Annotated in this window: 55 protein-coding genes; 9 read left to right on the top strand and 46 right to left on the bottom strand. The window is 53.8% G+C overall.

Translation table 11 applies throughout. The features are described 5' to 3' along the window. Positions 1-53: 53 nt before the first annotated feature. The gene (locus THS27_RS20420) at positions 54-1,409 is read right to left on the bottom strand and encodes an MFS transporter (RefSeq protein WP_085593940.1); all 1,356 of its coding nucleotides are present in this window, start codon (positions 1,407-1,409) and stop codon (positions 54-56) included. A gap of 359 nt (positions 1,410-1,768) precedes the next feature. Between THS27_RS20420 and THS27_RS20415 the strand changes: the two genes are divergently transcribed. The 3 genes from THS27_RS20415 to THS27_RS20405 all read left to right on the top strand — a co-directional run bounded on the left by THS27_RS20415 (position 1,769) and on the right by THS27_RS20405 (position 5,051). Then, complete coding sequence (locus THS27_RS20415) at positions 1,769-2,749, top strand: L-threonylcarbamoyladenylate synthase (RefSeq protein ID WP_085593938.1); 981 nt, start codon at positions 1,769-1,771, stop codon at positions 2,747-2,749. 76 nt (positions 2,750-2,825) lie between these two features. Next, a complete protein-coding gene (locus THS27_RS20410; RefSeq protein WP_085593936.1) occupies positions 2,826-4,268 on the top strand; it encodes an FAD-binding oxidoreductase in 1,443 nt (480 codons plus the stop codon). A 36-nt stretch (positions 4,269-4,304) separates the two neighbouring features. Then, entirely contained in the window at positions 4,305-5,051 is a 747-nt protein-coding gene (locus tag THS27_RS20405; protein ID WP_085593934.1) for a DUF4336 domain-containing protein, read from the top strand. Positions 5,052-5,140: 89 nt separating this feature from the next. On the opposite strand, the gene THS27_RS20400 is transcribed toward THS27_RS20405, so the two are convergent. The 4 genes from THS27_RS20400 to THS27_RS20380 all read right to left on the bottom strand — a co-directional run bounded on the left by THS27_RS20400 (position 5,141) and on the right by THS27_RS20380 (position 7,654). Beyond that, on the bottom strand, positions 5,141-5,983 hold the full coding sequence (locus THS27_RS20400; protein WP_085593932.1) for a 5'-nucleotidase, lipoprotein e(P4) family: 843 nt from the start codon (positions 5,981-5,983) through the stop codon (positions 5,141-5,143). Between the two features lie 209 nt (positions 5,984-6,192). Continuing rightward, entirely contained in the window at positions 6,193-6,510 is a 318-nt protein-coding gene (locus THS27_RS20390; RefSeq protein WP_085593928.1) for an acylphosphatase, read from the bottom strand. A gap of 33 nt (positions 6,511-6,543) precedes the next feature. Then, on the bottom strand, positions 6,544-6,927 hold the full coding sequence (locus THS27_RS20385) for a DUF1244 domain-containing protein (RefSeq protein ID WP_085593926.1): 384 nt from the start codon (positions 6,925-6,927) through the stop codon (positions 6,544-6,546). Further along, positions 6,920-7,654 (bottom strand): HAD family hydrolase, encoded by a 735-nt coding sequence (locus THS27_RS20380; RefSeq protein WP_085593924.1) that lies wholly within the window; start codon positions 7,652-7,654, stop codon positions 6,920-6,922. Before THS27_RS20380 ends, THS27_RS20385 begins: the two co-directional genes overlap by 8 nt. A 375-nt stretch (positions 7,655-8,029) precedes the next feature. Here THS27_RS20380 and THS27_RS20375 point away from each other — a divergent pair, with 375 nt between their 5' ends. Continuing rightward, entirely contained in the window at positions 8,030-8,764 is a 735-nt protein-coding gene (locus tag THS27_RS20375) for an SDR family oxidoreductase (RefSeq protein ID WP_085593922.1), read from the top strand. Positions 8,765-8,837: 73 nt separating this feature from the next. Here the strand turns inward: THS27_RS20375 and THS27_RS20370 are convergent, their stop codons facing one another. The 5 genes from THS27_RS20370 to THS27_RS20350 form a co-directional block, all read right to left on the bottom strand. After that, positions 8,838-10,841 (bottom strand): acetyl/propionyl/methylcrotonyl-CoA carboxylase subunit alpha, encoded by a 2,004-nt coding sequence (locus tag THS27_RS20370; RefSeq protein WP_085593921.1) that lies wholly within the window; start codon positions 10,839-10,841, stop codon positions 8,838-8,840. 17 nt (positions 10,842-10,858) lie between these two features. Beyond that, positions 10,859-12,391, bottom strand: coding sequence for an acyl-CoA carboxylase subunit beta (locus tag THS27_RS20365; RefSeq protein ID WP_085593919.1), 1,533 nt, complete (start codon positions 12,389-12,391; stop codon positions 10,859-10,861). 305 nt (positions 12,392-12,696) lie between these two features. Next, entirely contained in the window at positions 12,697-14,847 is a 2,151-nt protein-coding gene (locus THS27_RS20360) for a diguanylate cyclase domain-containing protein (protein WP_085593917.1), read from the bottom strand. A 388-nt stretch (positions 14,848-15,235) separates the two neighbouring features. After that, on the bottom strand, positions 15,236-17,401 hold the full coding sequence (locus THS27_RS20355) for a PAS domain S-box protein (RefSeq protein ID WP_085593915.1): 2,166 nt from the start codon (positions 17,399-17,401) through the stop codon (positions 15,236-15,238). Positions 17,402-17,865: 464 nt separating this feature from the next. Further along, complete coding sequence (locus THS27_RS20350) at positions 17,866-18,582, bottom strand: ATP12 family chaperone protein (RefSeq protein ID WP_085593913.1); 717 nt, start codon at positions 18,580-18,582, stop codon at positions 17,866-17,868. Positions 18,583-18,857: 275 nt separating this feature from the next. Here THS27_RS20350 and THS27_RS20345 point away from each other — a divergent pair, with 275 nt between their 5' ends. The 3 genes from THS27_RS20345 to THS27_RS20335 are packed head-to-tail and all read left to right on the top strand — an operon-like array spanning position 18,858 to position 21,498. Beyond that, positions 18,858-19,880, top strand: a complete 1,023-nt coding sequence (locus THS27_RS20345; RefSeq protein WP_085593911.1) for an ABC transporter substrate-binding protein — start codon at positions 18,858-18,860, stop codon at positions 19,878-19,880. A 38-nt stretch (positions 19,881-19,918) separates the two neighbouring features. Beyond that, a complete protein-coding gene (locus THS27_RS20340; protein ID WP_085593909.1) occupies positions 19,919-20,704 on the top strand; it encodes an ABC transporter ATP-binding protein in 786 nt (261 codons plus the stop codon). Between the two features lie 23 nt (positions 20,705-20,727). After that, positions 20,728-21,498, top strand: a complete 771-nt coding sequence (locus tag THS27_RS20335) for an ABC transporter permease (protein ID WP_085593907.1) — start codon at positions 20,728-20,730, stop codon at positions 21,496-21,498. A gap of 83 nt (positions 21,499-21,581) precedes the next feature. Here THS27_RS20335 and THS27_RS20330 read toward each other — a convergent pair whose 3' ends face one another. Then, positions 21,582-22,406, bottom strand: coding sequence for a dienelactone hydrolase family protein (locus THS27_RS20330; RefSeq protein ID WP_085593905.1), 825 nt, complete (start codon positions 22,404-22,406; stop codon positions 21,582-21,584). A gap of 390 nt (positions 22,407-22,796) precedes the next feature. Here THS27_RS20330 and THS27_RS20320 point away from each other — a divergent pair, with 390 nt between their 5' ends. Then, positions 22,797-23,411 carry an HAD family phosphatase gene (locus tag THS27_RS20320; RefSeq protein WP_085593901.1) on the top strand — a complete coding sequence of 205 codons (615 nt, stop codon included), beginning with the start codon at positions 22,797-22,799 and terminating at the stop codon, positions 23,409-23,411. A 93-nt stretch (positions 23,412-23,504) separates the two neighbouring features. Here THS27_RS20320 and THS27_RS20315 read toward each other — a convergent pair whose 3' ends face one another. Both THS27_RS20315 and THS27_RS20310 read right to left on the bottom strand, forming a co-directional pair. Beyond that, entirely contained in the window at positions 23,505-24,002 is a 498-nt protein-coding gene (locus THS27_RS20315; RefSeq protein WP_085593899.1) for a hypothetical protein, read from the bottom strand. A 9-nt stretch (positions 24,003-24,011) separates the two neighbouring features. Continuing rightward, complete coding sequence (locus THS27_RS20310) at positions 24,012-24,710, bottom strand: HAD-IA family hydrolase (protein WP_085593897.1); 699 nt, start codon at positions 24,708-24,710, stop codon at positions 24,012-24,014. Positions 24,711-24,990: 280 nt separating this feature from the next. Here THS27_RS20310 and THS27_RS20305 point away from each other — a divergent pair, with 280 nt between their 5' ends. Further along, positions 24,991-25,248 carry a hypothetical protein gene (locus tag THS27_RS20305; RefSeq protein ID WP_085593894.1) on the top strand — a complete coding sequence of 86 codons (258 nt, stop codon included), beginning with the start codon at positions 24,991-24,993 and terminating at the stop codon, positions 25,246-25,248. 66 nt (positions 25,249-25,314) lie between these two features. Here the strand turns inward: THS27_RS20305 and THS27_RS20300 are convergent, their stop codons facing one another. The 33 genes from THS27_RS20300 to rpsJ form a co-directional block, all read right to left on the bottom strand. Further along, positions 25,315-26,385, bottom strand: a complete 1,071-nt coding sequence (locus THS27_RS20300) for an RluA family pseudouridine synthase (RefSeq protein WP_085593892.1) — start codon at positions 26,383-26,385, stop codon at positions 25,315-25,317. After that, the gene (gene crcB / locus THS27_RS20295) at positions 26,382-26,774 is read right to left on the bottom strand and encodes a fluoride efflux transporter CrcB (RefSeq protein ID WP_085593890.1); all 393 of its coding nucleotides are present in this window, start codon (positions 26,772-26,774) and stop codon (positions 26,382-26,384) included. Before crcB ends, THS27_RS20300 begins: the two co-directional genes overlap by 4 nt. Before the next feature lie 389 nt (positions 26,775-27,163). Next, a complete protein-coding gene (locus tag THS27_RS20290) occupies positions 27,164-27,685 on the bottom strand; it encodes a DUF1499 domain-containing protein (protein WP_168184955.1) in 522 nt (173 codons plus the stop codon). Positions 27,686-27,880: 195 nt separating this feature from the next. Beyond that, the gene (locus THS27_RS20285) at positions 27,881-28,486 is read right to left on the bottom strand and encodes an FMN-dependent NADH-azoreductase (RefSeq protein ID WP_085593886.1); all 606 of its coding nucleotides are present in this window, start codon (positions 28,484-28,486) and stop codon (positions 27,881-27,883) included. Positions 28,487-28,589: 103 nt separating this feature from the next. Then, the gene (locus THS27_RS20280) at positions 28,590-29,900 is read right to left on the bottom strand and encodes a replication-associated recombination protein A (protein WP_085593884.1); all 1,311 of its coding nucleotides are present in this window, start codon (positions 29,898-29,900) and stop codon (positions 28,590-28,592) included. A 90-nt stretch (positions 29,901-29,990) separates the two neighbouring features. Then, positions 29,991-31,412 carry a DegQ family serine endoprotease gene (locus THS27_RS20275; RefSeq protein WP_246833044.1) on the bottom strand — a complete coding sequence of 474 codons (1,422 nt, stop codon included), beginning with the start codon at positions 31,410-31,412 and terminating at the stop codon, positions 29,991-29,993. Between the two features lie 412 nt (positions 31,413-31,824). After that, entirely contained in the window at positions 31,825-32,253 is a 429-nt protein-coding gene (gene rplQ / locus THS27_RS20265) for a 50S ribosomal protein L17 (protein ID WP_085593878.1), read from the bottom strand. A 173-nt stretch (positions 32,254-32,426) separates the two neighbouring features. Beyond that, a complete protein-coding gene (locus THS27_RS20260; RefSeq protein ID WP_085593877.1) occupies positions 32,427-33,443 on the bottom strand; it encodes a DNA-directed RNA polymerase subunit alpha in 1,017 nt (338 codons plus the stop codon). Positions 33,444-33,561: 118 nt separating this feature from the next. Then, positions 33,562-33,954 (bottom strand): 30S ribosomal protein S11, encoded by a 393-nt coding sequence (gene rpsK, locus THS27_RS20255; RefSeq protein ID WP_085585060.1) that lies wholly within the window; start codon positions 33,952-33,954, stop codon positions 33,562-33,564. A gap of 15 nt (positions 33,955-33,969) precedes the next feature. After that, positions 33,970-34,338, bottom strand: a complete 369-nt coding sequence (rpsM, locus tag THS27_RS20250; protein WP_085593876.1) for a 30S ribosomal protein S13 — start codon at positions 34,336-34,338, stop codon at positions 33,970-33,972. A 120-nt stretch (positions 34,339-34,458) separates the two neighbouring features. Beyond that, the gene (locus tag THS27_RS20245) at positions 34,459-35,103 is read right to left on the bottom strand and encodes an adenylate kinase (RefSeq protein ID WP_085593875.1); all 645 of its coding nucleotides are present in this window, start codon (positions 35,101-35,103) and stop codon (positions 34,459-34,461) included. A 32-nt stretch (positions 35,104-35,135) separates the two neighbouring features. After that, entirely contained in the window at positions 35,136-36,482 is a 1,347-nt protein-coding gene (gene secY / locus THS27_RS20240) for a preprotein translocase subunit SecY (protein WP_085593874.1), read from the bottom strand. Between the two features lie 81 nt (positions 36,483-36,563). Then, positions 36,564-37,052: a 50S ribosomal protein L15 gene (rplO, locus tag THS27_RS20235; RefSeq protein WP_085593873.1), complete on the bottom strand. Its 489-nt coding sequence runs from the start codon at positions 37,050-37,052 to the stop codon at positions 36,564-36,566. 28 nt (positions 37,053-37,080) lie between these two features. After that, on the bottom strand, positions 37,081-37,275 hold the full coding sequence (rpmD, locus tag THS27_RS20230; RefSeq protein ID WP_073953866.1) for a 50S ribosomal protein L30: 195 nt from the start codon (positions 37,273-37,275) through the stop codon (positions 37,081-37,083). A gap of 6 nt (positions 37,276-37,281) precedes the next feature. Beyond that, on the bottom strand, positions 37,282-37,866 hold the full coding sequence (gene rpsE, locus THS27_RS20225) for a 30S ribosomal protein S5 (protein WP_085593872.1): 585 nt from the start codon (positions 37,864-37,866) through the stop codon (positions 37,282-37,284). Positions 37,867-37,877: 11 nt separating this feature from the next. Next, on the bottom strand, positions 37,878-38,225 hold the full coding sequence (gene rplR, locus THS27_RS20220; RefSeq protein WP_085585074.1) for a 50S ribosomal protein L18: 348 nt from the start codon (positions 38,223-38,225) through the stop codon (positions 37,878-37,880). A gap of 11 nt (positions 38,226-38,236) precedes the next feature. Beyond that, positions 38,237-38,770: a 50S ribosomal protein L6 gene (gene rplF, locus THS27_RS20215; protein WP_085593871.1), complete on the bottom strand. Its 534-nt coding sequence runs from the start codon at positions 38,768-38,770 to the stop codon at positions 38,237-38,239. Between the two features lie 14 nt (positions 38,771-38,784). Continuing rightward, positions 38,785-39,183, bottom strand: coding sequence for a 30S ribosomal protein S8 (gene rpsH, locus THS27_RS20210; RefSeq protein ID WP_085593870.1), 399 nt, complete (start codon positions 39,181-39,183; stop codon positions 38,785-38,787). A 12-nt stretch (positions 39,184-39,195) separates the two neighbouring features. Next, positions 39,196-39,501, bottom strand: coding sequence for a 30S ribosomal protein S14 (gene rpsN, locus THS27_RS20205; RefSeq protein ID WP_085593869.1), 306 nt, complete (start codon positions 39,499-39,501; stop codon positions 39,196-39,198). Positions 39,502-39,514: 13 nt separating this feature from the next. Continuing rightward, positions 39,515-40,054, bottom strand: coding sequence for a 50S ribosomal protein L5 (gene rplE / locus THS27_RS20200; protein ID WP_085585082.1), 540 nt, complete (start codon positions 40,052-40,054; stop codon positions 39,515-39,517). Between the two features lie 11 nt (positions 40,055-40,065). Next, complete coding sequence (rplX, locus tag THS27_RS20195; protein WP_085593868.1) at positions 40,066-40,383, bottom strand: 50S ribosomal protein L24; 318 nt, start codon at positions 40,381-40,383, stop codon at positions 40,066-40,068. Then, complete coding sequence (gene rplN, locus THS27_RS20190) at positions 40,383-40,751, bottom strand: 50S ribosomal protein L14 (protein ID WP_085585086.1); 369 nt, start codon at positions 40,749-40,751, stop codon at positions 40,383-40,385. Before rplN ends, rplX begins: the two co-directional genes overlap by 1 nt. A gap of 34 nt (positions 40,752-40,785) precedes the next feature. After that, entirely contained in the window at positions 40,786-41,019 is a 234-nt protein-coding gene (gene rpsQ / locus THS27_RS20185) for a 30S ribosomal protein S17 (protein WP_007091498.1), read from the bottom strand. A 26-nt stretch (positions 41,020-41,045) separates the two neighbouring features. Beyond that, entirely contained in the window at positions 41,046-41,246 is a 201-nt protein-coding gene (gene rpmC, locus THS27_RS20180) for a 50S ribosomal protein L29 (protein ID WP_073953857.1), read from the bottom strand. Positions 41,247-41,252: 6 nt separating this feature from the next. Continuing rightward, on the bottom strand, positions 41,253-41,672 hold the full coding sequence (gene rplP / locus THS27_RS20175; RefSeq protein ID WP_073953856.1) for a 50S ribosomal protein L16: 420 nt from the start codon (positions 41,670-41,672) through the stop codon (positions 41,253-41,255). 12 nt (positions 41,673-41,684) lie between these two features. Then, positions 41,685-42,371 (bottom strand): 30S ribosomal protein S3, encoded by a 687-nt coding sequence (gene rpsC / locus THS27_RS20170; RefSeq protein ID WP_085593867.1) that lies wholly within the window; start codon positions 42,369-42,371, stop codon positions 41,685-41,687. Continuing rightward, positions 42,371-42,751, bottom strand: a complete 381-nt coding sequence (rplV, locus tag THS27_RS20165; RefSeq protein WP_085585092.1) for a 50S ribosomal protein L22 — start codon at positions 42,749-42,751, stop codon at positions 42,371-42,373. Before rplV ends, rpsC begins: the two co-directional genes overlap by 1 nt. 2 nt (positions 42,752-42,753) lie before the next feature. Next, positions 42,754-43,032, bottom strand: coding sequence for a 30S ribosomal protein S19 (rpsS, locus tag THS27_RS20160; protein WP_008892178.1), 279 nt, complete (start codon positions 43,030-43,032; stop codon positions 42,754-42,756). 16 nt (positions 43,033-43,048) lie between these two features. Further along, entirely contained in the window at positions 43,049-43,876 is an 828-nt protein-coding gene (gene rplB / locus THS27_RS20155) for a 50S ribosomal protein L2 (RefSeq protein ID WP_085593866.1), read from the bottom strand. A gap of 3 nt (positions 43,877-43,879) precedes the next feature. After that, entirely contained in the window at positions 43,880-44,182 is a 303-nt protein-coding gene (locus tag THS27_RS20150; protein WP_073953852.1) for a 50S ribosomal protein L23, read from the bottom strand. Beyond that, positions 44,179-44,799, bottom strand: a complete 621-nt coding sequence (gene rplD, locus THS27_RS20145) for a 50S ribosomal protein L4 (RefSeq protein ID WP_085585098.1) — start codon at positions 44,797-44,799, stop codon at positions 44,179-44,181. Before rplD ends, THS27_RS20150 begins: the two co-directional genes overlap by 4 nt. A 5-nt stretch (positions 44,800-44,804) precedes the next feature. Beyond that, positions 44,805-45,518 carry a 50S ribosomal protein L3 gene (gene rplC, locus THS27_RS20140; RefSeq protein ID WP_085593865.1) on the bottom strand — a complete coding sequence of 238 codons (714 nt, stop codon included), beginning with the start codon at positions 45,516-45,518 and terminating at the stop codon, positions 44,805-44,807. 16 nt (positions 45,519-45,534) lie between these two features. Then, on the bottom strand, positions 45,535-45,843 hold the full coding sequence (gene rpsJ / locus THS27_RS20135) for a 30S ribosomal protein S10 (protein ID WP_007091508.1): 309 nt from the start codon (positions 45,841-45,843) through the stop codon (positions 45,535-45,537). Positions 45,844-45,978: the final 135 nt, after the last annotated feature.

Raw genomic sequence — 45,978 nt, 5'->3', positions numbered from 1 at the left:
GCCGCCATTTATGGCGGCTCTGCGGTGTGTGGGGTACACCACCGGGTATTTTATTATACCCTGCCATTTCGGCCATATGCCAGCACGGCCATTGCCACACAAACGGCAACCACCGACAGCCCCGGCAAAGCCCAATTCCCTGTAGCCCCCAAAAGCGACGTTCCCACCGCCGGGCCCATGATCGCCCCCAATGTATAACTTTGCGCCACCAGCACCAGCACTGCCGGGTCATACCCCCGTGTGCCACCCGCTGCGGCCAGTAACACCGCAACGGTATAAAGCCCGGCCACACACATGCCGATGACAAAGGCAATGACAGCGCCAAAACTGTCATAGGTTGCGCCCGTGGCATTGCCAAATCCCATTAAAACCGCCCCGGCCAGTAGAAACCCCAGGCATAACAGGCCCAACCGGGCGCCCCCGACCCGGTCAGCCAGATGCCCCAAAACCGGCTGGCACACAGTACCGCCAATGGCAAACACCGTCGCCAGCCATAAACCGGCCTGGGCGACCCCCAAACTGCGTTCGGCCTGAAGCGGCAACACCGCCAAAAAACACACTTCAAGAAAACCCGCAACAAAGGCGATCACGGCCAGTCGCCAATGCCCCACCCAACGATGCCCGGCAGCAACCAATGCCCGCGCCAGATGGTTCTGCACGGCATCAATCATCCCCCTGAACGTCAAACGCCCCCGGCTATTTCCCCCCATAAGAAACGCAGTTCCCGGCTTATCCACCAAACGGGCGATGGTGATATTGCTATTTGTATTGCTTTCACCGGCATCAGATTGTTGCCGCCCGTTATGCGGCCCGCCCGCACCATCGGAACGGCGGGTTATTTCCATGCGCAGGCGGGGAAAGACACTGGCGCACCCCGCCGGTATAATCGCCCCGATAATGGCAAGGCCCATCATCAAAACTGGCTGATCCCCCAGCCATGAAATGGCCGCAGGGCCAAGGGCAATGCCCAACCCCATCAGGGTTTCATGAATACCCACGGCGGCGCCCACCCCGCTTTGGGGGGCCAGTTGCACAATCAACCCGTCACATACCGTCCAGCGTAAAATAAGGCCCAACCCGGCAAACATTACCAACGGCATTAGAAACCAGCCAGCCGGGGCCATTACCAGAACCCCTATCACCAAAGCCGATGAAACACTGCTAACCAGTAAAAGCCAAAACGGGTGAAACCGGCGAACCAGCCCCGGTGTGGCAAACCCGCCCACCAGCACCGTCAACCAATACAGGGATAAAACCAGCCCGCTTGCCCCGTCATCCATCCCGGCCCGGGTTAATACCAGCGGGATCAGCGTATCCATGACGCCGATTTGCAAAATCTGGGCGGCGAATGATGCCAGATTAACCAGCACCAGGGCGACAAAAACCTGTTTTCCTGAAAGCGACGTCATGACATGGCCCTCCGTGCGGTAAAACACCGCGGGGGGCCTGACGTGGGTGTTTACCGGCAGGCCGAACAAAACATTTTGGCACACATTTACACGCACCACGCACGAACCAGCCAACGATCATGACGACAGCGGTTCAGAATGCCAGGTTACAAACCTATCGCGTCAGACAACACGTTTCAACATGGCAAGGCCCTGATACCGGCATTCATTAAAACCCGGCACCGAAGTTCGAGGACCATGTTATATTGCAATCGAAAATTCCTGCATTTGCCATATCGGGCAGGGGCGATGTGCCTTGCCTTTGCCCCTTAGTATCGCTAGGTATTTCAACAGATTGAAATTTTATCAATGGTGGTGCCATGTCCCCCGCCCTGACCATTCGTGTTTATTCCGAAGGTGCCCTTGCACAGGCAGCAGGTAAATTACGTGCTGGCGAACTGGTGGCTTTTCCCACCGAAACAGTTTACGGGCTGGGGGCCGATGCCACCAACAAGGATGCCGTTGCCGGTATTTTTGCCGCCAAACAGCGCCCGTCCTTTAACCCGTTAATCAGCCATTTCCCTGATCGCGATGCCGCAGCGCGCCACGCCATATTTGATGACCGCGCCGATAAACTGGCTGCGGCATTCTGGCCCGGAGCCTTGTCGCTGGTGCTGCCCAAACGCGAAGACAGCACAATTTGCGAATTAACCACCGCCGGGCTGCCCAGTATTGCCGTGCGCGTGCCTGCCCATGATATGGCCCGTGCCCTGTTGCGCGCGGCCGACCGGCCCATTGCCGCCCCTTCTGCCAACCGGTCGGGCCGTATCAGCCCCACCACGGCGGGGCATGTGGCGGCATCGCTGGGCAATGCCATTTCCATGATTCTGGATGGCGGGCCATGCGGTGTTGGCCTTGAAAGCACGGTGGTTGATTTAACCACCGACCGGGTTGTGATGCTGCGCCCCGGTGGTGTCACCCCTGAACAGATCCGTGATGTTCTGGGCGTGGATGTTGTGATGGCCGAAACCGATGACAATGCCCCGAAATCCCCGGGCATGATGAGCAGCCATTACGCGCCCGGCCTTCCGGTACGCCTGAACGCAACCACGCCTGATAACACGACCGGCGACGAAGTTTTGCTGGCCTTCGGCCCTGATTGTGCCACACGCGGATTTGCCCAGGTTTTATGGCTGTCCAAATCCGGCGATGACCGCGAGGCCGCCGCTAATCTGTTTGCAGTACTGCATCAGGCCGATCAATGCCGGGTCAAAGGCATTGCCATTTGCCCGATCCCCGATACCGGGCTGGGCATTGCCATTAATGACCGCATGAAACGCGCCGCCGCCCCGCGCGGCTAGCCTGCGGCTGTCCTCCTGCTCTGCGGAGCTTGCCCTGTCGCCCGGTTAACATCGTTAATTTTATTTGGAACGCTTCATGCCCACACCGGTTTCGTCTGCCCCAACCGTTCCTGCCGACCTGATTACAGCCTTGCAAACCCGACTGGGGCCTAAAGGCTGGAGCATGGATGCCAGCGTTTTAGAACAGCATAACCGCGAAGCCCGTGGCAAATTTACCGGTGCGGCGAATATTGTGCTTTATCCTGCCAGCACCGATGAAGTTGCCGCCTGTGTGCGCCTGTGCCACAGCGCAGGCATTGCACTGGTGCCACAAGGGGGCAATACCGGGCGCTGTGGCGGGGCCGTTGCCGATAACGGCCAGATCCTGATTAATCTGGCCCGCATGAACCGGATTATCGATACCGATGCCCGTGATTTCACCATGACGGTGCAGGCCGGAACGATCTTGCACACCATTCAGCAAACGGCCGAAAACCTCGACCTGTTATTTCCGCTAAGCCTGGGCGCACAGGGCAGTTGCCAGATTGGCGGCAACCTTGCCACCAATGCCGGCGGGCTGAATGTTATTCGTTATGGCAACACCCGCGATCTGGTTTTGGGGCTTGAGGTTGTGTTGCCCGATGGCACAATCTGGAATGGCCTTTCCAAATTGCGCAAGGACAATACCGGCTATGATTTGCGCGATCTGTTTATCGGGTCCGAAGGAACATTGGGCATTATCACCGCCTGCACCCTGAAACTGTTTCCACGCCCGCGCCAGACGGCAACGGCCTGGGTCGCCCTTGAAACTGTTGACGCAGCGCTGGACTTGCTGGCCCTGACCCGGCGTGAAAGCGGCGATGCCATTGCCGCCTTTGAACTGATGAGCCAGTTCGCCCAGGATTTATGTATCCGCCATATTGAAAATTGCACCACGCCGCTGCAAACAACAGCTCCGTGGTATGCAATGATCGAAATTACCTCGTCGCGCCCGCATGACGATTTGGCTGGTGTGATGCAAGGTTTGCTGGAACGTGCCCTTGAAAGCGGTTTCATCAGCGATGGCACCGTCGCGCAGTCCGAAGCACAACGCGCCAATTTATGGGCATTACGGGAAGGTATTCCTCCGGCGCAAACCCGTGAAGGCGGCAGTATCAAACATGATGTTTCCGTGCCGGTTTCATCGGTTCCGGCGCTGATCGAACGGGGCATTGCCCAGGCATTAAAACGCATTCCCGGCATTCGACCGTGCCCGTTTGGCCATGTTGGTGATGGTAATATCCATTTCAATTTCAGCCAGCCGGTCGACATGCCCCGCGATATGTTTTTGGCCCAGTGGGAAGATTTAAACCGCGATATCCACGATATTGTCGCCGATCTGGGCGGATCCATCAGCGCGGAACATGGCATTGGCCGGTTAAAAGTCGATGAATTGGCGCATTATGCCGACCCGGCCAAAATACAGCTGTTAAAAGCGATAAAACAGGCCATTGACCCGCAAAACACCTTGAATCCGGGTAAGATTATCAACCATAAATAACATTATGGGTCCGCTCACAACAGGTGCCGGGGCAAGATGTTTGATATTGAAACCTATTCCCCGCTTAATGTCCTAAAACAGGTCGATGACGACATCTGGCTGGTTGATGGTCCCGTCATCGGGTTTCGGTATCTGGGCCTGAAATTGCCCTTTCCCACCCGGATGACGGTTGTTCGTCAGTCCAGTGGTGAAATTTGGCTGCACTCCCCCGTCAAGTTGTCATCTGCCTTGCAAATCCAGATCGATGCCCTTGGCCCGGTTCGATACCTGATTGCCCCCAACACCATCCATTATGCCAGCATCCCGGCGTGGCAAAAAGCATACCCGGATGCACAAAGTTTTGGCGTTACCGGCATTCACAAACGCGCCCGTGCCAACGGAACCGAGATCAGGCTTGATCACATTCTGGGTGACGCCGCCGACCCGGGATGGTCTGGCGAGATTGACCAGCTGGTGGTGCGCGGCGGGTATTTGACCGAGGCGGTATTTTTCCATCGTGCGTCAAAAACCCTGATCCTGACCGATCTGATTGAAAATTTTGAAGCCCCCAAAATCAAAAGCCCGATCTGGCGCTTTTTGATCAGATTATTCGGATCAATGGACCCGCACGGTGCGGCCCCGCGTGACATGCGTGCCACCTTTATTGGCCACAAACCGGCATTGCGCAGTGCCGTTTCCCAAATGATAGACTGGCAGCCCCAACGGGTTATTCTGGCGCATGGCCGCTGGTATGACAAAAACGCCGTTGCCGAATTAAAACGGGCTTTCGCCTGGGTGCGATAAACGACAAAGGCAGGTTGAACGAATAAAAGGGGCGCGACCCTGCCGCACCCCTTTATAAATCCGATTTGAAAATCAGATATCAAAGCCGCTTATTTCGGCCCTTCCCAGTCATTCAAGGCATCGGTTTTCATCTGGCGACGTTCTTCTGGCGAAAGTTTCCAGTTGTCGCCAAAGGCGGCTGATTCCCACGACCCATAAGTCGGGTTTGGCAGCATAAACCAGCGTTCGCCCCAGTAATCGGCATATTCATCCATTTTGGCGATACGGCCTTTGATATCGCCGCCCATGTCATCAACGAAATCGCCAAAATTATCGCCAAACATCATGATGATACGATGATCGGCCGCCACGGCCTCCCAGCGCGTGCCTTTATCCGATCCCCATTCCTTTTTTTCGCCGCGCACCATAACGTGGTCGGCATCGGCATCGGGAAAGCCATATTTCTTAAGATTGTTGATGGTGGCGGCTTCTTCACTGGCTTTGCGGTTGGTGACGTAATAAACAGCCACCCCTTTGTCCGCAGCAGCCTTGGTCAGTTCCAGCGCGCCCGGGGTCGGCGTTGACATTTCGGTATTTACAAATTCCGCCCAGGTTTTGGAACTATAGGATGAATCCGCCGTTACAACCCACGACTGATAAGCCGAGTTATCAAGAACGGTTTCATCAACATCAAGAATAATGGCCGGTGATTTGGACATATAATTGTCGCCCTGTGCAAGGGCCGCAGTCCAGCTGTGGTCACCAATGGCGGCCCCAAGCAAACGTTGTGCGCCAGCATAAACGGATTTGGCCGTGGCTTTATATTCAACCGAGGTCTGATACCACAAGGCGGCATTCAACCCGTCATTTGGTTTTGCGTCCTGTGCCTGGGCTGCAAAAGATACCAAGGTGGCAAGTGCTGTGGCACCGGCCAGTTTCATAAATACGTTCATCTTATCATGCTCCCTGTTGTCTGCCCGACGGTTGACCGCCCGGTCAGGATCATTGGCAGGATGCCATGTTGACCGAACTTGAAAACCCCTTTTTTTGCCATTACGCCGACAATCGCCGTTAAATGCGACATTTTCGCCACGGCCCGCCGCAAAACAAATTCGGCGCGATTATGCAAATCGCGCCGAAGCAGAAAACCATAAGAACTTATTTACAGAGTCGAACGCTTTTCAAACCCGGAAAGATCTTCAACAATCGGCACGGCTTCTTCGTGAATACGGTCCACGCGCGCATTTTCAGGGCCTTGCTGTGCCGCATTCAACATGGACTGCACAACCGATGGTGCCCCGCAAAAAACCGCTTCGACGGTGCCGTCACGACGGTTCCGCACCCAGCCTGTCAGGCCGCGCTTGCGGGCCTGTTCAACTGTCCATGCCCGATACCACACCCCTTGTACCCGGCCTTCAATCCGTACCAGTACAGCAATATCACCGGTGCCGGTTATCGGGTCGGGGTCTGTCTGTGACATGGTAAACTTTCCTTGGTTATCTGGGCACACGGCTCATTTGGCGCCGGGGATATCGGCGTGTAAATGGCTGTTTTCCTTAAAAATGCGTTTTTGCTCGTCACTGGCCGGGGCCTGATGGTTATCTTTCCATTCATCATAGGTCATGCCGTAAAGCACTTCGCGGGCCTGATCATAATCCATCGCAACATTATGGTCGCGCGCAGCGGACAAATACCATTTCGCCAGGCAGTTACGGCAAAACCCGGCCAAATTCATCAGGTCGATATTTTGTACATCCTTGCGGTTTTGCAAATGCCCGACCAACCCGCGAAAAGCAGCGGCTTCAAGTTCCAGGCGGGTTTGGGCGTCAAGCTCGGCGGCAATACCGCCCCCGGTTGCGGCTTCGTCACTTAAATTCGATCCGGCACAGTCAGACATTTTCCATCCTTTCGGCTGCACGCTGTTTGCTGAGTGATGTAATCAGTTCGGGAACTTGCGCAATGTCGGCTGCTTCACAAAACAGATCATTATCAATTTCGATCTGGCCGACCATTTCATGAACCCAGGTAATTTCATAGGGCACATGGATGGCTGCGCCACCGCATTCCAGCACCGGCAAAATATCGGACTTCATCGAATTGCCGATCATGACGGCTTCATTTGGTTCCACGCCATAACGCCCAAAAATGTTGCGATAGGTCAGTGGGTCTTTTTCCGAAACAATCTCAATCCCGGCAAACAGCTTTTCCAGCCCCGAACGCTCGATTTTAAGCTGCTGGGCAATCAGATCGCCCTTGGTAATCAAAATGATTTTACAATCAGCTTCGCTGGCAAAATGGCGCAACACCGTTTCGGCCCCGTCGATCAGACGGGTGGGTGCGCGCAACATCGATTTACCAATTTTCGCCAATTCATGAATTTCAGCCGCGCTAATCTTTTTGTCCGAAAGTTCGATCGCGGTTTCAATCATTGACAGGGTAAAACCGGTAATGCCGTAGCCATAAATCGACAAATTTTCCAGCTCGGCCTGATACAGCCGTTCGTCAACCGTATCGGCATCGCCATAATTTTCCAGCATTTCGCGCAAACGTATATGAGCATCGCGAAACAGCGGCTCGTTGTGCCACAGCGTATCATCGCCATCAAAGGCAATCAGTTTGAACATTCACACTCTCTTGCATCGTTTCTTATAAAGGTGCCTTGCAACAGGTCGGCTCGGCAAAGGCTGGCCGACCATATGCCAGCGCCAGGCAGCGGTAAAGCCCTGCCCTTTTGTATTTAATATGCGTACAGCCTCGCGCAAAGAGGCAGTACCGCGTATTTGCATCACGTCGCGGTGAATAGGATGCCAACGGCAAAGTTTGGGGACGGACGATGGCATAGAACGCCCAGCATCGTTTTCCCCGCATCAAACAACCTGTAGCTTTGTGCAATAAGTCCGTCTGACTGTGTATATGCCAAAACACAAGGGGCACCTACCTTGCATCCAGCCCGAACGGGGCGGGTTAAACAGCCCCAAACAGATGCAAGGAAAATACCCATGTCCGATATCGAAAATAAAGTCGTGGCCATTACCGGTGCCAGCAGCGGCATTGGCGAAGCAACAGCCCGCCTGCTGGCCGAAAAAGGGGCCAGTGTTCTTTTGGGTGCACGGCGCACCGAACGGCTTGAAGCCCTGGCAAACGAGATCAATGCCAAGGGGGGCAAGGCCGCATTTGCCAAACTTGATGTGACCGATGCCCAAAATATGCAGGAATTTATCGATTACGCGATTGCGCAGTTTGGCAAGCTTGACGTGTTGTTTTCCAATGCCGGTGTCATGCCACTTTCCATGCTGTCATCACGCAAAACCGATGAATGGAACCGCATGATTGATGTGAATATTCGCGGTGTCCTGAACGGTATCAATGCTGCCCTGCCGGTTTTTGAAAAGCAGGGATCGGGGCATTTCATCAATACCGCCTCGATCGGGGCGCATGTGGTGGTGCCGACCGGCGCGGTTTATTGTGCAACCAAATATGCCGTCTGGGCCATTTCCGAAGGTCTGCGTCAGGAATCAAAAACCACACGCGTTACCACCATTTGCCCCGGCGTGGTTGAAACCGAACTGGGCAACGACATTACCGAAGAAACATCGAAAAATGCGCTCAAGGAATTCCGTAAAACCAGCCTCAGCCCCGATGCCATCGCGCGCGGCGTTGCCTACGCCATTGAACAGCCAAAAGACGTGGATATAAACGAAGTGATTATCCGCCCGACTGTCAGCGTGTTTTAAACCCGCAACAACAAAGCCGCCGGAAATGCTCCGGCGGCTTTGCTTTTTTTTGTGATATTGGCGCGACCTTAAATCAGGCGTCGTCTTTTTCAAACTCGATGATAATGGCATCAACCGACAGGTTGGCACCTTGCTTAGCATGTATGGTTTTGATCACGCCCTTGCTTTCGGCTTTCAGCACGTTTTCCATTTTCATCGCTTCGAGAATGCAAAGTTCCTGTCCGGGCTGAACCGTTTGCCCTTCCTCGACCGAGACCTTGACCAGAAGGCCCGGCATCGGTGAAAGCAGGAAATTCGACATATCAGGCGGGGCCTTGAACGGCATCAGTTTTTGCAGTTCGGCAATACGCGGGCGCAGAACCTTGATGGTTTTTTGCACGCCATTGGTTGCCAGACGATAGCCCGTCCCATCAACATCCACCTGAACGCAGAGCGGCACACCATCAATTTCGCCGAAAAACAGGCTGTCACCAATTTTCCAGTCCGACACCACGCCAAAGCTGCGGTCACCAATGGCAACAATGTAATCGCCATTAACACCGTCAATTTCGATATCAAACGGGGTGTGGTCATCACCGGTCACGGCAACCCAGCTTTCATGCACCGGGGCGGCGTTATCGCGGAACTGGCCGGTAATGCCGCCATTGCGTTCGGCCATGCGCTGGTTGATATAGGCAGCCACCGTGATCAGGGTTTGCGGGTCATCATTGGGCAAATCATCGGCCGAGAAACCGCTGGGATATTCTTCGGCAATGAAATTGGTGGTGATATTGCCATCCTGGAAGCGTTTATTGGCCATAACCGCCGCCAGAAACGGAATATTGTGCGAAATGCCGCGAATGAAATAGGCATCCAGCGCGCTTCGCATATGATGGATCGCTTCGGCCCGATCTGCGCCATAGCTGACCAGCTTTGCCACCATCGGGTCGTAGAACATGGAAATTTCACCGCCCTCGAACACGCCGGTATCAACGCGGACATTATCGGTTTCAACGGGCGGCTGATAATGCACAAGGCGCCCGGTTGAGGGCAAAAATTCGCGGAACGGGTCCTCGGCATAAATGCGGGTTTCCATTGCCCAGCCGGTTAAGGTCACATCGTCCTGGCGCAGCGTTAATTCCTCGCCAAAAGCAATGCGAATCATCCATTCGACCAGATCCTGCTTGGTGACAAGCTCGGTCACCGGATGTTCAACCTGCAGGCGGGTATTCATTTCAAGGAAGTAGAAATTTTTGTCTTTATCGACAATGAATTCCACCGTCCCGGCGGAGCAATAATCCACAGCACGCGCCAGGGCCACCGCCTGTTCGCCCATGGCCTTGCGGGTTTCAGGGTCGATAAACGGTGACGGAGCTTCTTCGACCACTTTTTGATGACGGCGTTGAATGGAGCATTCGCGCTCGCCAAGATAAATCGCATTACCGTGTTTGTCGGCCAGCACCTGAATTTCAATATGGCGCGGCTGTTCGACGAACTTTTCGATAAATACGCGATCATCGCCAAAGCTCGAGGCTGCTTCAGACGTGGCACGTTCAAACCCCTCGCGGCATTCGGCATCATTATGCGCGATGCGCATGCCCTTGCCACCACCGCCCGCCGATGCCTTCAGCATCACCGGATAACCAACTTCGTTGGCGATTTTCACCGCCTCGTCAGTATCCTTGATCACGCCCATATAGCCCGGCACTGTCGAAACGCCGGCATCGGCCGCAATTTTTTTCGAGGTGATTTTATCACCCATGGCGCCAATGGCACCGGTGGGTGGGCCGATAAATTCAATTTCAGCTTCGGCCAGGGCCTTGGCGAAATTCTGATTTTCAGACAGAAACCCGTAACCGGGGTGAACAGCCTGCGCACCGGTTTGCTTGCAGGCATCAATGATTTTATCGATCAGCAAATAGGACTGATTGGACGGGGCTGCCCCGATATGCACGGCTTCATCCGCCATTTGCACATGCAGGGCGTTTTTATCGGCGTCGGAATAAACGGCAACGGTGGCAATGCCCATTTTGCGCGCCGATTTAATAACACGGCAGGCAATTTCGCCACGGTTGGCAATCAGGATTTTGGTAAACATATCTGGATGCTCCGGGCTTACAGCGGGATGTTGCCGTGTTTTTTAACGGGGTTCTTGATGTCCTTGTTGCGCAGCATCGCAAGCGATTTGCACACCCGGCGCCGGGTGCCATGCGGCATGATGACATCATCGATAAAGCCCTTGCGCCCCGCGACAAACGGGTTGGCAAATTTTTGGCGATATTCTTCGGTGCGGGCTTCGATTTTCGCGGGGTCGTTCATATCGGCCCGGAAAATGATTTCCACCGCCCCTTTGGGTCCCATCACCGCAATTTCGGCACTGGGCCAGGCATAATTGACATCGCCGCGCAAATGCTTGGACGCCATCACGTCATAGGCCCCGCCATAGGCCTTGCGGGTAATGACCGTTACCTTGGGCACCGTTGCCTCGGCATAGGCATAAAGCAGTTTGGCGCCGTGTTTGATGATACCGCCCAGTTCCTGTGCCGTGCCCGGCATAAAGCCCGGCACATCAACAAAGGTAACGATGGGAATGTTATAGGCATCACAAAAACGTACGAAACGGGCGGCCTTTTTGGAACTAGCAATGTCAAGGCACCCGGCCAGAACCATTGGCTGATTGGCAACAATACCAACACTTCTGCCATCCATGCGGGCCATACCGATGATGATGTTTTTGGCGTAATCGGGCTGGATTTCGTAGAAATCGCCCTCATCGACGGTTTTAAGGATCAGTTCCTTCATGTCGTAAGGCATGTTGGGGTTTTCGGGCACCAGGGTATCAAGCGAGAAATCATCGCGATTAACCGGGTCCTCGCATTTGCGTGCCGGTGGCTGTTCCTTGTTTGACAGCGGCAGAAAATCGATAAAACGGCGGGTTTGCAGCAGCAAGTCAACATCGTTTTCAAAGGCCAGATCCGCCACCCCGGAAACGGCGGTGTGCGTCATCGCACCGCCCAGTTCCTCGTGGGTGACTTCTTCGTGGGTAACGGTTTTCACCACGTCCGGGCCGGTCACGAACATATAGGAACTATCCTTGACCATGAAAATAAAGTCTGTCATCGCCGGGCTGTAAACTGCCCCACCCGCACACGGCCCCATGATCAGCGAGATTTGCGGAATAACACCCGATGCCTCGACATTACGCTGGAACACATCGGCATAGCCCGCCAGGCTTTCGACCCCTTCCTGAATACGGGCCCCGCCCGAATCATTCAGGCCGATTACGGGTGCGCCCACCTTCATGGCCTGGTCCATGATCTTGCCGATTTTGCGCGCATGTGCCCCCGAAAGAGCGCCGCCAAAAACAGTAAAATCCTGGCTAAACACAAAGACCAGACGGCCATTGATTGTGCCGTGGCCCGTTACCACACCATCACCGGGAATGCGGTTTTCGGTCATGCCGAAATCAACGCAATCATGTTCAACGAACATGTCCCATTCCTCGAAACTGTCTTCATCAAGCAGCACATCAAGGCGTTCACGCGCGGTAAGCTTGCCTTTCTGGTGTTGCTTGTCGATGCGCTTTTGCCCGCCGCCCATTGCGGCGTCGGCACGCATTTCTTCGAGTTTGGTGATGATATCCTGCATGCTGGCTGATCCTTGTTTTTGGCCCGGCCGGAATTAAAACAGCTTCCCGCAGAATGCGGGCGCAAAATTGAAATACCATTATTCGGTACTGGAATGCCAATTATTTTTACACGGGTTATTTTAATACCGCAATGGCGCAAACACCTGAATTCCCTAACGTCAAAGGAAAATACCAGCTGAGACGGAACTAAAGTCTACCCACATCAGAAAGGTCGCATATAACGGGAAAAGGCAAAAACAGGGCAATTCAAACGTGTAAAACACCCCAAATTGCCCTGCCCGATGCGATATCGCAAGACCAATGCCTAGCAGGCCGCGATTGTGCGATAGGTATTACGGCCCCCTTTTTTCGCCAGATACAGCGCACGGTCGGCCTTGCGATACAGGTTTTCAGCATCACATTCGCAGCCTTTGCAATAGCTGATACCGATGCTGGCCCCAACGATGATTTCGTGGCCGTCAATCATACGCGGGCGGCCTATTTCCTGAATGATCCGGGCAGCGGGAATTTGCGCTTCTTCGGGGTTGGCCATAGCTGGCAGTAAAATGGCAAACTCATCGCCGCCCAAACGGGCCACCACATCGGCATCGCGAAAACGTGACCGCAGAAAAGTCGCAATTTCGATCAGCAATTTATCACCGGCCGGGTGACCATAGGTATCGTTTACCTGTTTGAACCAGTCAAGATCAAGCAGCAACAAGGCAACGTTCTGCTTGATCCGTTCGCTCAGCCGGATGGCCTGATCAAGGCGATCATTAAACAGGTGCCGATTGGCCAGCCCGGTTAACGGATCGGTCAGGGCCATCTGGCGAATTTGCGCCTCGATGGTTTTCGACGGGGTAATATCGCTGTGTGTTCCCGACATGCGAAGGGGGGTGCCATCAGCGGCACGGTCAAACACCTTCCCCCGGTCCAGCACCCAGACCCATTTACCATTTTTATGGCGTATCCGGCATTCACATTGATAATAGTTGCTGCGCCCGGCGAAATGTTCATCCAGCAAACGATCCGAAGCCGCCAGATCATCGGGATGGCATAAATCGCGCCAGACCTGAATGCTGAGTGGTCCCAGTTCTTTCAGGGTATAGCCAATAATTTCGGCCCAGCGTTCGTTAAAACGCATGTCTCCGGTTTGAATGTTCCATTCCCATGTGCCCGCGTTAGTACCACGAATAATTTCGTCCAGGCGCTGGCGTTCGGCTACCAGGTCCAGGTTTGCCTGTTCAAGGCGATGGGCGTAATCATTACGTTCGGTGACATCGAAGATTATCGAATGCAAAAATTCCTTGCCATGAATACGGATGGTTCCGGTATTCACCTCGACATCGCGAACCTCGCCGCTGGCAAGACGATGATGAAAGCTGAAATGGGCAGAACCATCGGTAACTGTCCGTTCCATCGCCATGCCAACCTGGTCCCCCGTCTGCACGTTGATATCCCGAATGGTCATATGGCAAAGCTGTTCATGGCTATAGCCATAAAACCGCAAGGCAGCAGCGTTTGCATCGTGAATAACCCCGGTTTCAGGGTCTATCAGCAATTTGATCGCCGGGTTATGAAGGAACATCTGCCGATAAATCGACTCCCGTTCTGCCATTGCCTTTTCGACGGTATAAACATCGCTGATATCGGAGAAGGATATTACAACACTGTCAAATTCATCGGTTTCAGGGTTATAGGCAGGAATAGCCTGCATCCGCACCCAAATTGTATCGGAGGTAATTGACCCCCGACAAACACCAATAATGGCCGCATCAAAGGCAAAGCCGGTACGCAACACAACATTAACCGGATGGTCTGCAATATCGATCGGCGTGCCGGTTTCATCAAGCAGGCGCACCCCGTCAGCAAGGGGATGCCAGTTTTCAAACTGCGCCGGATTAACGCCAAGAATGCCGGACGCAGCAGCATTGTGCCGTACTACCTGCCCCGACAGATCATGCACCAGAATACCCTCGGCAACATGATCAAGAATAAATTCGTTACGTTCGCAAAGTTCCTTGCGGGCGCGCATTTCGCTGTTGGCAGCATCCGGCAAGGCCCGCATGCTGCCAACAATTTTCGGGTTTCCCTGGGCAGCACCCATTGTTGTTATCATCGCATGGTCAAGCACCTGAACCCATGCCCCATCGGTACGCCGCAGTCGAAACTTGCGAACAATGGCACCGTTGGTCCAGTTTTGCGGATTTTGCGTCAGGTTTAATCTGGCGACATCATCAGGATGTAACAAATCCTGCCACCAGTTTGCCGCCGTCAGATTAACCTCGTCAGGGTGCAACCCCAGCAAGGCACTGCAATTGGCACTGATATAGCTGCCTTGCGGATCTTCAAGATCAACACAATAAATAACACACGCCACGTCACCCGCGGCATTTTCGCCATCAACAATGCCAGCCGTGAAGCCGTCATCATGCAACCCGTCGGCTTTAGCCCCGGTATGAAAAAGCGCGTTCATATTTTTTTATTACCACCCGCCTGCCCGCACCAAACCCTGCCGCATAAACACATCGATATGTGCATATGCCGGGTCTGCTACGCTGGTATCGTTATGGTAATTTCCCTTTTGTTTCCCACTCTCGACTTCACCAACAGTATAGGTACAAGAAGCATTCCAAAAATTGATCTGGCTTAAATCTGCCCCATAAATATGTTGTTTTCAGCCGACTATTTTAAATTTTTCCGATTTTTGGTCGAAAAGCAAACCCTAATCATTTGTATAGATCACATGAATTCAAAAGCATGATAGTGCGCCTCTTAATAACGGCGCGACAATCCACCATCGGATACAAGCCGACTGGACTTCCAACGGCAATTGCCCGCCAGGTTACGCGAGAAAACAGGTCTCATTTGTTATTTTTCACGGGCTTGGGCTGATAGACACGGAAGGTATTGCGCCCTTCCTCCTTGGATTGATACAGCGCACGATCCGCGCGACGGTATAATACCTTGGGCAGAATATCGGTGGTGCCTGAATTAATACTGATGCCGATACTAACCCCCACATGAACCGTGTTACCCTCTATTTTCCGGGGGCGGTCAATTTCCCTGATAACGCGCTCCGCTGCTTTTTTTGCAATCGCAATATCGGCAACATCGGTTAGCAACACGGCAAATTCGTCCCCACCCAGTCGGGCAATAAAATCGCCACCGCGAAACTGCGCCTGCAAACCCTGCGCGACATCCACCAGCAAGGCATCACCCACCGGGTGCCCATATGTATCATTGACCGACTTGAAATGGTCCAGGTCCAGCAGCATCAAAACCACGTTTTGCGATGCATTTGTACAATGTTCAATCGCACTTAGCAGACGATCATCAAACTGATGGCGATTGGCAAGGCCGGTCAAAGGATCAGACAGGGCCATATGACGAATGCGTTCTTCAATTTCCTTGGCCGGGGTAATGTCGCTATGCGTGCCAGATAGCCGCAAGGGCGCACCATCATCCGACCATTCAAAGACCTTGCCACGGTCCAGAACCCAAACCCAACTGCCGTTTTTATGTTTCAGGCGGTATTCACAATCAAACTGATCAATTTCATGATCAAAATGGCGGATTAACAGGGCATTTATTGTGTTGATGTCATCGGGGTGACACAGGCTGATCCAGCGATCAACACTGCATGGGCTTAATTCTTCCAGGGTATAACCAATGATTTCAGCCCAGCGTTCATTCAGGCGCATATCTCCGGTTTGAATGTTCCATTCCCACGTACCGGCATTGGTGGCACGAATAATTTCATCCAGGCGCTGGCGCTCTATTTGTAACTGCCGGTTGGCCTCGATCAGGCGACGTTCATATTCGTTACGTTCGGTAACATCAAAAACAATGGAATTGATATATTCCTGCCCGTTCAACATGATCCGCCCGGAATTAACCCGAACATCGCGCACTGCGCCATTGGCCAGGCGATGCTTAAAGGAAAACACCGCCGACCCGTTATTAACGGCATCCTGCATCGATTTGGTGATGGTGCCGTCCTGCGACAGGTTGATCTGACTGATCACCATGCTGCGCAGCACATCGTAACCATACCCGTAAAACTCGCAGGCGGCCTTGTTTGCATCCACAATCTTGCCACTGACAGGATCGATCAGCAATTTCACAGCCGGGTTCCGGTCAAACATCTGACGATACAAATTTTCACGTTCCGACATGGCCTGTTCGGCATTTTTCAATTCGGTAACGTCGGAAAAAGATACCACCACCCCGTCAAGCGTATCTGTGCCGGGAACAAACAATGGCTGGGCATTGATGCGCACCCAAACCTGGCTGTTATCCGGGCGGCGAATGCCCATCACCACGCCATAAACCGGCACCCGGTCGCGCAAAGCCACCATTGCCGGGTGCTTTTCGCTTGTAAATGGTGCGCCTGAGGGGTCGATACTACACCATTTGGGATCAAAGGAATCCCGGCCCAAAAGCTGATCCGCGCTTAACCCCAGCAGGTCCTGTGCGGCCGGGTTACTTTGCACAACCCGCCCTTCAATATCGTAAACCACGACACCATCGGGCATGGTTTCAAGCAAATGCTGATAGCGCTGATTGCTTCCATAAAGCGCACGGGAAATTTTACGATGCAGGGTCAGGTTGCTCAGGGTGCCGACAACAGCAAAATGGCCTGTTTTACCGCACGGCACCTTCATCGCCTGATCCACCACATCAAGCCAATGTCCATCCTTGTGGCGCAGGCGAAAACGACGGGTTAATGCCGCATTACATGCAGGGTATGGCAAGCCGTCGGGGGCCAGATCGGCGACATCATCGGGGTGGGCAAATTGCATCCACCAATTGGCCGTAATATCGGCGATATCGGCGATTTCGTAGCCCAGCATACGTTTAAGATTGGGGCTAAAACTGCTTTTGGCCGGGCAGGACAGATCAATAAAATACAACAGGCTTTCAACCAAGGGCGCCCCGTCATCGCCAAGGGCAGCGCCCAGCGCAACACCTTCGGCAATTTCCGATGTATTCTGTACACTGTCATCTTGCCTGAAACCTGATTTCATCAACGGTCCCCATGCTGCCCCGTACAGCAAAAAACAGACATATCACCAACCAGTACGCCGTGGCGGGTCCCCCGACCACGCCATTGCCCCCGAATATACCATTCTACTTATATATAATGGCGACAAGTTTCTAATATAAGCATTAATTTTATACTTATGTATATTAAATTACGACTATTTACGACATTCAAACATAGAAAAGCGTTTTGGGACGAAAAACCGCCTCAAAATAAAAATCGCCATGACGAGTTGGCGGCCTCGGGACAGGGAGGACACGGGAAAAGCAGTGCAAGAAGCAACGATGTCGGAAATATAGGAAATGCGTTGCGCAGAACCATACCCCAATCCGTTACGGAAGCAGGCACACACGGCAAACGGCAACCATTATGCGGGGTTAAACCCCCACCCCAACCGGCAGGCCTGATAACAGGACATCACATCGCATTAATTGGCCGTATTAGATATCAGTCCCGCAAAAGAGCCAGAAAACGGTCCGCGGCGAGAAGCTCGTGGCGAAGTTTTTCCCGCCGGGCGGTGGCTTCGGCATCTTCGCCCCAATTTTCGATGGCGTAGGTTTCATCGATTTGGGAAATTTCAAAGGCCTGATCAGCCGTTAACCGGCGATGAAAAACAGCCAGACCAACAATAACCGACCCGGACACCGTAATCAGCGTATGCAAAGCTGCCAATTCATGGTCATCAAGCGGTTCGATCACATCCTGAATGGCAAGCAGGGAAGCATCTTCCTGCCCGACGGGCATAACACCCTGCGTCACATTTAACGAAATTGAAAATTCAGACATCGCCCAATCGAGCAACGGCTGCCAATGGTCGTTCTGCCGGCGGATCAAATCATCGGGATATTGCGCACGGTAACATAAAAGATCACTGCGGCCATAACCGGTCAATTCGGCAATTACAACGGCCCGATTTGGGGCAACCCTGTCTATCGCGGTTGCGGCAAGCTGCATGATTGGCATGGTGGATGGCACAATATGCTCGACCTGGGCATCCCATTCGGTGGCAATTGCATCGGCCAGGCGCCGATTACGCAGCACAAAGTCGGCCTTGCCCGGGGTTTTTACAGCCCGGCCATCAAGATGAATACGCCAACCGGCCCCCTGATCGTCGGGGGTGGTTGCAACCTGTTTATAAAACCGTTTGATCGATGTATTTGCCATAAGGGCGATATGCCCAAATCCGGCAAAAGACGCAAGCCATTTGATGCCAAAAACAGCATTCCCTGATCAATTCCGCAACATTTGCATATTTTTTACACAGACATTTACTATGCCCTGATTTTATTCATTCCAGCAACAGCTGGAAGCCCGCCAAAGCCGTGGCCCGCCAAAGACGGCAAAAACATGGCACGGCCCTTGCTGGTATCAGGCGGGTTTCTGGGCTTGAGGCAACAAAACATGTCGTGAAACGCGACACAATCAGGAGACTTCGACAGATGGGTAAATTCGGATCACGGGTCGCGACGCTGACGCTTGGGGTGGCGGCGTTGGTCATGGCACATGCCGCCAAGGCAGATACACCGATCAAATTTTCGCTCGACTGGAAATTTGAGGGCCACACGGCACCATATATTCTGGCCAAGAAAAAAGGCTATTTTTCCGAGGAAGGGCTGGATGTAACGATTGATTCGGGCAACGGCTCGGTCGGGGCGATCACGCGGGTTGCCAGCGGTGCCTATGACATTTCCTTTGCCGACATCAATTCACTGGTTGAATTTAACGCAAGCCATCCTGACCAGGCGATGAAATCTATTTTCATGGTGTATGATCGCCCGCCTTTTTCGCTGTTCATGCTGAAAAAAAGCGGCATCACCAAACCGGAAGACCTGAAAGGCAAAACCCTTGGCGCGCCGGTTTTTGATGCCTCGCGCAAGCTGTTCCCGGCTTTTGCCAAGGCCACCGGCCTGTCGATGGATGATGTGAAATGGGAAAGCATGGACCCGCCGCTGCGCGAACCGATGCTGGTGCGCGGCGATGTGGACGGTATTTCGGGCCATTATTTTACATCGGTTCTGAACCTGGAATCCCAGGGCATTAAAAAGGAAGACATGGTTGTTTTCAAATATGCCGATTACGGACTGGATTTTTACGGCAACGGCATTCTCGCATCCAAGGACATGATGGAAAACCATGGTGACCAGTTGCGCGGGTTCCTGCGTGCGGTGGTCAAGGGCTGGCGCGACACCATTGCCAACCCAGACGAAGCCATTGCAGCCCTGAAAGAAGTTGACCCGCTAATTGATACCAAACTGGAAACCGAACGTCTGAACATGGTGATCGAGGATAACGTGATTACCGACGAAGTTCTGGCACATGGCATGGGCCCGATTTCGACCGACCGCATGGCAAAAGCCATTGATCAGGTCAGCCTGGCATTTGGCCTGCAAAACCCGCCCAAAGTTGCCGATATTTTCACCAGCATTTACATGCCCGGCGAAGAAGAACGCAAAATTAAATAACAACTGCCAACAATCACAGAAGCAGGGAGAGTAAGGCCGTGTCCAACAGTTTTGTCGAGTTAAACAAAGTCAGGTTACGCTATAGCGAAGGGGATGACCTGGCGCTTGATACAACGGACATGAAAATCCGCAAGGGCGAGTTTATTGCCGTTGTCGGACCGTCGGGATGCGGTAAATCCTCCCTGCTTAAACTTGTTTCAGGGTTAATGCCCCCCAGTGAAGGCAACGTTATTGTTGACGCGCACGAGGTCGCCGGACCGTTAAAAATTGTCGGCATGGCCTTTCAAAACCCCACCCTTTTGCCCTGGCGCACCACACTTGATAACGTGTTGCTACCGTTGGAAATTGTTAAACCGCACCGCAACCGCCTGCGCAAACACAAGACCGAATATATCGCGCGTGCCAAGGCGTTGCTGGCAACCGTCGGGCTTGAAGGATACGAAGACAAATACCCCTGGGAACTTTCAGGCGGCATGCAACAGCGTGCATCGTTATGCCGTGCCCTTATTCATGAGCCTGACCTGTTGATGCTCGACGAGCCGTTTGGCGCGCTCGATGCATTCACCCGCGAGGAATTGTGGGATATTTTGCAAAACCTCTGGATGGTGCGGCCCTTTACCGTGATTTTGGTGACGCATGATTTACGCGAAGCCGCCTATCTGGCCGACACGGTTTATGTGATGTCCAAACGCCCGGGGCGTATTTTGGTTGCCCGCGAAAACACTTTGGCCCGCCCGCGCGATCAGGAAACCACCTTCACCCAGCCCTTTACTGATCTGGTCCACGAATTACGCAGTCACATCCGTGACGTCCGCGCAGCCTAACCGCCTTTATCAGGAAATTTACCATGACCAACAGAACAAACCTGAGCAAGGCATCCCCATGGATCAGTGCGGCTGTGTTGTTTTTGCTGTGGGAAGGCATTGTTCGCCTGTTTCACATTCCGGTTTATGTGTTACCCACCCCGTCAGCTAGCCTTGAAGCTGCATGGCAGTATCGGGATGCAATCTGGATGCATGCCGTTCATACGCTTTATACCACCCTGTTTGGGTTTGCCATTGCTGTGGTTTTTGGTGTGGTTCTGGGCGCGCTTGTCGGGTCAAGCAAGGCGATTTATATTGCTGCCAACCCGCTGCTGGTGGGCTTTAATTCGGTTCCCAAAGTGGCATTGGTACCGGTGTTGGTCATGTGGTTTGGCATTGGCACCGTGCCCGCCATTATCACCGCTTTTATCATTTCGTTTTTCCCGATTGTGGTCAATGTCGCCACCGGCCTTGCCACACTGGAACCCGAATTGCGCGATGTTTTACGCTCGCTTGGCGCCACGCGCACCGATATTTTGTTCAAGGTCGGCTTTCCCCGTGCCCTGCCCTATTTCTTTGCGTCCCTGAAGGTTGCGGTGACACTGGCTTTTGTTGGCTCGGTTATTTCTGAAACGGTCGCCTCGAACGTAGGGGTCGGGTATTTGATGCTATCGGCATCATCCAAATTCAACATGCCACTTGTTTTTGCCGGTTTGCTGGTCATCGCGGTTATGGGCATTGTGATGTATGAATTTTTCAACATCATCGAACGCCGTTCCACCAAATGGGCCAACCGCGCCAACCCGGACGGGTAATGGCGTTTATATGCGCCAATATTTATGGCCGGGCGTATTTTCATCGCCCGGCCATTTTCATAATCACAATCAATCAACAGCGATCAGGCCAGCTTTTCACCAAAAAAGCTCATGGTGCGTTGCCAGGCCAGCTTGGCGTCGGCATCGTCATATCTGCCGCCTGTGGGGTTGGCAAAGGCGTGGTTGGCTTCATACCAGAAAATCTGGTAATCGGTTTTGCCTGCCGCTTTCAGCGATTTTTCAAAACCTTCGACCATGGCCTTGTTAATATTCTGATCCAGTGTGCCAAAATGGCCCATTACCGGCGCGGTCAAAGACGCCAGTTGCTGCGGTGTTTTGGCAACGTTGCCATAATAGATCACACAGGCATCAACATCGGTTGCCAATGCCGTATTAAGCGACCAGCCGCCGCCAAAACACCAGCCAACAACCCCGACCTTGCCTGTACAATCCTTATGGTCCTTTAAATAGGCCACAGATGCCTTCAGTTTCGAGGTTGCTGCCACCGGGTCCACCGAGGACATAAGGGATTTTGCCCCGGCGGCTGTGGTTGCAGCGGGTTTGCCATACAAATCAACCGCCAGCGCAATATATCCCTGATTGGCATATTCGGCGGCTGTGGCACGGATCTGGTCATTTAAGCCCCACCATTCATGGATCATCAAAACAGCGGGCGCCGGCAAGGTGACAGGAAGAATAACCTCGGCAATCATGGTTTCGCCGGTTGGCGCGGTTATGGTCACCTTTTTAAGGGTCGATGCCGCTGCATGTGCCAAAACAGGGTCCGCAAGAACAACCGCCAGCGGTAAAATGGCCAGTCCTTTTAGAAACAAACGTCGTTCCTGGTCTGTTGCCTTGGGCGGCGGCCCCAAATGATCGTGTGATCCACATCCATCAAGCGTACACATCCATGCCTCCTGTTGATTGTTTACCCGTACCGGGCCCGCAGGCATTGATGCCATACGGATATTTCGCCATAAGGGCGAATTTCTTTAACGGATAAAAATCCTTTCCCAACCAACGCAAAATGGCAAATCACAGTCCTGTCATGAAAACCCGGCAGCACTGACCAAAGTGCAAAAACTGTTATATTCTGCCACTTTTCAAAGCCCGCCATAAGGTTACAACCGGATGCAACTGTGACCTTATTCACCTGTCGGCACGTAACCATTCCCCTGATCTGACCGGCTGCAAGGCTGGATCGATGAAAAAACAGGGACCGTTCATATCGCAACTTTAAATCGCGCGTGATTTTGCCTAGTCTGCAATCCACAAAACAAAACTCACAGCAGGATCACATGCAGGAAATTGAAACGGTATTGTTTGACCTTGGCGGCGTATTGGTTGATTGGGACCCACGCCACCTTTATCGCAAGATTTTCGCCGATCAGGCCAAAATGGAATATTTCCTAAGCGAAATATGCCATCCGCACTGGAACTTCCTGCATGACAAGGCAGCGCTGGAATTTGAAAACTCTATTCCCGATTTGCAGCATCGCCATCCTGACTATCACGACGAAATTGCCGCCTGGCGCGACCGTTGGCCCGAAATGCTGGCAGGGTCGATCAACGGAACCGAGCGCTTGCTGGAAGAACTTAAACGCCAAAACAAGGTCCGGCTTTATGCGCTAACCAACTGGTCCCACCAGACATGGCCGCACGCATTGGCAAAATTTCCGTTTCTGGAAAATTTTGAGGGTATTCTGGTTTCCGGGCAGGAAAAACTGGCAAAACCGGACCCGCGTATTTTTGACCTCGCGGCCAGCCGGTTCGGTTTTGACCCCAAAACCACGCTGTTTATTGACGATGCGGAAAAAAACATTCAGCAGGCCCGCGAAATGGGCTTTGCCACCCACTGGTTCCGCGACCCTACCAAATTGCGCAAGGATTTAATGGATCGCGGCATTTTGTAACCCTCGCGCAGACACGCCGCACCAGCAAAGAAAGGGCCGGGAAGCATGTCTTCCCGGCCCTTATACGTATAAATGGCACCCAGTATGGACCGGTTATTTCCTGATTTCGCGCAAATAGGTGGCAAATACAGTGCCAAAAACCTGCTGCCAGCCCGTGATATAACCATCCCGCACGGCATTGGCGATTTCACCCAGATTTTCCCATTCCCAATGCACCAGTTTGATCACGCAGTGACCAAAGGCATTTTGGTCAAAACTGACGCTGACACGGGTATAATCGCCCGCATCCCAGCCAGGATGCCAGGTAAAGGCGACTTGCTCGCCAGGGAGCCATATTTCGATTTTGCCCCAGGTTTGCGGCGCGCGCCCACGGGCCGTTTCAATAATTTCACCGCCCAGCCCCGGATGCATTTTAATGCCGGTGCAGTCTTCGCGTGAAATGGTATGGGTCGCACGCGGCCACCACTCATTGAAGTTTTCGGTAAAGGCAATAAAGGCAGCTTCGGGATCACGCGGTACTGTAATTTCAACAGTCACAGGGTCCAGCAGCGCCATATCCTGCCCTTCAGCGGTGAAATTTTCATCAGTCATGTTCTTGCCTCAGGCCGTTTCGTCGGCCGGTTTCCAAAGATCATCCAAAATTGCGGGTAACTGGTCGAAATGGTCGATCACGGCATGCGCCCCGGCCGTTTCCAGTTTTTCGCGATCATGATAGCCCCATGCCACACCAATCGATAACATGCCCGCGGCCCGGCCCATTTCCATGTCAAAGGTCGTATCGCCGATCATGGCGCAACAACGCGGATCAACGCCGGTTTCCAGCATTGCGGCTTCCAGCATCGAAGGATGTGGCTTTGACGGGTGGTTATCGCAAGTCTGAAGCGTAACGAACCGCCGGGATAGATTGTTACGGTCCAGCACCGCGTCAAGCCCGCGCCGCGCCTTGCCCGTTGCAACCCCGGAAAGCCAGCCGCGCTGATCAAGGATGTCAATCACCTCGACCACACCAGGAAACAGGGGTTCAAAAAAGTCCGGGCTTTGTCGCAAGGTGAAAAACGCCGACTTGTAACTGTTGGTGACCGCATTAATCAGGGTAGTTTCAAGAATGGCCGGACGGGCCAACTGGGCAATGGCTTCGGGCAGGCTTAAACCGATAATGGTACGGGTCTTTTCCAAGCCGGGGCAATCCAGCCCGTGTTCGGCAAACGCATGATCCATACAATGGGCAATTGCGTGCTGGCTATCCACCAGGGTGCCGTCACAGTCAAAAATTACCAGTCGAAGCAAATCTTTCGTCATTCACAAACCCTGTAGTGTGTTCCGGTCATGCTTTATCATGCCCGTTCAATGTGGCTTTCCACCGAAGCAATTATGGCAATCGCAATTTTGGCCCCGGTTACGTACCACCCAGCAAGGGTTTAGCCCAAAGCGCACCAAAGATCGAGTCTTCAGCGCAAAAGGATCGCCACGCGCGCGCATCCTGCAACCCCCTCAACCCAAAGGGAAATAAACAGCACTACGATTTATTAGATTTTCATTGTATAATAAGGCGTGGCCCCGAAAACGAGGGGAGGAAACCATGCTTACCCTGAAGGACTGCTTTGACTTTAGCGACCTTAACGAAGACGAAATCTGCGCTATTGCCGAATGTGAACATATCCCGATTATCAGTGCGCTTGAAGAAGGCGAAAATCTGGTTCACAGCGTACATGGACGCCAGCGCATCGCCAACATGTTGCTGCAACGCGCCAAGGAATGCGACCTGCGTGGCATGGATGTCCACGCCACGCAGCTAAGATGCATTCATCAGGCCTTTATCAACCGGTTTGCCCCGTAACAAACGGCCATATGCATATGTAAAAATTCCGGGGCAAGCCGTTTGTAACAAACAGCAGACAGGCCATTACCGCCGGGATTCTTCCCGGCGGAATGGTTTTTTCTCTTTTTCGCGGTGAATTTCGGGTGTCAAAAACTTGGTGGCTGTTTTCGCATCGAAATTTAGCGTTTTCATGCTCTCGCTAAAATGCGCAGGCACCGGTGCCTCGATAATCACGCGATAGCCCGTTACCGGGTGCGGAAAATCGATTGCGCGGGCATGAAGATGCATCTGATTGGACAAACCATCGCGAAAGGCCTTGGTGCCCCCGTATTTGCCATCTCCCAAAATCGGGCAGCCGATGGCCTCGCAATGGGCGCGCAACTGGTGTGTTCGCCCGGTCAATGGTGATAAGGCCAGCCATGCGGCCTTGCGCCCGGCGCGGGCCAACTGACGATAAATCGTCTGTGCCGATTTACCTTCCTTGGTATCGATCACCATTTTTTCACCGCTCTTGCCGCCCTGTTTGGCCAGCGGGGCGTCAATCAGGCCTTCGCGCTCGTCGGGTGCTCCCGAAACCAGCGCCCAATACAGCTTGCGTGTGGTTTTGTCTTTAAATGCCCGGGTCAGGGATGCCGCCGCCGAGGCCGAACGGGCCAGCAACAACACACCACTGGTATCTTTATCAAGGCGGTGAACCAGCTTGGGCCGTTCCTTGCTATCAAGTTTCAGCGCATCTAGCATACCGTCGATATGCAGGGCGGTATTGGTGCCCCCCTGCACGGCCAGACCTGCCGGTTTATTGATCGCCAGAACAACTTCATCATAAAACAGCACGGAATCACGCAATGCCTGCAAGTCTTCCTCGCTGGCATCAACGCGCGCAGGGCCGGTTTTAACGCGCGGCTCATAACCGCCTTCGCGCCATGCGGTCTCGCCGCCACCTGACATAACAGGGGCTGGTGGCACCCGAATTTCCTGGCCCGTCTCAACCCGCTGGTTGGCCTTGGCGCGTTTGCCATCCACACGGATTTGTCCGCCGCGCAAAAATTTCTGGACCTGACCAAATGTAAATTCCGGGCAGTTGCGCTTGAACCAGCGATCCAGGCGAAGTTCCGCCTCGTCCGCCTTGACCCGACGCAGGGTAACACCGCTCATTGGACGGCTCCTCGTACTAATGCCATTGCCCCGAACAGGGCGGAAATGCCAACAAAAACCGATACTGTGACATAAAGGGCCGCCAGCGCGAAGCTGCCGCGCTCGTATAGCGTCGCAACATCCAGGGAAAAGGTCGAAAACGTGGTAAACGCCCCTAAAAACCCTGTAATAACAACTGCGCGAATTTCAGGCCCTATCGAAAATTTAAGTGCGCCCAGCTCAATTACCAGTCCCATAATGAACGAACCGATAATATTGACGGCAAAGGTACCCCACGGAAACCCATGCCCCAGGGCTGCGTTAAACCAGCCTGAAACAACATAACGCGACATCGCGCCCAACGCCCCGCCAAGGGCAACACAGGCAAAAATAATCGGTGAAAATTGCATGGCCGGGAAGCTAGTCCTTCATTGTTCAAATGTCACATGCGAAAACCGCACGGGCGACAAGCACCTTCGCACGGATCAAATGAAATGAAACCGTTCCTGCGCATCTGCCCCGTTGCCAACATGCCATAACCGGCGCAAAAGCGGCGTGCGCAGCCCCGGATGTATCAGAGGATGGCAATTCAGGCAATATGATCGTCATAATTCAGGCTGCAAGGCCCGATAAACCCCGATTTATTGCCAGTTGGCCGCCAAAACCATTCAACAAATGCCATTGGCGAGGCCATATAGCATCAGGCTATTCAAAATAGCACCGCAAACGACAAGGCCGGATCTGGCCGTGCATCGGGATCAAGTATTTGTCGCAGACCACCGTTATCTGAAGTGGAATTTTAATTTGCAGCCTTTGGCCGGGTAATTTCGGCAAGCTGGCCAAGCAGCTTTTTCAGGCGGGCTTCATTCGTCCCAAAATCATCGGCACCATAAACTGACCGGCTATATCCCAAAAGCTGGCTGGTATTGTCTTCAACCGGGGTCGCCTGCAAATCAACCCAGTCGGGAAAGCGGAAAACCGGGCTGCGAAAAACAAGGCGCAAATGCAGGGTTTCACCATTACGGAAGGTCACCTTGCCGCCCATCGGCGCCACGACTTCCTCGATCCGGCTAAAAAGCTGGGCGGCACTAACGGGGAAAACCGGGCTTTCAACCTTGCGAATAGCCGGGGGACAATGATTACCACCACATACCAGATAAAAATTGGGTTGGGCAGGCAAGACCATTTCCGGCGAAAAGCGGGGAATTTCGGGTTCCCCTGCGGGCAGCATTGAATCAAGCAACCCGCTAAATCGTACGCCTGCAAATGTCAGGCCTACAACCGCCACAAGCCACATCATCAAAATTACAAACCGCGACACACATATCCCCTTGTCTCTTCCCCGAGTACCGGCACACTTTGCCAGATAGCCCGTTAGAACCAAAGGATATTCAACGACAATGGCTGCAAAAACAAAAGACCGGCGCATGAACACGCCGGTCTTTCACATCAAATGCAACGCACGAGGGAATTAGACGCGGGAAACGTTACGTTACATTCCGTCGTCAATTGCGTGTCAGGCTGCGACAGGCAATGCCACAGCGTCCACATTGGCAAGTGCCGTTGCCATTGCCTTTTCTGCGTCAATCGCAAAACCCGATGCTTCAACAACCGTCACATCGGTAATCCCGATAAAGGCCAGAAACTGTTTCATATACGGGGTGGCGAAATCGGCCGGGCTGTTCACCGGAACGCCGCCAGTTGCGACAACCAGATAGGCCTTTTTACCAGTCAGCGCGCCGACCGGGCCATTTTCGGTGTAATTAAAGGTTACGCCAACACGGGCAACCATGTCGTTCCAGGCTTTCAGGGTCGACGGAATGGCGAAATTATACATCGGCACCCCGATAACCACGGTGTCTGCGGCCTGCAATTCGCCAACCAGGGTATCGGAATTTGCCAAAAGGGCCTTTTGTGCGTCACTACGGCTATCGGCCGGGGTGTAATAAGCGCCAACAACGTCGCCGCTAAGCGCCGGCGCCACATTGGCATTCAACACCCGCGAGGTCACCGATGCCGATGAATCAGCGGCTTTAATACGTTCAATAAGTTTCAGGGCCAACTGGCGGCTTTTGGAATTTTCGCCGTTTACAGACGGATCGATATGCAAAATAGTGCTCATGGGGAAAGTCTCCAGACTGAATATGTTGTTATGGGCACACCATAGCAATTTCCAGAAACCAGACTATCCTTCCACTACGCACATGTTTGTTTCCGTTTTTTATCTAATCATCCGAAGCACGTTTTTGCCGTTCCCGACGCAAACGGGCAAAATAATCCACGCGCTTGCGTAAATCGCGTTCAAACCCGCGTTCAACCGGTTCATAAAATTGCTGCCGGCGCATACCTTCGGGGAAATAGTTTTGCCCGGAAAAACCGTCTTCCTGATCATGGTCATAGGCATAACCCGTGCCATAACCAATTTCTTTCATCAGTTTGGTGGGCGCATTCAGGATATGCGATGGCGGGGTTAATGACCCGGTATCTCGTGCGATTTTGGCCGAACGGTTATAAGCGTTGTAACCGGCGTTGGATTTTGGGGCGAGTGCCAGATAAATCACCGCCTGCCCCAGGGCCAGTTCGCCCTCGGGGCTGCCCATGCGTTCATAACTTTGCCACGCCCCCAGGCACATTTGCTGCGCTTGCGGGTCGGCCAGGCCAATATCCTCGATGGCCATGCGCAATAATCGCCGGGCGACATATTTCGGGTCTTCGCCGCCGGCCAACATCCGGTTAAACCAGTATAATGCGGCATCCGGGTCCGATCCGCGCACCGATTTATGCAGCGCACTGATCAGGTTATAATGGCTGTCATCACCCTTATCATAAATTGGTACACGTTTTTGCACCACACGCGACAGTTCGGCAACGCCAAGCGGCCCATCATCACTGGCAGGCAACATAAATAGTTCTTCGGCCATATTAAGCAAATAACGCCCATCACCATCGGCCATGGCACGCAGGGTAATCCGGGCTTCATCGGTTAAAGGCAATTCAAAGCCCATTTCGGCTTCGCTGCGTTTTAACAATTCTTCCAGTGCCGGGTCATCAAGGCGCTTTAACACCAAAACCTGGCTTCGCGACAATAACGCTGCATTAAGCTCGAATGACGGGTTTTCGGTGGTCGCCCCGATCAGGGTGATGGTGCCATCTTCCACATAGGGCAAAAAGCTGTCTTGCTGGGCCTTGTTGAAACGGTGAATTTCATCGACAAATAACAGGGTACTGGCCCCGGTAGCCCGCCGACCGCGCGCACGCTCGAACACCTTGCGCAAATCGGCAACACCGGAAAAAATAGCTGAAAGCGGCTCAAACGCCATATCGGCAATATCGGCCATCAGGCGGGCCAGCGTGGTTTTACCACAGCCCGGCGGCCCCCACAGAACGACCGACGGCACACGCCGGGTTTGTGTCATCCGGGTCAGCGGACCATCATCACCAAACAGATGATCCTGCCCCACCACCTCGGTCAGCTTGCGCGGGCGCAGCCGATCTGCCAACGGGCGGGCAACCTGACTTTCAAACAACGATACCATGCCTGCCTTTTAACCTTTCGCACCTCAATGTGCGCATATTTATGGGGTGTCCCGAAGAAATTACACGCCGGAACACGCGGTATCATTATCCTACAACGTATAATCCGCTGTCAGGATTTTACCGTCGCGCTTGACTGCGATAGACCAGTTACGGCCTTTTTCACCCTTGCGCAGGGCTTTTTTCAAATCATCAACGCTGCCGATACGTGTTTTGTTCACTTCGGTAATTAAATCACCCGGTTTCAGCCGCGCCTGCCGCGCCAAACTGTTACCTGGCACCTCCAGAACAATAACACCGGTGATCAGGGTATCAATGCCCAGTTCATCGGCCAATGCCGGGTTCAGATTGGCAACTTTTGCCGACCCAAACGGGTTCCGACCACCAATAACGGTTTCGTCACGTGCCGGGGTTTCGGGTGCAACCTCCAGCGGAACCGATATATCCTGCTTTTTACCATCCCGTAAAACCGTTAAAACAGCATCGCCCGCTGCCTCCAGCGTTGCAATGCGAAACCGAAGGCCATTGGGGTCGTCGACCTCAAGCCCGTTTACCGCAATAACAACATCACCGGCTTTCAGGCCAGCCCGGCTAGCCGGGCTTTGTGGATGTACCGCATTAATCAAAACACCGCCGGGACGTTCAAGTTCCAGCGACCGGGCCAAATCGGCAGTTACGGTCTGCCCCGATGCGCCTAGCCATGGCCGGCGCAAATCGCCGCTGATCAGGCCACGCATGACAACCTTGACCATATTCACCGGAATGGCAAAACCAATACCGTTTGACCCGCCTGATTTGGTGAAAATTGCCGAATTAACCCCCACCAGATCACCGTTCATGTCAATCAGCGCCCCGCCCGAATTACCAGGGTTAATCGCCGCGTCTGTTTGAATGAAAGACTGATAATCCTGCCCGGTAACACCGGCGCGGGCCAACGCGGAAACAATACCGCTGGTTACGGTCTGACCCACACCGAACGGGTTACCGATGGCCAACACCAGATCACCGACTTCGACATCATCAGAATCGCCCAGTTTCAATGTGGGCAAGGCATCCTGCACATCAATCAGCTTAAGAACGGCAAGGTCGGTGCGTTCATCAGCACCAACAAGTTTGGCGTCGAATTCTCGCCGGTCATGCAGCACAACACGAATTTCACTGGCACCGTCAATGACATGCCGGTTGGTCACAATTGTGCCATCTGGCGACACAATCACCCCGGAACCAAGGGACCGTTCAATACGCTGGCGCGGCGCCCCGAACGCCCCGCCAAACCGGTTCCCAAAAAACTGGCTGAAAAACGGGTCGTTCATAAAAGGATTGGCCGGGCGCGAAGTCACCACCTTTTTGGTAAAAATATTTACCACCGTGGGTGCCGTTTGTTTGACCAGCGGCGAAAACGACATTTTGATTTCGGCATCACTTGTCGGCAATCGCCGTTCGGATGCGGCGGCCTGATGATGCAATCCCCCTGCCAGCACTGCCATCCCCATTGACAGTACCAACGCGAACATTCCGATCTTTTTTGCCTGCACGTTTCTCTCTTCCATGCTTGAGATGGGTGGTTTTCAAATCCTGTGATGGTCTGTGCATCGTCTGTCCGTGCGGGCGGACAGTTTGTTTTAACGGATCATTTTCCGCCCGTCCGGCACTTGGACAGCAACCGGAACAACAGACGGAAAAAGCACCGCCAATTCACATTGGTTTTGAAAACCCTGGGACCCAAAAGATTTAGGCCCAAAACCCGGCGCCCGCAACCACCGACCGCCAACAACGCCAAATCTGCACCAATAACCTTGATGTTTTACCATGCCGACATCCACACCGGCCCCTTATCGCGGATCTCAACCAATAGCGAAAAGGCATAAAAAAACGGACGGTGCCAAAAGCACCGCCCGTCTGTTTCTTAGGCCAAGGTAACCGGACTTATTCGTCCGAACCTTCGGCTTCGCCCTCTGCTTCGAGGCGGGCGCGGTCTTCTGCGCCTTTTGCTTCCGGGTCACGATCGACAAGTTCGATCAGTGCAACGGGAGCCGCATCGCCGTAACGGAAACCGGCTTTAAGAACGCGGGTGTAACCACCACTACGGTCTTTATAGCGCTCAGCAATAACGCTGAACAGCTTGGAAACAGCCGTTTCGTCACGCAGGGTCGAAAGCACCTGACGGCGTGCATGCAGGTCGCCCCGCTTGCCCAGCGTAATCAGTTTTTCGACATACGGGCGAAGATCTTTGGCCTTCGGAAGAGTCGTCTTGATCTGTTCGTGAGTGATCAACGAAACAGCCATGTTGGCAAACATTGCCTTACGATGGGACTTCGTCCGATTAAGTTTACGGCCTTGCATACCGTGACGCATGGGAACTCTCCTTCTGGCTTGGCTTCGCGCGCGAAACCGATTGTGAAACCGTAACGCCACCCTGAAACCAGGTCATGCACGTACGGTGTGGGCAATTACGCCCGATCAGGATTTTCATCCTGTGCTGGACCGCAGAATGCGTTCCATATCGACCCGAAGGCCGAAGGCCCGTCCTAGAACGGGTCTTCGAACTTGCGTGCCAGATCTTCGATATTTTCGGGCGGCCAACCGCCGACTTCCATCCCGAGATGCAGACCCATCTGAGCCAGAACATCCTTGATTTCGTTCAGCGACTTACGACCAAAGTTCGGCGTACGGAGCATTTCTGCTTCGGACTTCTGAACCAGATCACCGATGTAAATGATGTTGTCGTTCTTCAGGCAGTTTGCCGAACGAACAGACAGTTCAAGTTCATCAACCTTACGCAGCAGGTTTTTGTTGAACGGCAGTTCGTCTTCTTTCTTCTCTTCGACAACCGCTTCGGGTTCTTCGAAGTTCACGAACAGCGACAACTGGTCCTGCAAAATACGCGCAGCAAGGGCGACCGAATCTTCCGGGGTAACCGAACCGTTGGTTTCAACAGTGATCGACAATTTGTCGAAATCGGTATCCTGGCCAACACGGGTATTTTCAACCTTGTAAGCGACCTTGCGGATCGGGCTGAAAATGGCATCAATCGGAATCAGGCCAATCGGTGCATCAGCAGAGCGGTGCGCAGTCGCAGCAACATAGCCCTTGCCGATTTCAACGGTAAATTCGATGTTGAGCGTTGCACCATCGTCAAGGTGGCACAGCTCAAGACCCGGGTTGAGGATTTCGATATCCGCACCGGTTTCAATCTGACCCGCGGTAACGGCACCAGGGCCGGTCGCCTTCAGGGTCATTTTCTTCGGACCTTCGGCATGCATACGCACGCCCAGGGTTTTAATGTTCAGGATAATGTCGGTGACATCTTCCCGGACCCCGGGAATTGACGAGAATTCGTGCAAAACGCCATCGATCTGGATTGCAGTAACCGCTGCCCCCTGGAGGGATGACAGCAGAATGCGACGCAGCGCGTTGCCCAGGGTCTGACCAAAACCGCGCTCCAGCGGTTCAGCCACGATCGTACCGACGCGGCTGGCGTCCGTACCCGGGGTAACATCAAGCTTTGTCGGCTTAATCAGTTCCTGCCAGTTCTTCTGAATCACGAGACCCACCTTCGCAACTGGAGCCTAGGGTAATGTGAGGTGCAACGCACCCCAACGAGAAACGCGAACAGGCCCGGTCTCCCGGGCCTATACGCGGGTCGTCCGCAGATCGGCGCGATTAGACGCGACGACGCTTGCGCGGACGGCAACCATTGTGCGGAATCGGCGTCACGTCTTTGATCGACGTGATGTTAAAGCCGACAGCCTGAAGCGCACGCAAAGCCGATTCACGTCCCGAACCCGGGCCTTTGACTTCGACTTCAAGAGTCTTCATTCCGTGTTCAGCGGCTTTTTTACCAGCGTCTTCAGCAGCCATCTGGGCTGCATAAGGCGTGGATTTACGCGAACCACGGAAACCCATGCCACCAGCAGTCGACCAGGCAATGGTGTTGCCCTGAACGTCGGTGATGGTAACCATGGTGTTATTGAAGGTTGCGTTTACGTGGGCGATGCCGTTCGTAATATTCTTACGTTCGCGGCGACGCACACGAGTCTGAGGTGCTTTTGCCATAATCGTTCCCCTACCTTACTTCTTCTTGCCAGCAATCGGCTTAGCCGGGCCCTTACGGGTGCGGGCATTGGTGTGGGTACGCTGACCATGCACCGGCAGACCGCGACGATGACGCAGGCCACGATAGCAGCCCAGATCCATCAGACGCTTGATGTTCATTGCGGTTTCACGACGCAGATCGCCCTCAACGACGTAATCGGCATCGATTACTTCGCGAACACGCAGAACCTGATCGTCGCTCAGCTGGTGAACACGCTGTTGCGCTTCGATACCAGCTTTAGAGCAAATTTCTTTAGCTTTCGCCGGACCAATACCGGTGATGTAGGTAAGCGCAATCACGACGCGCTTGGCAGTCGGGATATTTACGCCAGCAATACGAGCCACTGTGTGAGACTCCTGTTTCCTGTTAACAAACCCTGCGGCAGATCCAGTGGGGCCAATCGCAGACGCCAAGCGGGCCAGCTAACGCCAACCCGCAAAGCAATAAGCAACCAGCCCGGGAAATTACCCCAGGATGGCTTCAATCTCGCGCGTAACTTCGTCGATTTCGGCCATGCCGTCAACTGTTTTCAGCTTTCCATCATTTTCGTAGTACGGAATGATGGGGGCTGTCTGCCTGTGATAGGCTTCCAGTCGGGACGTAACCGTTTCGGCGTTGTCGTCTGCACGACGCTTAAATTCGGTGCTGCCACAAACGTCGCAAACACCTTCGACCTTGGGTTTCTGAAATTCGTCATGATACCCCTGCCCGCATTTGGCACAGGTAAAGCGGCCAACAACACGACGTACAAGTGCCGCATCATCCACACGCAATTCAACAACGTAATCCAGCTCAAGACCTTTTTGTTCCAGCATCACATCCAGGGCTTCCGCCTGGGCTGTGGTACGTGGAAATCCGTCCAGAATGAAACCGCCTTTGGTATCATCCTGGTCAAGACGTTCGGAAATCAGACCGATCATAAGATCGTCGGATACAAGATTCCCTGCATCCATGACTTCCTTTGCTTTTTTGCCCAGCTCGGTACCGGCAGCAACTGCTGCACGCAGCATGTCACCGGTAGAAAGCTGAATCATCCCGCGACCCGTTTCAAGCCGTTTGGCCTGGGTCCCTTTGCCGGCACCGGGCGGGCCGAGTAGGATAATGTTCATCGTTACCCCCTGATAGTCGCGCGGCACCTTTCTTAGCGGCGGCGTCCACGCAGTTTCGATTTCTTGATCAGGCCTTCATACTGATGGGCCAGCATGTGCGACTGAATCTGTGCAACAGTATCCATGGTTACCGTGACAACGATCAGTAAGCTAGTACCACCAAAGTAGAATGGCACCGACCATTCCGCGATCAGCAATTCTGGCAGAATACACACAAAAGCCAGATACGCGGCACCCAAAACCGTCAGGCGGGTCAGAATAAAATCAAGATGTGCGGCCGTATTTTTGCCAGGGCGAATACCCGGTATAAAACCGCCATGTTTCTTGAGATTGTCAGCTGTATCGTCCGGATTGAACACAACAGCCGTATAAAAGAACGAGAAGAACACGATCAGCGCAATATAAAGAGCGATATAAAGCGGCTGTCCACGACCGAGAACGGCGGTCACGCTCGTCAGCCAAGCCGGGGCATCAGCACCTGCCGTGAACTGCGCAACAGACAGAGGCATCAGCAGCAAAGAACTTGCAAAAATCGGCGGGATCACACCAGCGGTGTTGATCTTGAGCGGCAGATGCGAGCTTTGCCCTTCCATCACCTTCATGCCAACCTGGCGTTTCGGGTACTGGATCAGAACCCGGCGCTGCGCACGTTCCATAAAGACGATAAAGGCGATAACACCAACGGCCATCACAATGATGCCGACAATAACCAGCGCCGACAAGGCACCAGTACGACCCAGTTCAAGAGTCCCGGCAATGGCACGCGGCAGATTGGCAACAATCCCGGTGAAAATGATCAGGGAAATACCATTACCAATACCACGCTGGGTAACCTGTTCGCCCAGCCACATCAGGAACATTGTACCGCCAACCAGCGTTACAACAGCAATGACACGGAAGAACATCCCCGGGTCATGAACCGCAGCACCGCTGGATCCTGACATGCTTTCAAGCCCGACAGCAATGCCCCAGGCCTGTACAGTCGCAATGACCAGCGTCAGATAACGGGTATATTGATTAATTTTTTTACGACCCTGCTCACCCTCTTTTTTATATTGCTCAAGAGCGGGTGAAACAGTCGTCATCAACTGAATGATAATAGATGCCGAGATGTAGGGCATGATGTTCAACGCGAAGATCGTCATGCGGCTTAATGCGCCGCCTGCGAACATGTCAAACATGCCAAGGACACCACCCGCATTCTGCCGGAATATATCAGCAAGAATGGACGGATCCACGCCGGGAACAGGAATATAGGTCCCCAGACGGTAAACAATAAGCGCCCCCAAAGTGAACCAGATACGCTTTTTAAGCTCAGTCGCCTTGGAAAAGGACGACCAGTTCAGGTTCGCGGCAAGCTGCTCGGCGGCCGATGCCATGCACTCATCTCCCAATACACTAAAACCGGAGGGTCCGGGCCCATGCAAGATGGAACCGGACCCTCACGTCGTTACAGAGGCTTACTCTGCGGTTTCGTCTGCGGCAGCTGCCGGAGCCAGAACCGTAACCGAGCCGCCGGCTTTCTCGACAGCTTCAATAGCTGACTTGGAAGCACCGGTGATTTCGATCGCGAGTTTCGCCTTAAGTTCGCCCTTTGCGAGCAGACGCAGGCCGTCTTTCTGCGGACGGGCCAGGCCTTTTTCCACGAGGATGGCGATGGTGACATTTGCACCTTCTTCAAGCACACCGTTATCAACGGCGGTCTGAAGGGTACCCAGGTTAACCACACCATATTCCTTGCGGAACGGGTTTTTAAAGCCACGTTTCGGAAGGCGGCGATAAATCGGCATCTGCCCGCCTTCGAAACCGTAAATCGCTACGCCGGAACGGGACTTCTGACCCTTCTGACCTGCGCCAGAAGTTTTGCCTTTGCCCGAACCAATGCCGCGACCAACACGGGTGCGCGCTTTGCGGGCGCCCGGGTTATCAGCAAGTTCGTTGAGTTTCATCAATCAACACCTTTTCGATCTGGGCCAATCAGGCCTCGTCCACACGGACGAGGTGTTTGACCTTGGCGATCATTCCGCGAACAGCCGGAGTATCTTCCAGCTCACGAGTCCGGTGCATCTTGTTGAGACCAAGACCGACCAGCGTTGCACGCTGGTCTGCCGGACGTCCAATCGGCGACCCGGTCTGGGTAACGCGAACGGTCGCTTTTTTGCTAGCAGCCATATCGAATTACTCCTTTTCGAGCGCAGCCGCGGCAGCCGTAGCTGCTGCTGAACCGCTATCGCGACGGGCAACGATATCGCCAACCTTCAGACCGCGCTTGGCCGCTACCTGACGCGGTGAAGCGCCATTGACCAGAGCGTCGAGGGTTGCACGGATGACGTTGTGGGGGTTGTTGGACCCGGTGCACTTGGCAACCACGTCCTGAACACCCATGGTTTCGAAAACCGCGCGCATTGCACCACCGGCAATAATACCGGTACCGGCGGGAGCCGAACGAAGAAGAACGCGACCTGCACCGAAATGACCGTTAATGTCATGGTGAAGGGTACGACCTTCGCGCAAGGGAACGCGGATCATGTTACGCTTGGCTGCTTCGGTAGCCTTGCGGATCGCTTCGGGAACTTCACGGGCTTTACCCGTGCCGTAGCCGACGCGACCGCGCTGGTCACCAACGACAACCATTGCGGAGAATGCAAAACGACGACCGCCTTTGACCACCTTCGCGACGCGGTTGATACCAACCAGCTTGTCAACGAGTTCAGTCTCTTCGCGGTTTTTCGGCGCTTGCTGTTGATTTTGGTTACGTGCCATGGTCGTGCTCCTTAGAAGTCCAGACCGCCCTCACGGGCGGCATCGGCCAGAGCTTTCACCCGGCCATGGAACAAATACCCGCCACGATCGAAAACGACCGTTTTGACACCAGCGGCAACAGCACGTTCGGCAATCGCCTTGCCAACCAACACAGCTGCATCGGCGTTTCCGCCTTTATCACCGTTCTCACGCGACGAAGCGGAGGCAATAGTGGTGCCTGCCAGATCGTCGATGATTTGCGCATAGATGTGCGCGTTCGAACGGTGAACGCTGAGGCGCGGGCGACCGGCCGCTTTCTGGCGGATCGCAAAACGAACGCGGCGCTTGCGACGTTCGAAAAGGTTTCTCGCGTTGTTCATCGTGCCAGTCCTTACTTCTTCTTGCCTTCTTTGCGCAAGATATACTCGCCTTCGTAACGGACACCCTTGCCTTTGTAAGGCTCCGGACCGCGCCAGCCGCGGGCATTTGCCGCAAACTGACCAACGAGCTGTTTATCTGCGCCAGAAATGGCGATAAGGGTCGGCTTTTCGGCAACAACAGAAATACCGGACGGAATGTCCATTTCTACGTCGTGCGAAAAACCAAGCTGCAGAACCAGTTTGTTACCCTGGACCTGGGCACGGTAACCAACACCGGTGATTTCAAGCTTGCGGGTGAAACCTTCCGAGACACCGGCAACCAGGTTGGCGATGTTGGCACGGGTGGTACCCCACAGCGCGCGAGCGCGCTTGCTGTCATTGTTCGGTTTTACCCAGATCTGATTATCTTCCTGGGTAACGGTTACATCCGAGGTCAGGTTCAGGCTGAGCTCACCGAGCTTGCCTTTTGCACTGAATACTGCTTCGGTCAGGTTGATGGATACGCCGTTAGGCACAGCCACCGGATTTTTTCCTACTCGCGACATCGTTGGCCCTCTCCTTAGAATACCTTGCAGAGGATTTCGCCGCCGACATTTTGCTCGCGAGCCTCCTGATCCGAAAGAACACCCCTCGGAGTAGAAAGAACAGCGATACCGAGACCGTTATATACCTTCGGAAGATCTTTGATCTTCGAATATACACGACGACCCGGGGTCGAGACGCGGTCGATCTGCTTGATTACGCCATTGCCTTCAAAATATTTGAGTTCAATAGCAATCTCGCTGACGCCCTTGCGAATTTCACTGACAGAATAACCGCGAATAAACCCTTCGCGCTGGAGAACGTCCAGCACGCCGAGACGCAGTTTGGAAGCCGGCGAGACAACGTTGGACTTGCCAACGCGCTGACCGTTACGGATACGCGTGAGCATATCGCCTACGGGATCAGTCATAGACATGTGATGTCCTCCTTACCAGCTGGACTTCACCATGCCCGGGATCTGACCACGCGAAGCAAGTTCACGCAGAGCGATACGGGACAGGCGGAATTTACGATAGACCCCACGCGGACGACCCGAAACCAGGCAGCGAATACGCTGACGGTTCGGAGCCGAGTTGCGGGGCAGCTGGGCAAGTTTCATCACAGCAACGACACGATCTTCAAACGAAGTCTCGCGGTTGTCGATGATCGACTTCAGGGCAGCACGCTTGTTGGCATACTGCTTTGCCAGACGCTCGCGTTTAAGCTCGCGCTGGACGGCACTTTTCTTGGCCATGGGCCAACCTCCGTTAGTTTCCGAACGGAAGATCAAAACCCTTAAGAAGGGCCAGAGCTTCACCGTCGGACTTAGCCGTGGTACAAATGATGATATCCATCCCGCGAGCCGAGTCGGCTTTGTCGTACTCGACTTCGGGAAAGACGAACTGTTCCTTGAGGCCCATGGCAAAGTTGCCACGACCATCGAAGGATTTCTTGTTCAGACCGCGGAAGTCACGAACGCGCGGAAGCGCGATCGTCACGAGACGATCCAAAAATTCGAACATACGGTCGCGACGCAAGGTCACTTTACAACCGATATTCATGCCTTCACGCAGTTTGAAAGCCGCAACGGACTTCTTCGCTTTGGTAAAGACAGGTTTCTGACCGGTGATGGCCGCGAGATCCGCAGCGGCACCTTCCAGCTTTTTGCGATCCTGGGTGGCGTCGCCGACACCCATATTGATCACGATCTTTTCAAGGCGCGGAATCTCCATAACATTCTCGTAAGAGAATTCTTTCTGGAGTGCATCACGCACCACTGACTTGTAATGTTCGCGCAGGCGCGTCATTTTTCCGTCCCTCAGTTGTCGATGACTTCGCCGCTGAGCTTCGCAACGCGAACCTTGCGACCATCATCGAGGGTCTTGAAACCGACGCGGGTCGGCTTGTTTTCTTTCGGATCAACAATCGCGATATTGGAAACGTTAATTTTCGCTTCCTTCTCGACGATACCACCGGTGTCAGAGCCGGACGCACGCTGGTGACGCTTCACCAGGTTAACGCCCTGTACCAATACCTTATTTTCGGTCGGGAAAGCGGCGATAACTTCGCCGGTTTTACCCTTGTCTTTACCCGTCAGAACAATAACGCGATCACCCTTTTTAATTTTGGCAGCCATTACAGCACCTCCGGAGCGAGCGAAATGATCTTCATGTAACCACGCGAACGAAGTTCACGGGTTACCGGGCCGAAAATACGTGTACCGATCGGCTCACCGTTGTTGTTGATCAACACGGCTGCGTTGCGGTCGAAACGGATCGCAGACCCGTCAGAGCGGCGAATTTCCTTTGCGGTCCGAACGATGACAGCTTTGTGAACTGCACCCTTCTTAACACGACCGCGCGGGATGGCTTCCTTGACGGAAACCACGATAACATCACCAACATTGGCGGTTTTACGCTTCGAGCCGCCCAGTACCTTGATGCACTGGACACGGCGAGCGCCGCTGTTGTCGGCGACGTCCAGATTGGACTGCATCTGGATCATGGGTTTACCCCTTGACTATAATTGGGCTGAGGACTCACTCCTCGACCACTACTTCCCAAGACTTCAATTTCGAGATCGGCCGGCATTCGCGAATACGAACGACGTCACCCGTCTTGAAGCGGTTCTCTTCATCATGCGCGTGGAATTTCTTCGACTTGCGCACGTACTTTTTATACAGCGGGTGCATGACCTGGCGTTCCACACGGACCACCACAGTCTTGTCGTTTTTGGTCGAAACGACTGTCCCCTGCAATACACGCCTCGGCATGTGTCTTAACTCCTATGCGTGTCCTGTTAGGCCGCGCTGGCACCCTTCTCGTTTCCGAGAAGGGTTTTGATGCGGGCAATATCACGACGGACCTGACGGACCCGCGCAGTATTTTCGAACTGACCGGTCGCCTGTTGGAATCGCATGTTAAACGACTCCTTCCGTAGATCGAGCAGCATTTCTTTCAGTTCATCGGCGCTTTTAGCGCGGAGATCAGCAACTTTCATCACTAATTACTCCCCTTCACCAAGACGCGTGACAAACTTGGTCTTGATCGGCAGCTTAGCCGAAGCGAGCTCGAAAGCCCGGCGTGCAAGATCCAGCGGAACACCGTCGAGTTCAAACATAATCCGACCGGGTTTGACGCGGGCTGCCCAATATTCGACAGAACCCTTACCTTTACCCTGACGAACCTCGGCAGGCTTTTGCGAAACCGGCAGATCCGGGAAAACACGGATCCACACCCGACCTTGACGGCGGATGTGACGAGTGATCGCGCGACGAGCCGCTTCGATCTGACGCGCCGTTATACGCTCCGGTTCCAAGGCTTTCAAGCCATAAGCGCCGAAATTAAGATCCGTGCCACCTTTTGCTTCGCCTTTAAGGCGTCCCTTATGGGCTTTACGGAACTTTGTGCGTTTCGGAGAAAGCATCTTTCTATCTCCTTACTTGCGGCCAGAACCAGCCGACTCGAGCGCACGGCGCTCGGAAGCCAACGGATCATGAGCCATGATTTCGCCCTTGAAGATCCAGACCTTCAGACCGCAAACACCATAGGTGGTGTGTGCTTCAGAAGTGCCGTAATCGATATCCGCACGCAGCGTGTGCAACGGAACCCGACCTTCACGATACCATTCGGTACGAGCAATTTCAGCCCCGCCGAGACGCCCGGCAGCGTTGATCCGAATACCACCAACGCCAAGGCGCATGGCATTCTGAACCGACCGCTTCATGGCGCGACGGAAGGAAACGCGACGCTCAAGCTGCTGGGCGATGTTGTCAGCGACCAGCTTTGCATCGACTTCCGGCTTGCGGATTTCGATGATGTTAACCTGCACTTCGGCATTTGCCAGCTTCTGCAGATCATTCTTGAGCTTTTCGATGTCCTGGCCCTTTTTGCCGATCACAACACCCGGACGGGCACTGTGGATCGAAATCCGGGCTTTTTTGGCAGGACGTTCGATAATCACCTTGGAGACGCCTGCTTGTTTCAGACGTTCCATGATGAATTTGCGGATTGCCAGATCTTCGTGAAGAAGACCGGCGAAATCAGCCTTGTTGGCGTACCAGCGGGAATCCCAGGTACGGTTGATGCCAACGCGCAGGCCGATCGGATTAACTTTCTGACCCATTATTCGGCCCCCTCACGTTCGCAAACAACGATGCGGATGTTGGAGAACGGCTTAATGATCTTGCCAACGCGACCACGTGCACGGGCACGCCAGCGTTTCATCACAAATGCCTTACCAACAGACGCCTCTTTTACGTACAGACGGTCGACATCAAGCTGGTGGTTGTTTTCGGCATTCGCAATTGCCGACTCCAACAACTTCTTGACGTCATTCGAAATACGCTTGTTGGAGAAGGTCAGTTCTGCCAAAGCAGTTTCTGCCTTCTTCCCACGAATCGACTCGGCGACGAGGTTGAGCTTACGCGGGGAAATGCGTACTGCCCGGAGCGAAGCCGCAGCCTCGTTATCCGCCAGCCGACGGATGTCAGCTTTCTTGCCCATCGTTACTTCCTCTTCGCCTTTTTGTCGGCCGCATGACCATAATAGGTCCGGGTCGGCGAGAACTCACCGAACTTGTGACCAATCATGTCTTCGGTCACGAGTACCGGAAGGAACTTCTGGCCATTGTAAACCCCAAAAGTGAGGCCTACGAATTGCGGCAAAATCGTCGAGCGCCGCGACCAGGTCTTAATTACCTCATTCCGGCCAGAGGCACGGACTGTATCGGCTTTCTTAAGAAGGTATCCATCTACAAACGGACCCTTCCAAACGGAACGCGCCATTGTCTAGCCTCCTCCGTTAGCTCTTATGACGACGGCGCATGATGAGCGCGTCAGTCTTTTTGTTCGAGCGGGTGCGTTTACCCTTGGTCGGCTTGCCCCAAGGCGTAACCGGGTGACGACCACCCGAAGTACGGCCTTCACCACCACCATGCGGGTGATCGATCGGGTTCATGGCAACACCACGAACCGACGGACGCTTACCAAGCCAGCGATTACGGCCAGCCTTACCAAGATTCGTATTTTGCTGGTCCTGGTTGGACACGGCACCAATGGTCGCCATGCATTCACCACGAACCAAACGCACCTCACCGGAGGACAGCTTAAGCTGGGCGTAACCCTGGTCCTTACCGACGAGCTGCACATAGGCGCCTGCCGACCGTGCGACCTGTCCACCTTTACCGGCTTTCAGTTCGACGTTATGGACAATGGTACCGACCGGAATATTCTTCAGCGGTGCGGCGTTACCCGGCTTAATGTCTACGCGGTCGGAAGCGACAACCTTGTCGCCAACTGCGAGACGCTGCGGTGCGAGGATGTAGGCCAGCTCGTCATCGGAATAACGAACCAGGGCAATAAATGCCGTGCGGTTCGGATCGTATTCCAGACGTTCGACCGTACCGACGACGTCAAACTTGTTACGTTTGAAGTCGATGATGCGGTAACGACGCTTGTGACCACCACCGATACGACGTGCGGTGATACGACCAGCGTTGTTACGGCCGCCTTTCTTGCGCAGACCTTCGGTCAGCGCTTTGATCGGCTTGCCCTTGTGGAGATCGGAGCGATCGACAAGAACCAGCTGACGGCGACCAGGAGATGTTGGTTTAAACTTCTTCAAAGCCATGTCTTAGATTCCCGTCGTCACATCGATGGATTGACCCTCTTCGAGGGTAACCATCGCTTTCTTGAAATCACTCCGACGGCCGGCAGTACCACGAAAACGCTTGGTCTTGCCTTTCACCACTGAGGTGTTAACCGCCTTGACCTTCACCCCGAACAGACCTTCCACAGCAGCCTTGATTTCCGGCTTGGTGGCGTCGATAGCGACTTTGAACGCAACAGCGTTGTGTTCAGAAATCAGCGTCGACTTTTCAGTAATATGCGGGGCGCGGATGACTTCGTACATCCGCTCTTTGCTGATGATCGTCATTTGAGACGTGCCTCCAACGCTTCGACCGCACCCTTGGTCAGCACCAGGGTGTCACGGCGCAGGATGTCATAGACGTTGGCACCAACCTGCGGCAGAACATCAATCTGCGGGATGTTGCGCGCTGCGCGAGCAAAACCTTCGTTGACCGATGCACCGTCGATGATCAATGCCGATTTCCAGCCGAGTTTAGAGAAAACTACAGCCAGAGCCTTGGTCTTCGAATCCGAGAAGTCCGCATTATCAAGAACGATAAGTTTACCGTCCTTTGCTTTAGCCGACAAAGCCGTCTTCAGCGCGAGTTTACGGAATTTCTTGGTCAGATCATGCGAATGGTCACGAACGCGCGGACCATGCGCAACACCACCACCACGGAACTGTACAGCCTTACGGGAACCATGACGTGCACCGCCACTGCCCTTCTGCCGCACGAATTTTTTCGTGGTTGCGGAAATTTCGCTTTTTTCCTTGACCTTATGGGTCCCGGCGCGGCGCTTTGCCAACTGCCAGGTCACCATGCGGTGAAGGATGTCACGACGAACTTCCAGACCAAAGATCTCTTCTGCGAGATCAATATTGCCGGCGCTGGAAGCGTCCAGATTCAATACGTCGAGCTTCATGATGCTTATTCCTTATCCTCGGCGGCTGCTTCAGCAACCGGGGCAGCACCCTTAAGCGCGGCCGGGAACGGCAGACCTTCCGGTGCAACCCGCTTCACGGCATCCTTAACAAGGACATACGCACCCGAATGACCCGGAACAGCACCGTGCACCAGAACCAGACCTTTGGCTTCGTCGGTAGCGACGATTTTCAAGCTCTGGACGGTAACGCGGGCAGCACCCATGTGACCAGCCATCTTCTTACCTTTGAAGACGCGGCCAGGATCCTGGCACTGACCGGTGGAACCATGCGAACGGTGCGATACAGACACACCGTGCGACGCACGCAAACCACCGAAATTGTGACGCTTCATCGCACCGGCGAAGCCTTTACCGATCGAGGTACCGGTAACGTCGACATACTGGCCTTCAACGAAGTGAGCGGCTGAAAGTTCAGCGCCAACTTCAATCAGGCCGTCTTCGCTAACGCGGAATTCGACAAGCTTGGCTTTCGGTTCGACTTTTGCTTTGGCAAAGTGGCCACGCATCGGCTTGGACACGTTTTTAACTTTTGCCTTGCCGTAACCCAGCTGTACGGCAACGTAACCGTCGACGTCGTTGGTACGGTTCGCAACGACCTGAAGATTATCAACCTTCAGAACGGTCACAGGAATATGCACACCCTCGTCCGTGAAGACGCGGGTCATGCCGACTTTCTGGGTAATAAGTCCACTACGCATTGCGGCTTACTCCCGATTAAAGCTTGATCTCGACATCGACACCGGCAGCAAGGTCGAGCTTCATCAAAGCATCAACGGTTTGCGGAGTCGGGTCGACAATGTCGAGAAGACGCTTGTGCGTACGGATTTCGAACTGTTCACGTGACTTTTTGTCAATATGCGGAGACCGCAGAACAGTGTATTTTTCTATGCGGGTCGGCAGCGGAATCGGGCCGCGGACCTCTGCGCCAGTGCGCTTCGCCGTATTGACGATCTCGCGCGTGGACTGGTCCAGCACGCGATGGTCAAACGCCTTCAGGCGAATGCGAATGTTCTGACTATCCATGTAATTATGTACCGGAGCCCTCAAAAGGACACCGGCCCCTCAACTGGAGTTGACGATTGCCGCAAAAAGTATCGCGGGCGGCTTATGTAGCCGCCCGCGACACAAAGATCAAGGAAATTATTCAATGATCTTGGC

The organism is Thalassospira sp. MCCC 1A01428, from assembly GCF_002115825.1.
Lineage (GTDB): Bacteria > Pseudomonadota > Alphaproteobacteria > Rhodospirillales > Thalassospiraceae > Thalassospira.
The sequence above is the reverse complement of the archived record's forward strand: the minus strand, read 5'-3'. Positions and strand labels throughout refer to the sequence as shown.

What these genes read in the sequence shown, in the direction of transcription:
- THS27_RS20335 (WP_085593907.1), top strand. Translation starts at nt 20,728, where the DNA reads ATGACCAACAGAACAAACCTGAGCAAGGCATCCCCATGGATCAGTGCG.
- THS27_RS20370 (WP_085593921.1), bottom strand. Translation starts at nt 10,841, where the DNA reads ATGTTTACCAAAATCCTGATTGCCAACCGTGGCGAAATTGCCTGCCGT.
- rplO (WP_085593873.1), bottom strand. Translation starts at nt 37,052, where the DNA reads ATGAAACTCAACGAACTTGCTGATAACCCGGGCGCCCGCAAAGCGCGC.
- rplF (WP_085593871.1), bottom strand. Translation starts at nt 38,770, where the DNA reads ATGTCGCGAGTAGGAAAAAATCCGGTGGCTGTGCCTAACGGCGTATCC.
- THS27_RS20310 (WP_085593897.1), bottom strand. Translation starts at nt 24,710, where the DNA reads ATGACGAAAGATTTGCTTCGACTGGTAATTTTTGACTGTGACGGCACC.
- rplB (WP_085593866.1), bottom strand. Translation starts at nt 43,876, where the DNA reads ATGGCTTTGAAGAAGTTTAAACCAACATCTCCTGGTCGCCGTCAGCTG.
- THS27_RS20315 (WP_085593899.1), bottom strand. Translation starts at nt 24,002, where the DNA reads ATGACTGATGAAAATTTCACCGCTGAAGGGCAGGATATGGCGCTGCTG.
- rplV (WP_085585092.1), bottom strand. Translation starts at nt 42,751, where the DNA reads ATGGGCAAGAAAGCTGACATCCGTCGGCTGGCGGATAACGAGGCTGCG.
- rpsC (WP_085593867.1), bottom strand. Translation starts at nt 42,371, where the DNA reads ATGGGTCAGAAAGTTAATCCGATCGGCCTGCGCGTTGGCATCAACCGT.
- THS27_RS20305 (WP_085593894.1), top strand. Translation starts at nt 24,991, where the DNA reads ATGCTTACCCTGAAGGACTGCTTTGACTTTAGCGACCTTAACGAAGAC.
- THS27_RS20375 (WP_085593922.1), top strand. Translation starts at nt 8,030, where the DNA reads ATGTCCGATATCGAAAATAAAGTCGTGGCCATTACCGGTGCCAGCAGC.
- THS27_RS20285 (WP_085593886.1), bottom strand. Translation starts at nt 28,486, where the DNA reads ATGAGCACTATTTTGCATATCGATCCGTCTGTAAACGGCGAAAATTCC.
- THS27_RS20355 (WP_085593915.1), bottom strand. Translation starts at nt 17,401, where the DNA reads ATGAAATCAGGTTTCAGGCAAGATGACAGTGTACAGAATACATCGGAA.
- rpsQ (WP_007091498.1), bottom strand. Translation starts at nt 41,019, where the DNA reads ATGCCGAGGCGTGTATTGCAGGGGACAGTCGTTTCGACCAAAAACGAC.
- THS27_RS20390 (WP_085593928.1), bottom strand. Translation starts at nt 6,510, where the DNA reads ATGTCACAGACAGACCCCGACCCGATAACCGGCACCGGTGATATTGCT.
- rplE (WP_085585082.1), bottom strand. Translation starts at nt 40,054, where the DNA reads ATGACGCGCCTGCGCGAACATTACAAGTCAGTGGTGCGTGATGCACTC.
- THS27_RS20275 (WP_246833044.1), bottom strand. Translation starts at nt 31,412, where the DNA reads ATGTTCGCGTTGGTACTGTCAATGGGGATGGCAGTGCTGGCAGGGGGA.
- rplR (WP_085585074.1), bottom strand. Translation starts at nt 38,225, where the DNA reads ATGAACAACGCGAGAAACCTTTTCGAACGTCGCAAGCGCCGCGTTCGT.
- THS27_RS20415 (WP_085593938.1), top strand. Translation starts at nt 1,769, where the DNA reads ATGTCCCCCGCCCTGACCATTCGTGTTTATTCCGAAGGTGCCCTTGCA.
- THS27_RS20330 (WP_085593905.1), bottom strand. Translation starts at nt 22,406, where the DNA reads ATGTGTACGCTTGATGGATGTGGATCACACGATCATTTGGGGCCGCCG.
- secY (WP_085593874.1), bottom strand. Translation starts at nt 36,482, where the DNA reads ATGGCATCGGCCGCCGAGCAGCTTGCCGCGAACCTGAACTGGTCGTCC.
- rpsS (WP_008892178.1), bottom strand. Translation starts at nt 43,032, where the DNA reads ATGGCGCGTTCCGTTTGGAAGGGTCCGTTTGTAGATGGATACCTTCTT.
- rplC (WP_085593865.1), bottom strand. Translation starts at nt 45,518, where the DNA reads ATGCGTAGTGGACTTATTACCCAGAAAGTCGGCATGACCCGCGTCTTC.
- THS27_RS20150 (WP_073953852.1), bottom strand. Translation starts at nt 44,182, where the DNA reads ATGACGATCATCAGCAAAGAGCGGATGTACGAAGTCATCCGCGCCCCG.
- rpmD (WP_073953866.1), bottom strand. Translation starts at nt 37,275, where the DNA reads ATGGCTGCTAGCAAAAAAGCGACCGTTCGCGTTACCCAGACCGGGTCG.
- rpsN (WP_085593869.1), bottom strand. Translation starts at nt 39,501, where the DNA reads ATGGCCAAGAAAAGTGCCGTCCAGCGCGAGCTTAAACGCGAGCGTCTG.
- THS27_RS20245 (WP_085593875.1), bottom strand. Translation starts at nt 35,103, where the DNA reads ATGAACATTATCCTACTCGGCCCGCCCGGTGCCGGCAAAGGGACCCAG.
- THS27_RS20420 (WP_085593940.1), bottom strand. Translation starts at nt 1,409, where the DNA reads ATGACGTCGCTTTCAGGAAAACAGGTTTTTGTCGCCCTGGTGCTGGTT.
- THS27_RS20400 (WP_085593932.1), bottom strand. Translation starts at nt 5,983, where the DNA reads ATGAACGTATTTATGAAACTGGCCGGTGCCACAGCACTTGCCACCTTG.
- rplP (WP_073953856.1), bottom strand. Translation starts at nt 41,672, where the DNA reads ATGCTTTCTCCGAAACGCACAAAGTTCCGTAAAGCCCATAAGGGACGC.
- THS27_RS20385 (WP_085593926.1), bottom strand. Translation starts at nt 6,927, where the DNA reads ATGTCTGACTGTGCCGGATCGAATTTAAGTGACGAAGCCGCAACCGGG.
- THS27_RS20380 (WP_085593924.1), bottom strand. Translation starts at nt 7,654, where the DNA reads ATGTTCAAACTGATTGCCTTTGATGGCGATGATACGCTGTGGCACAAC.
- rpmC (WP_073953857.1), bottom strand. Translation starts at nt 41,246, where the DNA reads ATGAAAGTTGCTGATCTCCGCGCTAAAAGCGCCGATGAACTGAAAGAA.
- THS27_RS20280 (WP_085593884.1), bottom strand. Translation starts at nt 29,900, where the DNA reads ATGGTATCGTTGTTTGAAAGTCAGGTTGCCCGCCCGTTGGCAGATCGG.
- THS27_RS20405 (WP_085593934.1), top strand. Translation starts at nt 4,305, where the DNA reads ATGTTTGATATTGAAACCTATTCCCCGCTTAATGTCCTAAAACAGGTC.
- rpsJ (WP_007091508.1), bottom strand. Translation starts at nt 45,843, where the DNA reads ATGGATAGTCAGAACATTCGCATTCGCCTGAAGGCGTTTGACCATCGC.
- rpsK (WP_085585060.1), bottom strand. Translation starts at nt 33,954, where the DNA reads ATGGCAAAAGCACCTCAGACTCGTGTGCGTCGCCGCGAACGTAAGAAT.
- THS27_RS20410 (WP_085593936.1), top strand. Translation starts at nt 2,826, where the DNA reads ATGCCCACACCGGTTTCGTCTGCCCCAACCGTTCCTGCCGACCTGATT.
- rplQ (WP_085593878.1), bottom strand. Translation starts at nt 32,253, where the DNA reads ATGCGTCACGGTATGCAAGGCCGTAAACTTAATCGGACGAAGTCCCAT.
- rpsE (WP_085593872.1), bottom strand. Translation starts at nt 37,866, where the DNA reads ATGGCACGTAACCAAAATCAACAGCAAGCGCCGAAAAACCGCGAAGAG.
- THS27_RS20360 (WP_085593917.1), bottom strand. Translation starts at nt 14,847, where the DNA reads ATGAACGCGCTTTTTCATACCGGGGCTAAAGCCGACGGGTTGCATGAT.
- crcB (WP_085593890.1), bottom strand. Translation starts at nt 26,774, where the DNA reads ATGCAATTTTCACCGATTATTTTTGCCTGTGTTGCCCTTGGCGGGGCG.
- rplD (WP_085585098.1), bottom strand. Translation starts at nt 44,799, where the DNA reads ATGAAGCTCGACGTATTGAATCTGGACGCTTCCAGCGCCGGCAATATT.
- THS27_RS20365 (WP_085593919.1), bottom strand. Translation starts at nt 12,391, where the DNA reads ATGCAGGATATCATCACCAAACTCGAAGAAATGCGTGCCGACGCCGCA.
- THS27_RS20350 (WP_085593913.1), bottom strand. Translation starts at nt 18,582, where the DNA reads ATGGCAAATACATCGATCAAACGGTTTTATAAACAGGTTGCAACCACC.
- rplN (WP_085585086.1), bottom strand. Translation starts at nt 40,751, where the DNA reads ATGATCCAGATGCAGTCCAATCTGGACGTCGCCGACAACAGCGGCGCT.
- THS27_RS20320 (WP_085593901.1), top strand. Translation starts at nt 22,797, where the DNA reads ATGCAGGAAATTGAAACGGTATTGTTTGACCTTGGCGGCGTATTGGTT.
- THS27_RS20345 (WP_085593911.1), top strand. Translation starts at nt 18,858, where the DNA reads ATGGGTAAATTCGGATCACGGGTCGCGACGCTGACGCTTGGGGTGGCG.
- rplX (WP_085593868.1), bottom strand. Translation starts at nt 40,383, where the DNA reads ATGGCTGCCAAAATTAAAAAGGGTGATCGCGTTATTGTTCTGACGGGT.
- rpsH (WP_085593870.1), bottom strand. Translation starts at nt 39,183, where the DNA reads ATGTCTATGACTGATCCCGTAGGCGATATGCTCACGCGTATCCGTAAC.
- THS27_RS20300 (WP_085593892.1), bottom strand. Translation starts at nt 26,385, where the DNA reads ATGAGCGGTGTTACCCTGCGTCGGGTCAAGGCGGACGAGGCGGAACTT.